Below are 57671 nucleotides of genomic sequence, written 5' to 3'. Positions count from 1 at the left end.
TCCAAACAGTACCCAAAAACAAACTTGATAGATTAGTTCAAGGTGAAAATCACCAAGGATTAGTTTTAACGGTAGCTAGTTTTGAATATGCCGATCTGGATCAACTGCTCGATCAATTTGACCGCAGCAATCACGAACCGTTTTTACTGATGCTTGATTCAATTGAAGATCCTCATAATTTAGGCTCCATTTTGAGAACAGCAGATGCTACTGGAGTCGATGGCATTATTATTCCTAAAAGACGTGCTACCGGATTGACTTCTGTTGTAGCTAAAACTTCAACTGGAGCAATTGATTACGTGCCAGTAGCCAGGGTAAATAATCTGGTGCAAACTGCGAAGGTATTAAAAAAACGTGGCTATTGGCTTTTTGGTACTGATATGAAAGGTACAGATTATCGTCTGTGGAACAGTAATGGCAAAACTGTTTTGGTAATCGGCAATGAAGGCAAAGGAATTTCACGCCTTCTTAAAGAGCAGATGGACCAAATGCTGACTTTACCTATAGTGGGTCATGTGCAATCACTGAATGCTAGTGTTGCGACAGGCGTTTTGCTTTATCAGATGCTTAACAGCCGCAATCCTCTTAAATAGTTTTACTTACACTCTGATTAGTCAGAGTGTATTTTTATGGTCAAATAAAGTAATATTCTCTTTTTTATTTAATGCGCTTTCAACAAATTTGGTTTTTTGTTGCAGCCGAGCTAACAGTAAAAAATAGTTGCTGAGTTTGAACTTAGGTTCGATTTTTGGGCTTAGTTAGTTACTGTATTCTTCAATAAAAATTTAAATAGGAGCAATGAAATGAAGAATACTGGAATAAATATTAAAAGTGAGGCGGAACTTATTAAGCAAATAAAAAATGGTGAGGATGAAGCTTTATTAGACTTATGTTTTCGCTATAAGCCATTAATTAACAAAGTGAAAGGCATGTATCACGTGCGCTATTATGACAACCAAGATTGGGAACAGGATGCAATGATTATTTGTCATGATTCGGCGAAAAGTTTTGACTTAAATAAAGGAAAATTTGGCAGCTATTTTAAAACACGACTGATTAATCATGCACGTTCACTTGTGAGATATGATAATGCCTATCGCAGGCAGGCGTTAAAACAATCAGTTTCGCTAGAAACAGCCAAGAAAAACAATTTAATGCCATTAAATAAATCATTTGTTTCTATACCAGAAATTCCTTTAAGTGAAAATATTGCTATTTTAACAGGCAGATTGTCTACTTTAGAGGCTAATGCATTGTTAGTAGGCTTGGGTGTAATCAAACAAAAAGATGTTATCGAGAAACTAAAAATTAGTAAATTAACTTTATCAAGAGCACGCTCACGTCTGGCGCAAAAAATGCGCCAAACATTGCTCAATTAGTTTTTATAGTTGACATCTAGAAATTGCGGTATAATTGTTATTGTAGAATAAATTTTAGGAGGTAGTTAAGATGGCTGATGAAGTTATGAAGACTGCATTGTTGGATCGTCACATGAAAGAAGTTTTTGACTGGAGTGACTCAGATATTCCAGTTAGAGATGCCCTTTGGGATTATTTTATGGAAAAGAATGGCAGAGATACCATTAAGACGGAAGAAGCTATGCTTCCATTCCTGAAAGACTCTGACGATAAAATCGAATCCTTCGTTAATGAAAATCTTAAGAAGTAAATCCGACTAATACAATGTTCTACGCACTGTGGTCACGCATTTGTTTGGCCACTCTTAAGCAGCTGCTTGAAAGAGCAGCTGCTTTTGTTATGTAATAAGTAAGATTTACAAGTAATTATTAAATTAATTGCTTAAGTTAGCCATTTTTGCTAAAATACAATAGTTTGGAAGTGAGATTATGGCAGTGAAAAAAGCATCATTAGCTTGCAGCATTTGCGGCTCTCGTAATTACTCAATCGCTGCAAGTAAGAATCGCACTCAGCGACTTGAATTGAAAAAATATTGTAAGCATTGCGGTAAAATGACATTACACAAAGAAACGAGGTAAATTATGGTTAAATTCTTTAAGAGTGTAGTTGAGGAAATGAAGCTGGTTACTTGGCCAACAGCAAAACAAAACCGGCACGACACTGCAATCGTAATTGTTTCCTCGATTTTGTTTGCTGCGTATTTAGGTTTACTTGATCTGCTATTTACTAATGTTACACAAATAGTTATGTAATAGCGCAGCTGATTGATTTGTGGTACAATTATATTAATTAGAAAAGTCCTCTGACGTAAGAGGCTTTTTTGTTTGCCAAAAATATAAGGAGAATATGTAATAATGGTAGAAACTACTAAAAAGCAATGGTATGTGCTTCACACTTATTCCGGTTACGAAGACAAGGTTAAATCTGACTTATTGTCGCGAGCTCAAAGCATGGGGATGCAAGACTATATTTTTCGAGTAATGGTTCCTGAACAAGAAAAGATTGAAAAGGTTAACAACAAGAAAAAAGAAGTCGAAGAAAAAATCTTCCCTGGTTATGTTCTTGTTGAAATGGTAATGACCGATGAAAGTTGGTTTGTTGTGCGGAACACACCAAATGTAACAGGATTTGTCGGTTCACATGGCGGTGGCTCTAAGCCATCGCCACTTCTAGAAGACGAGGTCAACAGGCTTTTACGTCAACAAGGTGAACCAGCTAAAAGACCCCAAATTGACTTTGAAGTTGGTGAGACTGTTACGATCATTGACGGCGCTTTTAATGGCGTTGAAGGTAAAATTACTGAAATTCAACCAGATAAGTACAAATTATTTGTTTCCGTTGATATGTTCGGCCGTGCTACAACCACTGAGCTTGATTATGATCAAGTAAAGAAAATTAGCTAGTAATAAGTCAATTATTGCAAAACTACTAAATAGATGATAATATATTAAAGTACTTTTATTATTGTGGGAGGAAAAGTAGGTAACTTTTCCATTTTAACCACGCACGGAATCAAGGAGGTTTTGACCGTGGCAAAGAAAGTTATAAATGTTGTTAAATTACAAATACCAGCTGGTGCTGCAACACCCGCTCCTCCAGTTGGTCCAGCTTTAGGTCAAGCTGGTATTAACATTGTTGGCTTTACTAAGGACTTCAATGCTAGAACTGCTGACCAAAAAGGCATGATTATTCCTGTAGTCATCACAGTATATGAAGATCGTTCATTCGAATTCGTAACTAAGACTCCACCAGCTCCAGTACTTTTGAAGCAGGCTGCTAAGATTGACAAGGCATCCGGTGAACCTAATACCAAGAAAGTTGGTAAGGTAACCAAGGATCAAGTTAAGGAAATTGCTGAAACTAAGATGAAGGACCTTAACGCTGCTGATGTCGAAGCTGCTATGCGGATGATCGAAGGTACTGCTAGAAGCATGGGTATCGAAGTCGAAGACTAATCCTGTTATTTATAACAATTTAGGTGGGAGAGCTTTAGCTCGCTTGACCACATATTAAGGAGGAAATCACATGCCAAAGCATGGTAAAAAATATTTAGAAGCTGCTAAAAAAGTAGATTCAAAGAAATTATATTCAGTTGCTGAAGCAATGAAGTTAGTTAAAGAAACTTCATACGCAGGCTTTGATGCTTCAGTTGAAGTTTCATACAATTTGAGCGTTGACCCTAAACAAGCAGACCAACAAATTCGTGGCTCACTGGTTTTGCCGAATGGTACTGGTAAGACACAAAAGGTCATTGTTTTTGCTGAGGGTCCTCAAGCTGAACAAGCTAAGGCTGCTGGTGCTGATGAAGTTGGTTCTGACGACTTAGTTGAAAAAGTACAAAACGGTTACTTAGACTTTGATGTCGTGGTTGCTACACCAACAATGATGGCAAAAGTTGGACGTTTAGGTCGTGTGCTTGGACCAAAAGGTTTGATGCCAAACCCTAAGACTGGTACCGTTACAATGGATATTGAAAAAGCCGTTAAGAATGTAAAAGCTGGTCAGGTTGAATATCGTGTTGACCGTCAAGCTGCTATTCACGCAGCAATTGGTAAAGTTTCATTTACTGATGAACAATTAATTGAAAACTTTGATGCATTGCGTGACGTTATTTTACGTGCGCGTCCATCTGCTGCTAAAGGTCAATACATTAAGAGTGTTGCTGTAGCTGCAACCTTTGGACCTGGGATTAAACTTGATCCATTAAATCTGGACTAAAATTGAACAATTAATTAAAGCAACTTTGCGATTGAGCAGGTTGCTTTTTTTATCTATTTACGAGTATTTATGATTGGTCAAAGGTAAAAGTTTTGATAAACTAGAGCTAAATTTTATTTGTTTAATTGAGGGAATCATATATGAAAAAAAGTAATTTAGGCAGACTGCTGACATTAATATTATTTATGTCCCTATTTTTGACAGGTTGCAGTCAAAACCGAGAAAAAATTACTATTGTTGGCTCCAGTGCCTTACAACCTTTAATAGAACAAGCTGGCAATGACTATCACCTAGCCCACATGAGCAGCAACATTGTAGTCCAAGGTGGTGGCTCCGGTACAGGACTAAGCCAAGTGCAAGCAGGGGCCGTTGAAGTTGGTACTTCTGATGTTTTTGCTGAAACGCAAAAAGGCATTGATGCAAAGAAACTGGAAGATTACCCTGTGGCAGTAGTTGGTATTGTGCCAATTGCAAATAAGGGTGTCGGAGTTAAAAATTTATCTACTAAACAACTCTCTGATATTTTTACTGGTAAAATTAAAAATTGGCGTCAAGTAGGTGGTAAAAATCAGTCAATTATTGTGATCAACCGTTCTCGTGGAAGTGGTACGCGATCGACATTTGAGGACTTGGTTCTAAATGGAAAAGAAGCAATTAATTCTCAAGAACAGGATTCAAATGGAACTGTCAAAAAGATTGTTAATTCAACTCCGGGTACTATTTCTTATATTTCTTTTCCCTATGCTAATGACCAAAATATTCAAAAAATAAGTATAAATAATATTCAACCAGATAATAGAAACATACCCATGAACAAGTGGCCACTTTGGTCTTATGAGCATATGTATACAAAAGGTAAACCGAATAAGGCTACTGCAGCTTTTATTAAATACGTATTGAGTAAAAAAGTTCAAAAAGATTTAGTTCCTAAAATTGGCTATATAAGTGTACATGAAATGAAAGTTGCGCGTGATAGTCAAAATAAAATTACGAAGATAGGTAAATAAAATGGCAAAAAAAGAACAAGATTTACAACAAGTTGTTGAGAATGCTCTTGCCGAACAAAAAGTACCACATGTTAAGTTCAAAGGTATTGATCCCAAAAATATTGATGTTGATCGCTTAACTAAGCCATCAAAAGAAACACGACAAGAATGGTGGGGCAGAGGATTAACATTTTTGGCAATTATATTAATAGGAATATTAATAGTTGCAATCATTGGTTTTGTTGGCATGCATGGGTTAGCAACCTTTATTGATAATAAAGTGAACATTTTCCATTTTCTGTTTTCTACTGACTGGAATCCTAATGCTGGTAAAAACCATGTGGGTGCCGCTGCGATGATTGTAACTTCTTTTGCAGTAACACTTTTGGCAGCACTAATTGCAACACCATTTTCGATTGCCGTGGCACTATTTATGACAGAATATGAATCTGGTAAGAGAGTGCAGTTACTGCAATCCGTAATGGAGCTCTTAGTAGGTATTCCTTCTGTAGTTTATGGCTTTATTGGCTTAATGGTAGTTGTTCCAGCTGTCAGAACTATTTTTGGTGGAACGGGCTTTGGCATCTTGACTGCCACGTTAATACTTTTTGTAATGGTTCTGCCCACAATCACTTCTCTTACTGTTGATGCGTTTAAAGCTATTCCCAAAGATTTGCGAAAGTCTTCAGCAGCTCTTGGTGCTACGAAATGGCAGACTATATATCACGTTGTGCTGAGAGCAGCTCGCTCACGTATCATGACAGCCGTTATTTTCGGTATGGCTCGTGCTTTTGGTGAAGCTTTAGCTGTACAAATGGCAATCGGAAATGCAGTATTAATGCCATATAACTTGGTTAGCCCAGCAGCAACGTTAACTAGTCAGTTAACTAGTCAAATGGGCAATACTGTTATGGGTACCTTGCCTAACAATTCATTATGGTCTTTGGCACTTTTGTTATTAATTATGTCACTAGTATTTAATTTTTTAGTACATTTAATTGGAAAGAAGAGTTAGTAGTATTATGAACGCAAAAAAAACTAACCGAATTGCTACTGGCGTGATTTATTTCTTAGTTGGAATTGTTGTACTTCTTTTGGTTGGTATTCTTGGTAATATCTTAGTTTCGGGATTACCGCATTTATCGTGGCATTTCTTGAGTTCAGAATCGTCCTCTTTTGAAGCAGGCGGTGGAATTAGAGACCAATTATTTAATTCTATCTATCTTTTATTACTTACCTTACTAATTTCTATGCCAATTGCACTCGGTGCTGCCATTTATTTAGCCGAATATGCTCCTGATAACTGGTTCACTCAGTTAATCAGAACCACGATTGAAATTTTGAGCTCTTTACCTTCAATAGTTGTTGGTCTGTTTGGCTATCTTTTATTTGTGGTTCAGTTCGGATTTGGCTTTTCAATTCTCGCTGGCGCTTTAGCACTAACTTTTTTCAACTTGCCAACTCTTACTAGTAATATTGAAGAAGCCATTAAAGGTGTTCCTCAAACTCAAAGAGAAGCTGGCTGGGCTCTGGGTTTATCTAATTGGAAGACCATTCACGGCATTGTATTGCCAGCAGCCCTGCCAGGAATAATTACTGGTGTTATTTTGAGCGCTGGACGTGTTTTTGGTGAAGCTGCAGCTTTGATTTATACCGCAGGGCAAAGTGGTTCAACGGTTGATTATTCTAACTGGAATATGTTTAGTCCTACTAGTTTTTTGAATGTAATGCGTCCAGCAGAAACGCTAGCTGTACATATTTGGAAAGTAAATACTGAAGGGATAATTCCGGATGTGAATGCGGTTTCTGCTGGAACATCAGCTTTATTGGTAATTGTTGTCATTATCTTTAACTTCGGTGCTAGAGCACTAGGAAATTGGATCTATAAACGGCTTACTGCCGCAAGAATAAAGTAAAGGGGTTCTTATGGAAAATTGGCAAAAACAAAAAACCTACATTAAGACCTTTCCTGAAGATGACTGTGCAATTTCAACTACTGATTTGAGTGTTTTCTATGGTGGTACAGTTCAAAAGTTGTTTGATGTTAGCTTAGGCTTTAAGAAAAATACAATTACTGCATTAATAGGAGCATCTGGTTCAGGTAAATCAACATTTTTGCGCTCACTTAATCGTATGAATGACCGGGTAGCACGAGTTGACGGCAAAATTATGTTTCATGGCCTTAATGTTAATCAGAACAAAATTAATGTTTATGAATTGCGGAAGGCAATTGGAATGGTTTTTCAAAAGCCTAATCCTTTTCCGAAGTCAATTAGAGAAAATATCACTTATGCCTTAAAAGCAAACGGTCAGCAGAATAAAAAGAAACTGGATCAAATTGTAGAAGAAAGTCTCAGAGCTGCGGCTTTATGGGATGAGGTAAAGGATAAACTCGACCAAAGTGCATTGGCTCTATCAGGGGGTCAGCAGCAAAGACTATGCATTGCGCGAGCGATTGCTCTAAAACCCGAAATTTTACTTCTTGACGAGCCTGCTAGTGCTTTGGATCCTGTATCTACTGCTAAACTTGAAGATACTTTAAAGCAGTTGAGAAAGAAATATACCATGGTTATGGTAACGCATAATATGCAGCAGGCTTCAAGAATTAGTGAATATACAGCATTCTTTCACTTGGGACATGCGTTAGAATATGATACTACTACAAATATTTTCACCAACCCTCAAGGTGAAATTACTGAGAAGTACATTCAGGGTAGTTTTGGATAAAGGTGGCGTTATTGATGACAAATGTGATGGAGGCTAAAAATGTTAAACTTAAGTATGGCAGTTTTGAAGCTTTACATGGTATAAGTTTAGCTTTTCCCGCTCAAAAATTGACTGCCTTAATTGGACCATCTGGCTGTGGCAAATCTACCTTTTTGCGCTGTTTAAATCGTATGAATGATGATATTGACGATATTAATATTACTGGTGAGATACTTTTAGAAGGAAAAGATATTTATCATTCTCATATTGATTTAGTTGCTTTACGTAAGAAGGTGGGAATGGTGTTTCAACAGCCCACTCCGTTTCCATTTTCAGTTTTTGATAATGTAGCTTATGGTTTACGCATAGCTGGTGTTAAAGATAAAGATCTGATTGAACAGCGTGTTGAAGAAAGTTTGAAGCAAGCTGCAATTTGGAATGAAACTAAAGACAGTTTGCAGCGTAATGCTCTTGCTTTTTCAGGAGGACAACAGCAACGTATTTGTATAGCTCGGGCTCTGGCAATCAGACCGGAAGTTGTTTTACTTGATGAGCCCACATCTGCTTTAGATCCAATATCAAGTTCAGAAATTGAAGAAACGTTAATGGCTTTGAAACGGAAATATACTTTTATTATGGTGACACACAACTTGCAACAGGCGAGTCGGGTTTCAGATCAGGTAGCTTTTTTAATGAATGGTGAATTGATTGAATCAGGTTCGACACAAGAAATGTTCTTGTCACCTAAAAAAGAAATAACAAACAATTATCTTAACGGCCGTTTTGGCTAATTTTGGAGGTGGATTATGCACGAAATATTTTTAGATGAACTGAAAAAGTTGAACGCTCAGTTTATGGAAATGGGAGTCTTGGTCAATGATTTGATTGACAAGGGTACGCGTTCATTCGTTGAACATGATAAAAAGACGGCGCAAGAAATGATTGCCGAAGACAAGGAAGTAGCTAAAGAAGCTGTCAAGATCGAAAAAAAGGCTTTGGAATTAATGGCATTGCAACAGCCGGTTGCAACAGATTTCCGCGTTGTTATTAGTATCTTAAAAGCTACAACGGACTTAGAAAGAATTGGCGAAAATGCAAACAGTATTGCCGTTGAGACAGTCAGAGTCAAAGGTAACCCACGTCTGCCAGAAGTTGAAAAAGTAATTTCCAACATGACCCATCAAGTACGTGAAATGTTGGTTCAGGTGTTAACTGCTTATGTTCAAGAAAATGAAAAAGATGCTAGAAAAATGGTACTTGGACATGCTAAGGTTTTTAAAGATTATAAGAATGCCAGACAAATGATTATAGATGGTGTAGAACAAGAACCTGACGCCGCTGTAGCTTCTGCCAGTTACTTTGTTATCATCAGATTACTAGAGAGAATAAGTGATCATATTGTGAACTTGGCCAGTTGGGTAATTTACAAAACTTCAGGTGAATTATTTGAGTTAATAAAACCTAAGCCGAAAAAGAACTGATTAGCTTGCAATTAAGTTATATTCCTGTTATATTTAATAAAGTAAATTCTACCTAAGACTCGGGTGGCATGACGCCTTAATTTCCCGCCGAGGCCAGAAGATATTGATGAGTTTAAAGCTCCATGTCTTTCTTGGCATGGAGTTTTTATTTGGGCCTGATGGAATTTATTATTAAATTTGATGGAGGTGAAATCGATTGAGTAAAGCTGCTATTGCTGAAAAAGAAAAGTTCGTTGATGCGTTTGCTGAAGAACTTAAAGCTGCTAAAGCAATCTTAATAATTAACTACTTGGGTTTAACTGTTGAAGAAGTTACTAACATGCGTAAGGAACTTCGTGAAAACGATGTTAACATGAAGGTTGTTAAGAATACTTACTTAAGACGTGCTGCTGCTAAAGCCGGTATAGAAGGCCTTGATGAGACTTTTGTAGGTCCTACTGCTGTAATTTATACTGATAATGCTGATGACATTACCGAACCAGCTCGTATCGTTTCAAAATACGAAGATGATTATGATGTTATCGATATTAAGGGTGGTATGTTAGAAGGTAAATTGACTTCTAAAGAAGAAATCAAGGAACTTGCTGCCATTCCTGGTCGCGAAGGCTTATTGTCAATGCTTGTTTCTGTATTACAAGCTCCAGTACGCAATTTCGCATATGCTGTTAAAGCTGTTGCTGATTCAAAAGATGAATCTGCAGAATAAATAAAATAATTTATATCTAAAAATTTCGGAGGATAAAATAAGTATGGCTTTAGATACTGATAAGATTATTGAAGACTTAAAAGGTGCTTCAATTCTTGAATTAAATGACCTGGTAAAGGCTATTGAAGATGAATTTGGTGTTTCTGCTGCTGCTCCAGTTGCTGCTGCAGGTGCCGCTGGTGGCGAAGCTGCTGCTAAGTCAACATTTGATGTTGAATTGACAGAAGCTGGCCAAGAAAAAGTTAAGGTTATTAAGGCAGTTCGTGATATTACCGGACTTGGTCTTAAGGACTCAAAAGATCTTGTTGATGGCGCTCCTAAGAACGTTAAGGAAGGCGTTTCTGAGGATGAAGCTAACGACATTAAATCTAAGCTTGAAGATGTTGGTGCTACAGTTACATTGAAATAATTGTAGTCCAATCGGACAAGTTAAAAAAAGGCGTGTTTGCAATTTGCAAATACGTCTTTTTATTTTTCAAGAGATTTTATTAAAATTGGACTTAAGCTAAAGGCTTTTAATTATTTTTTTACATAATTCTTCTGACAATACCATCAGGATAGTGAACTGATAAATACTTTGAATTGCGTGAGTTCCAGAATTTGTCTTGCAGACTGGAAACTCCAACTCCGCCGTTGTCAGTATAGGGACTATCATGTAAAAATAATCCTTTTCCGAGGTACACTCCAACATGGGCTAAATGTCCATCGTCTTTATCATCGAAGAAAATGAGATCGCCACGTTTTTTGTTTTTATAATTAACGGGTTTGCCATTATAACATTGACTAAATGTGGTTGATCCTATATGATGGCCTACTTTAGTAAAAAGATAATTCATAAAACTAGAACAGTCAAAATGTCTTGATTTTTCGTCATATTTGGAATGACCAATCATTTTTTCACCGATTTTAATAATGCGTTCAAGCGACTTTTTGTTGCCTTCTAGAGCCTTTAAATTATATTTGATATTTTTTCCTAAAATCCAATAATTTTTCCCTTGATGTTTAAAACGATAATATACTGCATGCAAGTTAGTATGGGCAATCATATTGACATGAACCAATTTATTCTTCAAATGCAAGTTGTTGCTAGTTCCTATTTTTCTGGCATCATTAGTGTGGGCAGGTAAGTTATACAATTTGGCATTTCTGACAATTTTCATTTTATAATTGATTTTATTTTTAGTTAATAAAAACTGATTGAAAGCTTTTTTATTTAACCATCCGTACTTTGTCTTGACAAAAGTCCCTTTGTTAGTTTTGGCTAATTTGCTGTAACTAATTTGTCTTTTATACCAATTTTTGGCTGAACGCTTTTTGCCAGTTAATGTTTTACTAAAGCGATAATCGGTTTGGTAAATTTTACCACTACCTTTTTTCTTAGAATAGACAACCTTTGGCACTTCTTTGTGCTTTTTATTAGTGTTAATTGCCCCGTTTGAACCAGAGTTATTATCGTTCGTATTAGAATCTTCTATCTGATTATTGTCAGAATTAGATTGAGTTTGCTCTTTTTGCTCATTGTTCTGCTGATCAACAATACTTGGTGTATTAGTAGTTGCAGCAGAAACTCTTTCATTAAAAATAAATGTGCTCATAAGTGATAAGCTGATAGCCACTAAAAATAATTTGGATTTGCTTAACATTTTAGCTCCAATCAATTTTAAAAAAATTTAACTACATTTACCATTTTATAATATAATGAAATTTATAGTTAATTAATTTTAAAATATCACTTGTAATTTTAAATTTGAAAATGTATAGGGAGGTATAGGTGCAAGTCAAAAATAAGTGTATTTGTGGCTTTTTTTGGTAATAGTAGCTTTTTTTGTTAGCGCTTCTGTAGTTCAGGCTGATGAAACCATTCAAATTGACAGCAATATTGCAAACAATGAAGTGGATCAAAAAATTAAAAAGAAAAAACATAAAACTACAGTTTATAGTCACAATCAAGACAAATCAGTTGGCCAATATACTAAGTATATTCATGGAAAAAAGCCTAAAACCAAAGCAAAAGCTTACCTAGTTTTGGATCGTAAAACTGGAGAAGTATTGTTGGCAAAAAATGCGAAGAAGCGCTATTTAACAGCGTCTACTGGGAAACTAATGACGATTTATTTAGCCAGGCGCAAGCTTGCCCGTAATCCGCATGATTGGCAAAAAAAGCTCAAGTTTTCTAGCTCTTTGGTAAAAATGGCCAAGAATCCTAACCTTGACTGCTTTCATGTAAAAAAAGGCAAAAAGTATACTATCAAAGAGATCATGTCTTCAGCAATAATTGATTCCGACAATAACTCTGCAATTCGATTGGGTCAATGGGTTGCAGGTTCAAATAAGAAATTCATCAAAATGATGAATAAACAGGCGAAGCTATGGCATCTTTCCGCAAATTTCGTATCAGCTTCAGGGCTTGAAAACAGTGATTTAGCACCTTATGGTTATTATGTTAAAGGTGCTTGGAGTTCAGGAAACTTATTGTCGGCAAAAGATCTAGCAATAATTGGTTATCATGTTGCTCATGATTATCCCAGTTTGATGAAATTTTTTGCCACACCTGAGATATATGTGGCAGGCCAGAAATTACATAACTATAATGATACGTTACCTGGTCGTAAATATAACGTTAAATCCTTCAAAACCGATGGGATGAAAACAGGCTGGACACCGCGATCAGGCTATTGCTTTGTTGGAAGTTGTAACAAGGGCAACGGACGGATTGTAGTGGTACTGCATGACAAAGATGAGTTTTCGGATGCGAATAAATTAGTAAAATTTACGTATAAGCATCGTAGTTAGTCGACATATTAAAGAAGGTGAGTAATGGATAGTGAAAATAAAAAAGAATAAATTTGTAATAGTTAGCTTTTTAATTATTGTTGGCGGATTCATATTAAATTTTGGGCAAAAGAAAATCTTTGCAAAATCCGTTAGTGAAATTCCACAGGAATATATGCGTAAACCGATTAGTTATACTAAATCTTCTGAAATTAAACCATATCCTCATGGGGTGAGCGCTAAAAAAGATAAGATAGTAGTTTCATTAAAAAAGCAGCGCGCGTATTTGATCCGTGGTCGCAAAACCAGATACGAATTTTATGTTTCAACTGGAACAGATAACTCAACACCTAAGGGACATTTTCGTATTAATACTTATCGGGCACCGTGGTTTTATTCTGCCAGTGAGAAAATGGGTGCAAGATTTGCGGTAGGCTGGCTGCAAGGCGGTTTATATCTTTTTCATGAAAATCCGCGGAATATTCATCATAAATTAATTAAAAAGGTAGCTAACAAATTAGGTAAAAAGCCAACCTCTCATGGTTGTATTCATTTAAGCACAAGCGATGCAAATTGGTTCTATCAAAAAGCACCAACTGGACTAAGAGTTATTATTAAATAAAGGAGAAAACAATGAAAAAATTTAATTATCGTAAAACTGTCGCAGTACTATTAACTTTTACAAGCATAGCAAGCGGTTTGTCTTTTGGCTCAACGATCACAGAAGCTAAGAAAGTTTCCAGCAGGGTGGTTTTGAAAGCACCAGCTGTTAAAAGGGTAAAAGTCAAAAAAAGAACATATTACTATAATAAAAAAGGCAAGAAGTTAAAGAAAAAGATTTTGAAAAAGGGCAAGAAGCTAACGGTTGTTAAAAAAGCCAAAAAAATAAAAGGAAAAAAGTTTTATCTGGTAACTAAAAATAGATTTGTCCTGGTAAAAGATGTTGCAAATATTAAGTCAAAGGTTAAAAAGCCACAAAAACAGCCTGTAAATCAACCTACTCAATCTAATTCAGGTAATTCTACCAATCCAGTAGATACTAATAAACCAGTAAGTTCAGCTAATACAGGCACAACACAACCTGCACAAAATAATTCTACAATTGCTGATTTTTCAATTGGTGAATTTAGGCAAGAGTTTTTAAAAGAATTAAATAATGAAAGAACAAAACGGGGGTTAAATACAGTAACAGAAGATTCTCGTTTAGATGAAGTTGTACAGGAAAGGACCAAACTACTGCCTAATAATTTTGCTCATGTGGATGCGAATGGAAAATTTATCTTAAATGACTTCTTTGATAAGGCCGGAATTAGTCGTAACAGTACCTCTGAATGTCTAGCGATGTTTCCTTGGGGTTGGACAATGGATCATTCAAGCAACCAGCTTGTTGAGGCCCCACATGGTGGCACTAGTGCTTTAGTAGCTGATAACATGGTTTATGAATATATTTATGATGACGCTGCATCCAATTGGGGCCACCGTGACATTCTGCTTAATCCTAAGGATAAGACAATTGGACTTGGTGCAGTAGTAGATAACAACAGCGATCAAATTTATTCATCCGTTGGAGTTACATATTAAGTAAAAAAATGTAGACTCGTCAAAGGTTGCCTGATAACAATGAAATACGACAAGTGATTTAATAAGCGATTTGATTAAATAATTTTAAACGTCCTTTGAGGTAAAAATGAAACATCTTAAACCTGCCAAAATTTTGGCTTACATAACTATAGGGTTAGTCAGTCTAGCCTTGCCGTTTACTGCAAAAAGTTCTGAAATAAAGGCTTCCTATAATGAATACAATTTTCATAGCCTTAAGCATCTAATTCCAAAAAAACATCCTAAAAAGTATGATTACTGCTATAAATTACAAAAAAAGGCCTCTAAAAAAGCCTATGCTAAGAATCCTTGGATTCATATGAATGGCTATGTTGTCACCGATCATAGTGGATATACCAAATACACTAAAAATATGAAACCAGTTAAATCTTCATATTATCCGAGATTTAAACAATTAAAGGCTCACGCGGTTAGTGCAGACTTTTCAAAAGGTAACTTCATCATGCACTATAAAACTAGGGATAATGCAATAATTCATGGCATAGCTTTTAAGAAAAAGCAGAATATCAAGGTCAAAAGAATTAAATTAACTCCTAACATTTTACTTAAAGCTTTTTATAAAGACTTTATTGATCCAAAAGGTGGTTTTAAATTAAAAAAGGGTAACGAAACAGATTTTCTTGCATCTAAAAAGCAAAAACACTTTTATCAGAATTGGAAGATTGATACCTCTGATACTATGAAAGATACCGTAGCTGATTTTATGGATACAGTTCGTTTTGGTGATGTTGAGATAAATGATCCCAGTTACGGCTATCATTATATATTCTTTAAAATAGATAAATTTAAAAAATATAAAAACTATGTGAAGTTTCGCATGCTTTACGGTATTTACTAAAACCAAGAAACTAATTATGTTGGAAAACATCTTTTAAACATAATTAGTTTTTTTATATTTGCAAAAATTGACATGTCCGTTAAAATTATCTGGATAAGGTTTTAGAAATGAGCGAATTATGACTGAAAAAGAAAACCAAATGTATTTTGCTGAGAACCCCACTTCTCAGCATGATGAGCATATAATTGATTATCAAGTCAACGGCATTGATCTCAAATTTACCACTGATGCCGGAGTTTTTTCGAAATTACGCGTAGATTATGGTTCAGGTGTTTTAATTAAGAAAATGCTTGATGTTGATTTTCCTCAAAACAATATTTTAGATGTTGGCACCGGATATGGACCAATCGGTCTTTTTGCAGCTAAATTTTGGCCAAAGCAAACAGTAGAAATGATAGACGTTAATGAACGTGGATTGGACCTGGCGAAAAAGAATGCTGAGCTTAACCATATAGATAATGTTGCTATTTTTTCTTCTGATATTTATAGCAATATTGCATCAGCAAAGAAATATGGCTTAATTCTGACTAATCCACCGATTCGAGCTGGTAAAAAAGTTGTTTCCAATATTCTGTCTGGTGCGAAAAATTATTTAGTAACTGATGGGGTTTTACTAGTAGTAATTCAAAAAAAACAAGGTGAGCCGAGTGCCCGTAAATTATTAACAAAAACTTTTGGCAATTGTACCATTTTAAAAAGAGATAAAGGTTACTATGTTTTGCAGGCGGTGAATAATTAATGCCATTTTCAAGTGCAGAAAAAAAAGACTTTATGCAATTAGCTTTTCAGCAAGCAAAAAAAGCCCAAGATTTAGGAGAAGTTCCAATTGGAGCTGTAATTGTTGATTGTGCAGGGCAAGTTATAGGTACAGGATTTAACCGCAGAGAATTGGATCAGGATTCTACGCAACATGCTGAAATGATTGCTATCAGGGAAGCTTGCAATAATCTTGGTACTTGGCGTTTAATAGACTGTAGTCTTTTTGTCACCCTAGAACCCTGTCCAATGTGTGCAGGTGCGATTATTAACTCTCGCCTTAAGAGTTTGTATTTTGGAGCACTTGACCCTAAAGCTGGTGCGGCTGGTAGCGTTGTCAACCTTTTTGATATTGAAAAGTTTAATCATCATCCTAACGTTATTCGGGGACTATACCGTGAAGAGTCTAGCCAAATGCTAAAAAACTTTTTTAAAGATATTAGACAAAAACAAAAAGCAGAAAAAGACTCCGGCAAAAATTTCGCAAATTAGTGGAAAAATACCTTGAAATACGTTAATATATCTTATGGGCAATGTTTGACCTCCAAAGCGTGTCAGGACCGGAAGGTAGCAGCACTAAGGTTGCTCGGGCATGTGCCTTTTATTAGACAATTACAAACTCTTAACTCTTGCGAAAGAGTTAAGAGTTTTTTACTAGGGAAGACTGATCAATGGCTTATCAAGCGTTATACCGCAAATGGAGACCCCGCACTTTTGACAGTGTGATTGGTCAAGATGATATTACGGATACTTTGAAAAATGCAATTAAGCGAGGTACAATCTCCCATGCTTTTTTGTTTGCTGGACCACGTGGTACTGGGAAAACTTCATGTGCAAAAATTTTGGCTAAGGCGTTAAATTGTACAAATCTTAAAGACGGCGAGCCTTGTAACGGATGCGCGAATTGCAAAGCAGCAGATAAAGGCGCGATGGCAGACATTATTGAGATCGATGCGGCTTCTAACAATGGCGTTGATGAAATACGTGATATTAGAGATAAAGTTAAGTATGCCCCAACTCAGGGCAAATATAAAGTTTATATCATAGATGAGGTCCACATGTTGTCTATGGGTGCTTTTAATGCTTTACTTAAAACTCTTGAAGAGCCACCGGAACATGTCGTTTTCATCCTGGCCACTACGGAATTGCAAAAAGTGCCAGCGACTATCATATCAAGGACTCAGCGTTATAATTTTAAGCGTATAACTCAGGCTGACCTTGAACAAAGAATGAAGTATATTCTTGAGCAAGAAAAAATCAGTTATGATGAAAAAGCCTTAGCCGTAATTGCTCAAGTAGCTGACGGTGGTATGAGGGATGCCTTAAGCATCTTAGACCAACTTTTAAGTTTTGATAAAAACAAAGTTGAATATGATGCGGCTCTTGAAATAACAGGTTTTGCTGATAAAGAAAAGATCGAACAGATTTTATTAGCAATTTTAAATAATGATACAACTGAAGCATTGTCTTTGGCGCAGACAGAACTTGAAAATGGTGCCAGTTCAAAAAACATTTTAGATGAGCTCATTGAAATGGCGACTAATGCATTAATGGCTGTCAAAACTAACGACAGCAACCAAAACTTCTTTTTAAGCGTTGATTTTGTTGAACAAATTAAAGAAGTTGATCCTGACCGCTATTTTCAACTGATTGCATCCGCTAACACTGCATTGAATGATTTACGCTATACTAATCAGCAGCAGATTCCACTAGAGGTGTTTTTAGTGGAATGTGCTGGCAAACAAAATAGCAAAGTTAGTTCTGAAAATGTTTTGGCCTATTCGGAAAGTCAAAAGAATGCAAATACTGATTTGACTAGTGAATTAGAGGCATTAAAAAAGCAGGTTGCAAACTTAACTAAAAAAGTTTCTAATTTAAGCAAAAAACAAACTCAAAATAGCGATAAGATTTTTCATCTTGATAGTGCCGTTTCTGATCGAATTGATACTAATAAAAGTAAAAATTCCAAAGCAAAAACTGCTCCCAAACCTAAAAAAACAGTCAGAAGTAGAAAAAAGGCTAATGAGCAAAATCGGAAACAGGTTTATCATGTCTTAGAAAATGCCACTAAGGATGATCTTGTAGCTATCAAAAATGTTTGGCCTGATCTGCAATCAGTTTTAGGAGTATCACAACGTGCTTTGTTAGATGTGCTAGAACCTGTTGCAGCCAGTTCAGATCAGGTAGTAATGAAATGCAAATATACTCTTTGGTTTGAAAAAGCCAGCGCAGATGGTAATTTGTTAGATGTATTGACAGATGAAATTGTTAAATTTACTAAGCATAATTATGAAATAGTGCTGGTACCTGATGAAGACTGGTCTACAGTTCGTGCAGAATTTTTGCAAAAGCATGGTAAAGAACTACTTAATAAGCAAAAGCAATCAGATTCAAGTTCAGAACAAGACGAGTCAAGCAATCAGGTTGTAGAAAAAGCTAAAGAGCTATTTGGTGACACAGTAAATGTTAAAGACTAAAATTTAAAGGAGAAAAAAATATGAGTAAAAGACCTAATTTTGGTGCTATGGGCGGCATGAATATGCAACAAATGATGAAGCAGGCTAAGAAGTTGCAAGAGCAAATGGCGCAAGAGCAACAAAATATTACTGCACAGGAATTTGTAGGCAAGTCAGCAGATGATTTGGTTGTAGCTACTTTTAGCGGAGATCGCAAAATGAAAAATATTACCATTAATAAAGAGGCGATTGACCCTGACGATCCTGACATGTTGCAAGATTTGATTATTGATGCGGTTAATAAAGGATTAGAGGAAATTGACCAAGCTACCCAGCAAAGTTTAGGCAAATATACGAAGGGCATGATTTAATTGCAGTATCCAGCACCAATTGCGCATTTAATTGATTCTTACATGAAATTACCTGGTATTGGTGAAAAAACAGCTACAAGGCTTGCATTTTATACTTTAGATATGCCAGATGAAGACGTTCATAGTTTTAGTACTGCACTAAAAGAGGTAAAAGAAAAGCTTCATCGTTGCTCTATTTGTGGCAACATTACAGAAAAGGATCCGTGTACTATATGCAGTAATCCTGAACGTGATCAATCGACCATTATGGTAGTTGAGCAGCCAAAAGATGTGATGGCTTTTGAAGATATGGGTGAATATAATGGGCTATATCACGTTTTGCACGGAGTTTTGTCCCCAATGGATGGTATTGGCCCAGAAGAAATTAATATTAAGTCATTAATAGTTCGTCTGCAAAAGCAGGATCGCGTAAAAGAGGTTATTTTGGCATTAAATTCAACTCCAGAAGGAGAATCAACGGCTATGTATATCAGTAAGCTGATCAAGCCGTCCGGAATTAAGGTAACAAGGCTTGCTGCAGGTTTGGCCGTTGGGAGCGATATTGAATACGCTAATTCAATTACTTTGAAACGAGCAGTACAAGGGAGAACTTCAATCTAATGGCACGTAACAAAATTAAAAATATGGGTGATGAGTGGCTCATAACCACTATTGAAAACTTACAGGAACAGATTGCTGTTCAAAAAAATCTTGATCCGACAACGCTTGATATGTCTGAAGATAATGTAGTAACAGGTAAAATTTTAAGAGCCAAGTATTCATTTTTATATGATGAAGCACGACATCGTCATACAAGATTTAGTGGTTTTACCAATGCAATTTCTGACTAAAGTCCTTTTTCAAAAGGGCTTTTTATTTTGATAAAAAATTAAAAGTACGTTGGGGTGTTCATATAAAAAGAACTCTTGTAAAATAGAAGCATGGAGAGTTTTATGAAGAGTTATTTTATCAGTTTTGAAGGTCCGGATGGGTCTGGAAAAAGTACAGTTTTAAAACAAGTTGTGGCAGAAATTGGGCCTAGACTTAAGACACAATATCTAGTAACCCGGGAACCGGGAGGTTCAAAAATTGCTGAGAAAATCCGTCAATTAATTTTGGACCCGGTTAATGAAGAAATGTCTGCGAAAACTGAAGCTTTACTTTATGCGGCTTCTCGTAGTCAGCATATGTTTGAAACGGTTATGCCCGCACTTAAAGCAGGAAAAATAGTTTTTTCAGATCGTTTTGTTGATAGTTCATTGGCCTATCAAGGAGCAGGACGAGAATTAAGTATTGCTGCAGTAAAACAGATTAATGATTTTGCTACAAGTAAAATTGAGCCTGATCTAACTATTTTTCTGGATGTTAAGCCGCAAGTTGGATTAACCAGAATTGCAAAGGAACGTGCCGGCAAAGAAGATCGCTTGGAACAGGAAAAATTAAATTTTCATCAAAAAGTTTACCAGGGTTATCAAAAAGTAATTAAGGCTCATCCTGAAAGAATAAAGGTAGTTGATGCAAATAAACCCTTTAATTTAGTAGTAGAAGATTGTGTTAAAATAATTGCAAACCAATTACCAGCAGATTTATTAAAGGACTGATTAAAATGAAGTTAATAGTTGCAATTGTTCAAAAAGAAGATGCTAATAGGCTGCAGCGTACCTTTGTCAAGGAAAGCATTCGTGCGACTAAGCTTGCTACGACCGGAGGATTTTTAAGTGAAGGTAATACTACTTTTCTTATCGGAATAGATGATAAACATGTTAAGCAGGTTTTGCGCATCATTAAGGAAGAGTCCAAATCTCGTGAAGAATATATGAATCCTAATTTGGTGATGACAGGTTTTGAAATGAGTAGCCAGCCAGTAAAAATTACAGTTGGGGGAGCCACTTGTTTTGTTTTGCCTGTTGAAGAATTCAAGCAATTCTGATGTTTGTCAATATTCAAGAAAGGGGCAAGAAGCAGTCTGAACTTTTGCGGCAAGCTTTTGAGCAAAAAAAATTGGCTCATAGCTACTTATTTGTTGATGCCAATGAAGTTCAGGCATTAAATACAGCATATTGGTTAGCTTGTCTCTTTAATTGTAGCGGTACTGAAAAACCGGATGGTACGTGTCAGAATTGCAGGCAAATTATTTCAGGCAATCACCCTGATGTACTAATGGTAGAGCCTGAAGGCAAGCAAAATTTGGGAATTGATCAAGTTCGTGTTTTGAAGGAAGAACTAGCTAAAAGTCCGGTTCAAAGCAGTGTACGTTTCTTTTTTATTAATGAAGCGCAGAAGTTAACTTTGCCTGCTGCTAATGCTTTACTTAATTTATTAGAAGAACCTATTGCTCCTGTTGTTACTATTTTAATCACAAATAATACCGATCAAATTTTGCCAACTATTCGTTCACGTACTCAAATTATTAATTTCACGCTCAATCAAAAAAAACATGATAAGAGTGAAGAATTACTGGCAAATGGTTTTAGTCCGAGTGAAGTTGACTCATTGGTAGATACAGCTAAATTAGATAAAGAAACCAAATATTTTTACCAAGAAATGCTTGAGCATAACTCACTGTCACTTGTTAGTGCACATCAGTTAGCGGAAATGGCTAAAAACAAAAGTGAGCAAAATTATATTCTTTTTTTACTTAAAAAATGGGCTCAAGCAGAATTAAAAAGCAATAATCAAAAAAACGGGGCAAGAATGTTAAAGTATTTGCTTGAAATTGACAAAATGCAATACAGCAATGTTAGTTTTCGCAATTTACTCGATTTTCTTGCTTTACAATGGAAGCGGTAGGTGTTCATGGTGGATTCTTATTCAAAGTTAGAGCAACTTCATGATTCGATGGTTAGTATGACCAAAACAATCGAAAGTTTGGAAAATAATATTTTGGAAACATTAAAAGAAAATACTGAATTAAAAGTAGAGAATCAATTGCTGCGTGAAAAAATGGACAAAATGAATAGTGCCCATAATAATAACACGGTTAAAACTCAGAGTGGCCTTGAATCTTTACGGCAAATTTACAGCTCAGGTTACCATATTTGCAATATGTACTATGGCTCTCACCGTGATCCTAATACTGACTGCATGTTTTGTTTGGATATTCTTGATAATTTTGGCGAGAAAAAGAAAAAACATTAAAGGATTGATTAAATGCAAAGGCAAAGTAGTTATGGCCAAGACAGCGGCAAACTTTATTTAGTGCCAACTCCTATTGGTAACCTTGAAGACATTACCCTTAGAGCAAAAAGAATTTTACAGGAAGCTGATTATATTGCTGCTGAGGATACTAGAACAAGTGGCATCCTGCTTGAAAAAATAGGGGTTCATAATCATATGCTTTCCTTTCACAAATATAATTCAAAAGAAAGGGCACCGGAATTAATTAAGTTAATGAAGAACGGGGCAGTTATTGCTGAAATTAGCGATGCAGGGATGCCGGTCATTTCAGATCCGGGATACATTTTAGTGCAAGAATGTATCAAAAATAATATTCCCGTAGTTCCTCTGCCTGGTGCTTCCGCATTTGCTACTGCATTAATTGCTTCTGGCTTTGATGCACAACCTTTTACATATTATGGCTTTTTACCACGCAAAAAAAGTGAACAACAGCCTTTTTTTGAACAAATGAAAGAAGCACGAGCTACCTCTATTTTTTATGAAGCACCACACAGATTAATAAAAACTCTCAATAATATGTCCGCAATACTGGATTCTGAACGAAAAATTGTTGTTGCCAGAGAGCTTACAAAAATTCATGAAGAATTTATTCGTGGTACAATCAGTGAGGTTACAGATTATTTTGAACAAAATGCTCCTAGAGGTGAATTCGTTGTTTTAATTTCTCCTAATGCCGCTCAAGAAACGCAATTGTCGTGGGCCGAATTAATTAAAGCGGTGAATCGGTTGGTTGACAAGGGAGAAAGTAAAAAATCGGCAATTAAGTTAGTAGCTCAAGAAAATAATATTTCAAAAAATGAGTTATATGAACGTTATCATCAAAAGTAGGTGAAAGTATGAAGTATAGTGAAAAGCATATAGTAAATTATTATGAGTGCGATGAAAATAAAAATTTGAAATTACCTGCAATGATTGATTTAATGATGAGCGTTTCAGAGCATCAATTGGACTCAGGCAATGGCAGTACAAGTGCGTTAACTAAAAGAGGATTAGGTTGGGTTGTAACACAATATCATATTGAAGTGGCACGTCTGCCCAGACCAAATGAAGAAATTACCATCACAACCGAACCATTCGGCTATAACCGTTTTTTAGAATATAGAAATTATGCTTTTACAGATCAAAATGGCAATGACCTGATAACTGTTAAGAGCGAATGGGTGCTATTTGATTTAAAAACTCGTAAACTGGTTTCCACCGATAAAGAAATGATGGCTGAAATTGGCGTTCCACTTCTAAAAAAATTACCTCGTTTTCCTAGATTAAGAGTTCAAGATGAATATCAAGATGAGAGACAATATCGGGTACGTTATGATGATTTAGATACAAACCATCACATGACCAATGGCCACTATTTTAACTGGTTTATTGATACATTGGACCGTGACTTTTTGAAAAACCATATTGTCAAGACTATTGATATTAAATTTAACCTTGAAGTGCGCTATGGGGAAGAACCATATTCGCGCGTGAGCGTAATTAAAGACGAAACAGGTATTAAATCTTATCATACAATTGCAGATGAAGACAAAAATGACAAAGCTGTTTGTGAACTAACTTGGCACAAATTATAATATAATTATTTTTTGTGTTCTCACAAAAATTAACTGAAGAAAGAAAGTGCTGAAAATGACTATTAAAGAGATGCTTAAGGTCGAATTGCGTGATCTTGTCCTTTTAGGAATTATCGTTGCAATGAAAATTATTCTTAGTCGTTTTACAGTTGGAACAACTATTGTGCATGTTAGCCTCGGATTTATAGGCAGTGTAATGCTAGGTTATTTGTTTGGACCAGTATGGGGAAGCATTGGTGGTGGAATTAGTGATTTGGTTTCATCAGCTCTATTTGGCAATCAAGGGGGCTTTTTCCTTGGCTTTACATTGAGTGCAATGATAGGTCCCTTTATTTATGGCTTGGTTTTTTATCAAAAGCCAGTTAAAGTATGGCGGATAATTCTTGCAACTCTATTAGTAACTGTTGTTGTTAATATAGGTTTAAATACGCTTTGGGTTCACCTCCTTTACGGGATGGACTTTCGCGTTGTCCTTATTGAACGAATACCTAAAGAAGCGATTACTCCGTGGCTAGAGATGATTATTAGTTACTTTGTTTTAAATGCCATTTCACGCGTTAAAATAAAAAGGTAATTTTCGAAAAGAGAATAAAAATTTTAGAATGAAAATTTTGAGTATGTCCACTGCGACAAATAATTTAAGCGTAGCTTTAAATGATAATAGTAAGACTATTGCAGAAAAAAACGAATTTGATAAACAAAATCACAGTGCACATTTGGATCCTTTAATTGACCAAATTTTAAAAGAACATAATCTGGAATTAACTGAAATTGATCGCTTTGCCGTTGCGATAGGACCAGGTTCATATACAGGTTTGCGAATAGGTGTGACTACTGCTAAGATGTTTGCCAGCATATTACATAAGGATGTAGTTGGTGTGTCTACTTTGCAGGCTTTAGCTTCCAGTTGCAATGAACAAGCAACGTTAATAGTAGCAGGTATAGATGCTCGCAATAATAATTATTTTGCAGGAGCCTATATAAATAAGGAAAAAGGTAATGTACCTGACTGCGTGATTCCCGATGGTCACTATCACATTGATACTCTTTTAAGTGCAATATCAGAGTATCATGCAGCTAACAATTTGGAAAAAGTGATTTATGTTGGGACTGGCTTTGAAAAGCAGGAAGAGGCTATAAGAAAGACAAATATTCCCTTCTGTTTTGGCACGGAAAAACAGAATGTTGTTCATGCTGGTTTAATAGGCAAGCTGGCTCTGAATGCTAAACCTGATGACCCTGATCAATTATTGCCGAATTATTTGCGTCGCACGCAAGCTGAAATTGACTGGCATAAAAAAACAGGAGAAGCCTATAAACCAGATAGCAATTATGTGGAAGAAGTTTAAGCATTTTGGGTCTTTTTGGCTTTTAGCAAAAGAAAAAAAGTTTATTAAGTTTGTCCCAGAAAAAATCACTGTGAATCAATCTATTCTGAGTGTCAGGCAAGCCCAAGTTAAAGATATTTCTGCAATATTGTTGCTGGAGCAAAGTCTTTATCAGGGGAAACAACCGTGGAATTCAATGGCTTTTCATAATGAAATAAGTAGAAATGATTCACTATATTTAGCTGTATTGCAAACCCAGTGTGTCATTGGATTAATCGGTGCACGCTTTGACAGTAGTAATGCACATATTACTAATCTGATGATTGATTCGGCCTGGCAAAAAAAGGGTATAGGTACTTATTTAATCAAAAAAGTGATTGAAATTGCTAAAAATAAAAACTGTAAAGAACTTAGTCTAGAAGTAAGAGTTGATAACTTGACTGCTCAAAATTTGTATTGCAAGTTAGGTTTTACAGTGAGTTTTGTGTGGCCTAATTATTACCAGAGTTCGCATCAAGATGCTTTTAACATGGTGCTTAAATTGACAAGTGACTAAAAGAAAGGAAAATAAATTGGTAAACAAAAAAGACATCCGTATTTTGGCTTTTGAAAGTTCGTGTGATGAGACTTCGACATCTGTTGTAAAAAATGGCAGGGAAGTGGAAAGTTTGATAGTAGCTACTCAAATTAAAAGCCATCAACGTTTTGGGGGTGTTGTTCCTGAGGTTGCTAGTCGTCATCATATTGAAGTTATTACACAAATAACCAATGAAGCACTGAAAGAAGCACACGTAGCTTGGAAAGATATTGATGCAATTGCGGTAACCTATGGACCTGGTTTGGTAGGTGCCCTTTTAATTGGTGTTAGCGCGGCAAAAGCTGCTTCAATGGCAACAGGTATTCCTTTAATTGGCGTTGATCATATCATGGGTCACATTATGGCAGCTCAGTTAAAGGAAGAAATCTCTTATCCGGCTCTTGCTTTGCAAGTTTCTGGAGGTCATACAGAGATTGTATTGTTAAAAGATTCTACCCACTTTGAAATAGTTGGCGATACTAGGGATGACGCAGCTGGAGAAGCTTATGACAAGATTGGAAGAGTACTCGGTGTTAATTACCCCGCTGGTAAAACTATTGATGAATGGGCTCAGAAGGGAAAGGATACCTTTGATTTTCCGCGGGCAATGATTAAAGAAGATGATTATGATTTTTCTTTTTCTGGTTTAAAGAGTGCTTTTATTAATACCTATCATCATGCTGAACAAATTCATCAAGACCTGAATAAATATGATTTAGCTGCTAGTTTCCAAGCTGCAGTGATTGATGTCTTGGCTACTAAAACTATTAGAGCAATTAAACAGTATGCTCCAAAAACTTTTATTATGGGTGGAGGAGTTGCAGCTAACCACGGTTTACGTGAAAGAATGAATCATGAAATAGCAAACCTGCCTCGGAATTTACAACCGAAAGTAATTTTGCCAGAGTTAAAGTTGTGTGGAGATAATGCTGCAATGATTGGTGCTGCGGCCTATAACTTGTACCAAGAAGGAAAATTCGCTGATCTTACTTTGGATGCTAATCCATCTTTAGAATTACCTTACGCATCAGAAATGCTGCAATAAAGGAGACTGGGGGAAAAAGTAGGACAGTGATCTTACTAAAAGAGCCGGCGAATCACTAAAAAAGTGGTTTGTCGGCTTTAGTTTTATTAAGTCAAGAGGGCTAGCTTTTCCTAGACCTTTTTTGTCATTATACGTTTTAAGATTAACTATTTTAAACATTAAATTTATGTATCAATTACTGAATGAGCGTGATCAGTCCTTTGATTGAGAAGAAGCAGAATTTAATCAACTAATTAATGAAGCCTATTATCAAAACTCTGAAAAAGATTTGAATTTTATCTTGTTTTGATAATTTAGTCATAAAAATGACCCCCCCAAATTTGTTTTAAGTTTGGGGGTCACTTCAAAAATCATATATGACATTTTTTAATTTAGTTTTCCTACCAGATTATAATAAAGTCAGAAAGGTAAAGTGGGAAATCAAAAAAGTAAGTTCAAGAAATACAAAATTTGATAATCATTTTGATTATGAATTTTATAAAGATGAACTATTAATAAAACTCAAATATAACCAAGTTCCTACAAATAAATAGAGGAAATGTTTAAACTACTAATCAAAAAACAATGAAATTGATATAATTAAATGATATCCTGATATAGTATTCTATCATTTCAACTTAATTCACCACTCAAAAAGGAGACAATGATGTTAACAGTCCAAAACCTATCACTCAAAACCAGGCAGCCAATCCTGCATGATTTTTCTTATCAATTTGCACCCGGTCAATTTTATCAAATTGCTGCAGAGAACGGTTCTGGTAAAACAAGTTTCTTGCGTGCTGTTACGGATCTTATTCCAGTTTCTTCTGGCAAAGTCTTATTAGACGGAAAACCATATGCCAAAAATAAGCGTAAGCTTTTTTTCTTTGAAAGCAATGAATGGTTGAACGTCAATTTAACTAGTCTTGATTACTTAAAATTCGTGAAAAGCCAATGGCATTCTAATGTCCACCTTGATCAAGAACTTGATTTGCTGGGTGTACGTGAGTATGTCAAAGTCCCGATTAAAAAGTATTCGCTTGGAATGAAGCAAAAATTGATTGTGGCCATGTACTTAGTTAGTGACGCTGAATATTACTTGATGGACGAGATCACTAACGGTCTTGATAAAGAAAGTCGCGCAATTCTTTATGAACGACTAAATGATGAGGTAACTCAGCGTAATAAATGTATTATCCTAGCCTCTCACTATAGCAGCGAGATTAAAGTGAATAACTTACACCGCCTCGTTTTACAAAAACAAATGATGCACGAGGTAGACTAATGATCTCATATTTTTCATTGCAACTTAAAAAAGTTACTAAACACAATCTATCAATTATTTCACTGGTTATTTTATTATTAATTTCTTTTTGCTTACTATACATGAAGTCTACGCAGCTCAGTGGTACTGGTTCTTTAAAAGGAGATGCTCAAGGTCAGATTGCCATGAAAAAGGAAGCCTTACAAGCGGATCGTCAAGCGCTCAAACGATATTCACCGCAAGGAAAATCATACAAGGCCACTGAAAAAGATATCAAACAAACTGAAAAGGAATTAAAAAAAGATCAAACCTTTGTTGATGATATTAATCACAATCACTGGAAGCAAGTTTATGAGACCAAATTAAAAAGGGAACAAAAAGGCAAATTGACTGATCTAAGTTCGGATGAAAAAGATAGACATAAAAGTGTAATACTGCGTTTAAAGTATCTCATAGCTCACCCTATGCCTTATGAAAGCGATAGCGCAGTCACTGGAATACAGTTTCTATTAGATTTGAATGAAAACTATTTGCCCGTCTTATTTAGTTTAGTAATGATTTTTGTTTTGACTTATTTATTTACTGGTTCTTATAAAAATGGTCTTGACATTTCGACTGTCTTGCCAATTAATCGCTTGCAAAGTACCCTGACTAATAATATTGTTGGGCTATCAGTTGTCAGCTTTATTTTTCTTTTACTAAACTTATTAGTTTTCGGTGGAGCAGCGAGCATTTTTGGTACTGGTCGCAGTGACTATCCTTACATCATTCACCATCTGGTTAGCGACCACTTGGTGCCAGGAATTGTTCCGACCGCCAAATTGTTGCCCCAAGCAACTATACTGCAGCTCTTAAATTTCATATTTATGGTTTTGTTTGTGCAGCTGGCTGCTAAAATCTTTCATAACCAGTTACCGACTCTGTTAGTTTCGCTATTGCTTTTATTAGGCGGTCATTTTATTACAATTTTTATCATTCCGTTGGAGAAGATTGCGCAGTGGCTTCCTGGTACTTATTTAGGAGCTTTAAATGTTGTATCAAACCAAACAGCCTATGCAATGGATAATTCCGCGATTAACTTTTCAAATGGTGTGCTTACCTTAATACTAAGTTCTATATTATTATTCTTGCTGGTACTTTTAATTGATCGCATTACAACTATTGCACATAGAAATGGGAGATTGGCATAATGTCCTATTTGGCTTTTCAGCTTAAAAAAGTATTTAAGAATAAGCTAACCCCAGTTTGCTTAGCAATTTTGCTCTTGTTAATGGGTATTGTCTTATTCATGAATATTCGTACTAATCCCCAATTTTCCTTGCAGGCGGGGGCTAAATCAGAGATTGCTTACCGCCAAAAAGAAATTAACCGGCAGCAAAGATTACTTAAACATGATAAACAAAAATCAAAAACTGAAGTTTACCATGATACTAAAGCTGCTATTAAGCAAAACCAAGATGCAGTTAAGCAAGATAAACAAGTTCAAAAAGCGGCAAATAAAGGCAACTGGCGCAAAGCCTACACGATTATGTGGCAACAAAAAAAGCAAGAACGAACTATTATATCAAATGGCCAAGATTCAACAGGCCTTAATTCAAGGACAAATGTAGAGAAAAAACTGCAATTCTTTAACTACTTACGCCATGAGCCTTTGCCTTATGAAAGTCAGGATATGCCAGTAACAGGCTGGCAATTCTTACTGCAATTAAATCAGCAATATTTGCCTTACGTATTTACTCTTGTTGCTCTGTTTTTATTAACTTTGTCTTTAACTGATTCTTACCATCAAAAGTTAGATACGGTGCAGTTATTACCGCTTGAAAAAAATAATTTAATGATTTCGAATACCATAGCAGGAATAGTACTGACTCTTGGTAGTTTTTTAGGGATTAACTTAGTATTATTTATTGTAGCTTCCCTTATTTCTGGTACTGGTAGTTTATCCTTCCCTTATATCGTAGTTCAATATACAGTTAGTGGTCCCCTTATTAAATGTGTAACTACTGGCAGCTTTATTATCAAAGTAATTGTATTGCAGGCACTTACCTTGATCTTCGATGTTGTCTTAGTTCAGTTCCTTGCCCGAATTTTTCGTGATAAATTACCAGCATTACTTATCGCTATTTTACTTGTCCCAGGGCTCAACATTGCAACTATGATAGTTGATCCGCTGCGTAAGATTTGCGCCTGGTTGCCAATGACATACTTGAACGCAGTTGACATAGTATCTGGCAATTTAGGAATGAATTATCAAAATATGCAGTTGAACTATACGACAGGGATTTTAACACTGTGCTGTTCAATTTTAATAATTGCTATTTTGATTTTACTGTCCAGTCATATAAAATATAAAAAATAAAATTTTATATTTCTTAAATTAATATTTTTACCTCTAATTTAGTGTTATCATGACTTTAGATCGTTCATTTGTTTATTTAAATTATGCATACTCAAAAGTCTTTTAAAACTAAGTGTAAAAATATATAACAAGCAATAACATACTCGTCATTACAAAATGGGAAACTCGTTTCAAAAGAGTTTCCCATTTTGATTAAATAAATATATACAGATTTAATATTCAATAATATCTTAACTTGCTGTGTAAATTTTATGTTACAGTGTTATCTATTCTAATCAGGTAATAAGGTACCTACCATGATAAAGTCAACTAGATTGGTGTGAGTTCTTCTTAAAACTAAAAGATAAAATATTGAGCAAAGTAGTCTGGGAAAAGATAGTTTTTTCCCAGACTCCTTATTATCTCTTAAAAATCTTTGTAGAAAGCAATCAAGTTGTATTTGTCACACGGATTAAAATTACAACTCTCATAAAACCTGCGCGTTTTAACGGTATTTTCTGTCAACAAAACTTTCTGTCTGACAGAATTGTATTTCTTTAGCACGCTGTTTATTAATTTCGTACCAATTCCTTGTCTTTGATAAGCAGGATTAACAAGTAAATCTTGGATATAAATGATGGTCAGACCATCACCAACTACTCTGATTAATCCCACTAACTGGTTTTGATCATAAGCGCCAATAGCAAAAAGCGAATTTACAACTGCATTTTGCAGCTGCCGAGGATTTTGCGTATAGGAACTCCAACCTACGCTTGTGTATAAATTTATAAGTTGTTCCATAGCGATATTTTTGTCAGCTATATATTTCATTTTTATCCCTCCTTAATTAATTAATAATTAAAGAGCAGTGCGTAATTTTTCCATGTGTACCTCTCAATTTATTTTTGATAGAGCCAGTAAAATTATTATCTTTAAGTTTAAACAACTACAATTTTAAAAGCAATAGTATAAAGATCTTTTTTGCGTCTGATAATTATTACGTATTTATAAATAAAAAGAAAATTTTATTAATAGTTAATAAAAAAATCTAGCACTAGCTAAAAATAGAAACGGTAGATAAAAGGCTAGTTAATCTTATTTTGGAGTTGTGTTAACTTAAGATATATTATTATAGTCAAAGTTAGTAACAATTTAAGGAGCAAACACTATGTTTATTAATTCATATAATTCAATAAAAAATAATATTTATGAATTATTAGGTTTACATCTAATAACCACTATGCTAGTATAAATATGAAACCGGTTTCTAAATTTCTTTTAAATGTAAAGGAGAAAAAGTGAAAAATTCTAAACAAATATATCATGTTGAACCAATTTATAAATCCTTTATTTGGGGAGATGAAAAATTAAAAAAATTTTTTAACTTAAAAACTAGTCAGGAAAAAATAGGTACAGTCTATCACGTTATTGGTGTTCCAGGCCATTTAGATAATGTTGTTAAGGAGACAGGAGAACATTTATCTGCCTTTTATAAAAACAATGCTGAACTATTTGGTGTTAAAAAAGATTATTTTCCAGTACGTATGACAACAACAGTCAATAGTAATTTTCAATCATTCCAATTACATCCAGATGACGAATATGCTTTTGAACATGAGAATGAGCCAGGTAAAGTTTCTGGAGCAGTTGCACTGACCGAGTCGGATAACGTTAAGGAAATGCTTTTTGGTAATAAAGCAACAAGTCGTCAAAGTTTTAGAGAAATGATAAATCAACGAGATTGGGATAATCTTTTTGACAAGATAAAAGTTAAGGAAGGAGATTTTGTTCATACACCTGCTGGAGTTATTCATGGTGGTTATGGTGATGGGAAAATAACTTCAACTTTTGGGACTGATGGAGATATCACTTATAGGTTTTATGACAAAGATAGAAACGATCCTTCCCGTCCATTAAACATAGATGCTGTAGTAGATTGTGCTAATATACCTGAAATTTCTAATTTGGGTGCTACCAAACCTAGAATTGAGCAAAAGGGAAACATTAAAATTTATCATTATTATGATGTAGCGGGAGAATATACAGCAAAGCGTATTAAGACAAGTGATAACTGTACTTATCAGTATCCTGGGTTCATTTTCTTTGCATGCGTAGGAGGCTCTGGTTCGGTCAATAATATTGATATCAATTTAGGTGAAACAATATTCGTTCCACGAGAATTTGGAAAATTATATTTTAAGGGTAAACTTGACTTAATAATGATTTCTTATAAAGACTAGAAAATAATTTAATCATGTTGTGTATGTAAAGTTGAGAATTATGTTTGAAAACAAAATAAAAAGTTTATATCCAAAACTAACTCTAAGTGAGACCAAGATTGCAGACTATTTATTGGCGAATTTAGGACATATACCAAATATGTCATCTTTCGAATTAGCTAAAAAGGCAAAAGTTGGACAAGCAAGTGTGATAAGATTTTCCAAAAAAATCGGTTATTCAAATTTTGGAATGTTAATGAAAGATATTGTTAACACTAAAACTACGGATGACAGTCCTGAAATAAATTTGGCCGATCCACTTGCTGTGATGCTTGAAAAAATCAAAAGAAACTACTTGAAAAATATTGATTCGGCATATGATAGTATCAATATTGATTCATTAGATAAAGCAGCTGAATTACTTAACACAGCAAACAATATTATTTGTTTTGGTCATATGGCTACAGGAGGTATTGCAGAATACCTTGCGCAGTCATTAATTGAAGTTGGGAAAAAATCTATTTTTAATGATTCTTTGTTTAAAACAAAACAAAGCATACGTTTTTGTGATCCCAAAAAAGATGTTGTTGTTTTAATTAGCAAATCAGGCGAAACAACCGAAACAAATGAAATAGCAAAGTTTGCAAATAAAGAGGATATACCAGTTATTAGTATTACTAATTTAGGACAAACTTCTTTAGAAAAACTTTCAACTGTAACCATTAATTTTTTATACGATGCTGTAAGAACAAGGCTAACTGCATATACACAGACAGGTGGATTAATTTTTGTAGTTGATGCATTAATTCTTTCTCTTTATAGAGAAGATTATTATAAATATCGAGATAAGTCGAAATCATACAGAAAGTTTACTAGATTTGATAATAAATAAAGAAGAGGGTAGGTATTAATGATTTCACATTATAGAGTAGATATGCGAGTTGTTCACGGACAAACCACTACAATCTTAAAAAAGAAATTTCCTTTAAACTCAATTATAGTAATTGATGATGAGATTGCTAAAGATAAACAAATGATCAGATTATATGCAAATACGGTTTCTGGGGGAATTAAAGTAATTGTTTTAAATACTGAAAGAGGTTTTGCGAATCTCAAAAAAGCCGAAGATTCAAAATTAAACTATTTCATTATTATGAAAACCCCGTTGACTATGAAAAAGTTAATACAAATGGGTTATAAATTTAAAGGGGTTGTCACCATTGGACAGCAATTTATTCGGGATGACGCTCCTAGTTACTTAAAATCAGTCGGTAATACTAAGGATGAATGGGAAGCAATTGAATATAGCCATAATCATGGCACAAATATAGTGTTTGATCCATCATGTAAATTTGAAAATATTTCTTATGAAAAAGCAAAAATTGAACATGATAAAGTGAAGAATTATTAAAAAGGGGGGGTTTAACATGCTAGCTTTGAGAAGTGCTTTAGTAGCATTGTTTTGTGTATTTTCAGCTAGTGGAAGTGCACCAATAGGTGGTTATCCTTTAAAGTATATTTTGCAACGTCCGTTTATAGGCGGACTAATAGTAGGTATAATTTTTGGCGATATACAAAGAGGAATAATTGTTGGTTGTGCAATGCAGTTAGTGTATATCGGAATGTTTGCAGTCGGTGGTGTCGGAGCAATGGATTTAGGAATAGTTTCATTTCCATGTGTTGCAGTTGCCGTAGCTTCACATATTGATATCAGTGCTGCAATTGCAATTACCACTGCACTCGCTACAGTTTATCAGTCACTTGATTATCTTGTACGTGCAGTTTCTGTACCTTTCGGTGAGGTAATGAAATCTGCTGTAAGGCAACAAAATTGGCATAAATTTAGTTGGGGCTATGTTGGATTGCCAACTATTTTATACATCTTTGAGCGTGGTGTAACTAGTTTTATATTAGTTTATTTTGGTTCTGGACCAATAAAGGCATTTTTGAACTGGCTCCCGCAAAATATTATGAATTCTTTCTCTGCTTTAGGTATGGTTTTACCAGCAATTGGTATGGCCGCTTTAATGGTTTTTCTTGTTAATGATGGCTGGGGAATTATTTTCTTCATTTTAGGCTTTGCAATGAATCAATATTTGAAGTTGACACCTATGGGTATGTTATTTCCAGCCATAGTAATTGCCTATTTATATTATCGAACTATTAACAACAGTTCAAAACCTGCTTCTGAAAACGATAATGATGTATCCGAAAGCGATGATAGGATTTATGGAGAGGAGGACATTTTATAATGACTAATACTATTAGAACTACACCTCTAACTGAGAAAGAAAAAAATAAATTGTTTACCAGATACATGCTTTTTGGTGCTGTAGGTGTTGACCCTGTCTATTTACAAGGAAAGTCTTGGCCTTGGTGGCTAATGCCTTTTTATAGAAAATATTATAAAGGAAAAGAGCTTAGCGAAAATTTACTCCGGCATTTTACTTGGTACAATACTGAACCGATTCTTGGTTCAATCATATTTGGTATTGTTTTAGGTATGGAAGAAAGAAAAGCAATCCATCAAGACATTAGTGGTGAAACAATTACAGCTATAAAGTCAAGTTTGATGGGTCCTGTTGCTGGAATAGGCGATAGTTTAATTCAAGGTACTCTCATCCCAATATTAATAACGCTTGTTATTGCGATTTCAGGTAAAAGCGGCAGCATCCTTGGACCTGTCCTTTACATTATCATATTACTATCTATCATTCTTACACTGGCATATGGACTATTTAAACAGGGATTTAAATTGGGAAAAGATGCTATAGATTATTTTGGTAAAGTAGGTATTAACAAGATAACAAACTCTATAGCAGTTTTTGGTTTAATTATTGTTGGAACACTTGCCTCTTCAATGGTAAAAATCCCTTTAAAAATATCTTATTATAACGGTAATAAAAAAGTTCTTTTATCGGATACGCTGAATGGTATTTTTCCAAATATAATTGCGCTATTAGTTATTCTTTTGTTTTATTGGTTATTAAAGAAGAAAAACTTAAAGATGCAAAGTCTTTTTTACATTGTTATGGTTGTCACTATAGTGATTTCTTTAGTTGGAATAATCTAATTTTGAATTAGGAGAAGGACTATATGGAAGATTGGTTAATGATAATAATTGTCGTGCTATTATTTCTTTATATATTGCTTATAGTTTTAAAGAGTTTTAATAAGCGCAAAAAATATCTTCAAATGCAGTCCCAAGTAAAAATTGGTGAACAAGTTTTGTTTTCCAACGGCTTAGTAGGTCAAATTAAAAATTTAAACAAAGAAAAAGCAACAATAGAATGTGGTAATGCCGATTTGGAAGTTGATCGCGCGTCAATACAAATGATACTTAAAAGAAGATAAGTAAAAAGTATTTTTTCAGATAGGTTAAACATTAGTTAGATTATAAAAGGTGATTTCATGAAAGAAGCTTTAATTGTTGGTGCAGGACTAAGTGGCAGGGGCATGCTGGGTGAAATGTACAATTCTGATAATTTTGACATTACATTTGCTGATACAAACTCTGAACTTATAGATGGATTAAAAAAACAGGGATATTACACAGTGAAAATGACTGATATTAAATCTGGAGTATTTAAAAAAAGTACTATTTCACATTTTCACACTCTTGATGTTCTGAGGGATCACGATAAATATATTCAAAAGCTCGCAACAACAAAATATATTTCTAGTGCATTAATGCCAGAAGACTTTGAACTTTTTGCAAAAAATATAGCTGAAGCAATAGAATACAGAAACAAACACAGTATTAATAATAAAATATATATAACTTTAGGAGCTAATTATGTCGGTTTAAGACAAATGGTGATTGCTTTAATAAGAAAGTATTTAAAAGACAGCGAATATGATTGCGAAAAACAAAATATTTTTTTAATCATGAGTATTGTTAACCGCAAAAACTTGATTCCGGAAGAAAAGGAAAAAACTTCAGACAAATATCAAGTTGTTGGTGATAATAAATCTGTATTAAGAGTGGACAATAATAAAAGCCTGAGTGAAGAAAAAGATTTGCCTAACTTTTTTGTTTTGGAAAGTAATCTTGATGCTGCAATGGCAGTTAAAATATGGACTGGGAATGTTGTTCAGTGCTCTATGGCCTTTGTTGCTCTTTCAAAAGGTATGCAGTTTACTGATGAAGCGGCAAACGATGAACAGGCATCAAAGTATGCGTACTATGCCTCAAAAGAAGCTTTTGCTGGAGTTCAAAAGGAATACAATTTAAATCCAAGAACAGATGAAGAAACAAAATACACAGTAAATATCTTTAAGAGTAAAGATTTCCGCGATAGTCTTTTTCGTATAACCAGAGAGCCATTACGTAAGTTTAAACATAATGACAGATTTATTGGGCCCGCGCTGTGTGCTTTAAAACATGGTATTTTACCCTTCTACATTACAAAATGTTTAGCTTACGGATTTATATACAAAAATGAAAATGAACCAGATACACTAAAAGTTCAGAATAAAATTAAAAACGAGGGGATAGATAACACTATAACGGAATTTTGTGGGCTTAATATGAAAGACGAAAAAGAAAAATTAGTACATGACCTCATCTTGAACAACTATCTCGAATTAGTTAAATGTGATTTGTAAAGGAAGGCTTTTAGTTGAAGAACAAAATCATCTTAGTCTCTCATGGCGATTTGGCAAAAGGAATGAAAAACTCTGTAAATATGATTATTGGTAATACAGATAATTGTGTTGATTTTTGCTTGCAACCCGGAGAAAGTAATATTGAATTAGCAAATAAAGTTGAAGACTATATTAAGAAAAGTGGTAAAAACGTTTATATTATAGTAGCTGATTTACTTGGAGGAAGTGTATCAAATGCTGTTTCAAGACTTAATGAAATAAACGATGTGTTTCTGATTAACGGCATGAATAGCGGATTAGTAATTTCATTGTTATTAGAAAGCGAAAAATTAAACGAACAAAAAATTCAGAATATAGTTGAAGAAAGCAAAAAAGGAATTGGCTTAGCAAGACTTTCTGACGATAATATTAGTAATGAATCTGATATCATTTAGATTTTAAAAGCTTTAACATTTAGTGAATAATTCTCAATATTAAATTTTGAATATTAAAAGAGCTAAAAGATTACGAAAATGAAACGTAAATTTTATTAGCTCTTTTTATATCTAAAAATTTAAAAGTCATCAAGTATTATTAAAAGTTTTCTAAATCCGTTAATGCTTTTTCCCAAGCAACATTTGCATCGTCCAATTGTTTTTGCACCTCAGTGAGCTGTTCTTGCAATGGACCTAATTTGTCAAAATTAGTGGCAATTGCAGGATCAGCCATTTGAGATTGAATATCTTTTTGTCCCTTTTCAAGCTTGTCAATTTTATTTTCGGTATTTTCAACTTCTCTTTGTAATTTGCGCTTTTGTGAATCGCGCAACTTTTGCTCTTGATAAGAAAGCTTGTTTTTATTTTCGTCTACTTTTGCTGCCGTATCGTTTTCTGCCGACTCGTTCTCTAAAACAATATTTTGCTTGCTTTTTTCATCTAAATAATAGCTATAATCACCCTCATATACTTGAGCAATACCGTTTTTAATTTCTACAATCTTATTTGCTAACTGATTGATGAAATAGCGGTCGTGGGAAACGAAAAGTAAAGTACCATCATAGCTCTGTAGTGCCTGTTCTAAAACCTCCTTGGCTTCAAGATCCAAGTGGTTAGTAGGTTCGTCCATCAGCAGAAAGTTATTATGTTCTAGTGACAAAACCGTTAATGTTAATCTGGCCTTTTGACCACCTGAAAGTTGCCCGACAGTTTTATCAATATCTTTTGCCGTAAACAAAAAACTGGCTAAAATCGACCTCACATCTTTTTCAGGCATTGTTTTGTGCCGGTCCCAAACTGTATCGATTACCGTTTTAGTCGGATCAAGTCCCTGAAGTTCCTGATCATAATAGCCGATATCAAGGGATGCTCCATATTTAATTGAGCCTTTTTTCGGCTTTAACTCCTTCATCACGGTTTTAAGTAAAGTTGATTTACCAATACCATTTTGACCAATTACGGCTATGCGGTCGCCTTTATTTATTTGCAGGGAAATACCGTGAACCATTGTTTTTGTGGGGTAGCCAATTGTTAAATCACGCAAAATTAATACTTCTTTACCTGAAGGCCTTTCGCTTTGGAAATTTATGCGCACTTTATTTTTGTGCTTTGGGGGAGTAATCCTATCCATTTTCTCCAATTGCTTGCGCCGGCTTTGTGCTCTCTTAGTAGTTTTGGCTCTGACAATATTTTTTTGAATAAATTCTTCGTCTTTTTTGATTTTTTCTTGTTGTTTTTCGTATGCTTCTTCTTGTTGGCGGTCACGCAATTGCCGCTCAGCAACGTAGGCAGAATAATTTCCCTTAAACACAGTTAATTTGCCAAATTGTAATTCAAAAATCTGTGTTGCTAAATTATCCAAAAAATATTGATCATGGGAAACTACCAAAATAGCACCAGAATAGTTTTTAAGATAGTTTTCAAGCCAGTCTAGTGTGTCTAAATCCAGATAGTTTGTAGGTTCATCAAGTAATAATAACGGGGGTTTGCGTAATAATAACTTGACAAAAGAAAGCCGTGTTTTTTCTCCACCGGAAAGGCTGCCAACCTTTTTAGTCCAAGTTGCTTCAGGAAAATTAAAGCCATTTAAAACACTCTTGATATCGGCCTGGTAGGTGTATCCTCCCTGTTGTTCGAAGCTGTATTGCAATTGGTCATATTGTTTTAGCAGGTCATTTTTTTGTGGATTTGCAGACATTTCTTCTTGTAATTCACTTATTTTTTTACCCATATTAATTAAAGGGGTAAAAACAGACAACATTTCATCCCAAATAGTTTTATTTTCATTTAAATCATTTTCTTGAGCAATATAGCCGACATCTATATTTTTATTGATGGTAAAGTCGCCATGTGTGGCTTCTTCTTCGCCGGTCATAATCTTAAGCAATGTCGTTTTACCGACACCATTGGGTCCAATGAGACCTATTCTTGCATTTGAGTCAATTGAAAAATTGACGTTTTTAAATAATGTGTTGGCACCGAATTGTTTTTCTAAATCGTGTCCTTGAGCAATTATCATAATTTTTCACCTAGAAACCATTTTAGCATACGTAGCAAAATTCTTGTGGGAGAGTTTGATTGATAAATATAGGAAATAAATGTAAAAAAGAAGCATTTTTTAATTAAAAGAGTAAAAAAATAAATTTCTATTATCAAACCTGTTACTATTATGCTAAAATTTGATAGATTGTGAAAAAAATGTTTGCAAATGGCGCAAATTTATAGATAAAATAGTAGTAATTGCTGAAAAATTCACAAAACAAAATATATACTTAATCAAGTTGGAGGCTTTTTAAATGGAAAAAATCAAAATACCCACGGCTACGGCTAAAAGATTGCCGCTATATTACCGCTACCTGATAATTTTAAATGAGGCTGGTAAAGAAAAGGTATCCTCAACTGAATTATCTGAGGCTGTTCAAGTAGATAGTGCTTCAATCAGACGTGATTTTTCATACTTTGGTGCATTGGGAAAACGTGGTTATGGTTATGATGTAAAAAGTTTGCTTTCCTTTTTTAAAAAGATTTTAAATCAAGATACCTTAACAAATGTTGCCCTGGTTGGCGTTGGTAATTTAGGCCATGCGTTATTAAACTATAATTTCAAGCGTACAAACAATATTCGTATTTCATGTGCTTTTGATATAGATGATAAAATTACAGGCAAGATTCTCAGTGGCGTGCCTGTTTATGACATGAGTGAACTAAAAAAACAGCTCAGTGACCAGCAGATTTCTATTGCAATTTTGACTGTTCCTTCCACGACAGCACAAAAGACTGCTGATGATATGGTTGAAGCCGGTATTCGAGGAATTATGAATTTCACGCCAATTCGTTTGTCTGCTCCAAGTGGTATTAGAATCCAGAACGTTGATTTGGCAACGGAATTACAAACTCTAATTTACTTCCTTGACTCAGATAAGAAAAAGTAGCTATAAAAATACAATTAGCACTTTTTTACTCAAAGTGCTAATTTTTTCTTGCATTTTTTATGAAAAGGGGTTATTATCATAAATGTAAGTTAGCACTTGATGAATAGGAGTGCTAATGACACGTAAAATAGATTAATAATTTAATTTTAGGAGGGACAAACGTGTTACAACCAATTGGTGATCGCGTGATCGTTAAAGTTAAAGAAGAAGAAGAGAAAACTGTAGGCGGAATCGTCCTGGCTTCTAATGCTAAACAAAAGCCAACAGAAGGTGAAGTTGTTGCTGTTGGTGAAGGCAGTTATGCTGAAAATGGCAGTAAAATTCCTATGACTGTTAAAAAGGGTGACGTTGTTTTATATGACAAATATTCAGGCACTGATGTCAAATACGATGACGAAAAGTATTTAGTCCTTCATGAAAAAGATATTTTAGCAATTGTTAAGTAATTAAGGAGCGCAGAAAAATATGGCAAAAGAAATTAAATTTTCAGAAAAAGCAAGACGTTCCCTGTTAAAGGGCGTTGACAAATTAGCTGATACTGTTAAGGCAACTATTGGTCCTAAGGGCAGAAATGTTGTTTTGGAGCAATCATACGGCAACCCGGACATTACTAATGATGGTGTGACAATTGCAAAGGCAATTGAATTAAAAGACCACTATGAGAATATGGGTGCTAAGTTAGTTGCCGAAGCAGCACAAAAGACTAATGACATAGCTGGTGACGGTACAACTACTGCTGTTGTTTTAACTCAAGCAATTATTCGTGAAGGTATGAAGAACGTTACTGCTGGTGCTAACCCTGTAGGTGTTCGCCGCGGTATTGAAAAAGCTACTAAGGCAGTAGTTAACGAATTACATAAAATTAGTCATACTGTTTCTTCAAAAGACCAAATTGCTCAAGTAGCTTCTGTATCTTCAGCATCAAAAGAAGTTGGTGACCTAATCGCTGACGCCATGGAAAAAGTTGGTAATGATGGTGTTATCACTATTGAAGACTCACGTGGTATCGAAACTGAATTATCAGTAGTTGAAGGTATGCAATTTGACCGTGGCTACCTTTCACAATACATGGTAACTGATAATGACAAGATGGAAGCAGATCTTGACAACCCATACATCTTAATCACTGATAAGAAGATTTCTAACATTCAGGACATTTTGCCATTGTTACAAGAAATTGTGCAACAAGGTAAATCACTTTTGATCATTGCTGATGATGTTTCTGGTGAAGCTTTACCAACATTAGTTTTGAACAAGATTCGTGGTACCTTTAACGTTGTTGCTGTTAAAGCTCCTGGCTTTGGCGACCGTCGTAAAGAACAACTGCAAGATATTGCCGCTTTAACTGGTGGTACAGTAATTACTGAGGACTTAGGTCTTGAATTAAAAGACACTAAGATTGACCAACTAGGTCAAGCTCGCCGCATCACTGTTACCAAAGACTCAACTACTATTGTTGATGGTTCAGGTTCTGACGAAGCTATTAAAGACCGTGAAGATTCAATTAGAAAACAAATTGCAGAGACTACTTCTGACTTCGACAAGAAGAAATTACAAGAGCGTCTGGCTAAATTAACCGGTGGAGTTGCCGTTATTCATGTTGGTGCTGCTACTGAAACTGAATTAAAAGAGCGCAGATACCGCATTGAAGATGCTTTAAACTCCACTCGTGCAGCCGTTGACGAAGGATACGTTGCTGGTGGTGGTACAGCTTTAGTAGATGTTAAGGATGCCGTTAAAGGCCTTAAGGGCGACAATGCTGATGAACAAACTGGAATTAACATTGTCTTAGAAGCTTTGACTGCTCCAGTTCGTCAAATTGCTGAAAATGCTGGTGAAGACGGTTCAGTTATCTTGAACAAACTTGAAGGTCAAGATAACGAAGTTGGTTATAACGCAGCTAATGGCAAATGGGAAAACATGGTTAAAGCCGGAATTATTGACCCAACCAAGGTAACCCGTACTGCTTTACAAAATGCTGCTTCAATTGCCGCTTTGCTCCTAACTACTGAAGCAGTTGTTGCCGAGATACCAGAAGATAAACCTGCTGCTGATCCAAATGCTGCAGGTGCTGGCAATCCAGGTGTGATGTAATTTAGTTTTTATTAGTTAATTAATAAATCCTACTAGCAATCCTGTGGAGCTTGCTAGTAGGATTTTTTTGTTACAATTCATTTTTAGTTTATCTTGGTTAAGATTATTCACTAGAAAGGAACATTAGTGGAATATTTAAGTTTGTTGGGTATTGTTGTTATAGTGTTAGGGTTTGCCTTGGGGCTTGATACAATAGCTGTAGTCGTAATTTCTGCTTTAGTTACGGCATTAGTTTCAGGAATAGATTTTACCTCATTTTTGACAATTCTAGGTAAAGGATTTATGGATAACAGAATGGTTTCTCTTTTCTTTCTCACTTTACCAACTATTGGAATTTTAGAAAGACATGGTTTAAAACAAGCCGCTGTTAATTTAATTAAAAAAATGAAAAAACTGACACCTGGTCGTATATTCGATATTTATCAGGCCATTCGTGAAATTGCCGGTGCCTTTGGTATTTCATTACAAGGACACGTCCAGTTTATTGCGCCATTGATTAATCCAATGGCGCAAGCGGCCGGTAAGGTTAATAGCGAATTGACTCCTCTAGAAGTAGACCAAATTAAAGGAAGAGCTGCTGCAACAGAAAATTTTGGTAATTTCTTTGCGCAAAACCTGTTTGTGGCTTCCTCAAGTGTTTTACTTATTGCAAGTACAATGAAATCGCTCGGTCATCCTGTAGATCCATCTGGAATAGTTTTATATACCTTCCCAGTCGCAATTATTAGCTATATTTTATGCTTGTTCTACAATCACGCATTTGACCAAAAGCTAATGAAGAAGAAAGAAAAATAGGAGAAACAATGGAAACTTTAATTAATAATATTTTACTTGCATTCTATATTTTAATTGGCCTTTTTTTCCTCGCTGCTGCTATTGAATCTTGGCGTGATCAATCTAATCCAGTCCGTTGGGGTACTGGAATATTTTGGCTTTTGTTTGCAGTGCTTTTCTGTGCTGGACAGTGGTTGCCAAATGCAATTAATGGTGGCATTATCCTGATCATTGCTTTATTATCTTTGTTTAAACAAGTGCGTGTAGGACACATAAAGGATTTAGATGAAAAAGTTGCTCAAAAAACGGTTAAACGCATTGGCAACTGGATTTTCTTACCAAGTATCCTGCTGGCAGTTTTAGCTTTGGTCATAGCCCAATTTACTAATTTAGGTGGTCAAGTAGGTATCGGTGTAGCAGCTATTGTTTCACTTGTTGTTGCACAAATTTTGACTAAATCGAATACTAAAGTAGTCTACGAAGATACACAAAGAATGGTGCGTTCTGTCGGCTCTGCCGGAATTTTACCACAATTACTCGCTACTTTGGGCGTGGTATTTACAGCTTCAGGTGTAGGACAAGTGACTGCCAAGGCTATTTCTGGTCTTTTTCCTATTGGAAACCATTTATTAGGAGTTGCGCTTTATTGTATTGCTATGGCATTATTTACAGCAATTATGGGTAATGCATTTGCTGCGTTTGCAGTTATTACAGCAGGGATTGGCATTCCTTTCGTTGTCGCCCAAGGTGGTTCACCGATTGTAGTTGCGGCATTAGGAATGACATCTGGATACTGCGGTACATTGCTTACCCCAATGGCAGCCAACTTTAATACTTTGCCAGTTGCATTAATGGAAATGAAAGATCAATTAGGTGTAATCAAGCAACAATTTCCGATTGCAATTAGCATGTTGCTCATTCAAATTATTCTAATGTACTTTTTAGCTTTTTAAGATAGTAAGGAGAAAAGATAATGAAAATTCTTGTAACAGGTTTTGATCCCTTTGGCGAAGATAAGATTAATCCTGCAATTGAAGCAGTTAAACGGCTGGATGATGAAATTGCTGGTGCAAAGATCGTTAAACTCGAAATACCAACAGTTTTTGGCGACTGTGCAGAAGTAGTTCATGAAGCTATTCTTAAGGAAAAACCAGATTATGTTTTAAATATCGGTCAAGCTGGTGGTCGTTATGCTTTGACTCCAGAACGAGTAGCTATTAATTTTGATGATGGCCGTATTGCTGATAACAAAGGTTATCAACCAGTTGCTAGTCCTATTCATGAAGATGGACAAAACGCATATTTCACACAACTTCCTGTAAAAGCGATGGCACGTGCAATTCGGGAAGCTGGATTGCCAAGCTCTGTTTCAACAACTGCAGGGACTTTTGTCTGCAATCATATTATGTATCAAGTGCAGTATATGATTGACAAGGAATTTCGTAACTTAAAGGCTGGATTTATGCACATTCCGTATTTACCTGAGCAAGTTGTTGCTAAACCTGAAACTCCTTGTCTTAGCCTAGCAGATGATGTAAAAGGCATTACTGCAGCAATTAGCGCTATTGTGAAAATGGATGGCAAAAAAGATTTACAAAGTATTGAAGGCCACATTGCTTAAATTTTTTAAAAAGAAAGCAATCACTGCGGCAAAAAAACATATTGTGAAAAGAGATCGTTTTACTTGCGGTCTTTTTTCTTTTAATAAGAACTTTAGCGTATAATAATAACAGTAATGCAGAAAAGAAGGGGAATAATGGCGCAAACAAACCTGACTCCGATGATGGAGCAATATCACGAAATTAAAAAGCAATATCCCGATGCTTTCCTTTTTTATCGGGTGGGCGATTTTTATGAATTATTTGAAGATGATGCAGTCAAAGGTGCTCAAATTTTAGAATTAACTTTGACTCACAGATCTAATAAAGCTGAAAACCCTGTTCCAATGGCAGGAGTTCCGCATGTAGCAGTCCAATCCTATGTAGATACTTTGGTTGAAAAAGGCTACAAGGTAGCTTTGTGTGAACAGCTCGAAGATCCTAAACAAGCTAAAGGGATGGTTAAACGGGGTATAATTCAACTTGTGACTCCCGGAACTTTAATGAATGACAAGCCCAGTGAAGCTAAAGAATCAAATTATCTTACATCGGTTGTAACTACCAAAAGTTGCTTTGGACTGGCATACAGTGACTTATCCACTGGTGAAATTTACGCTACACATTTAAAAAGCTTTGCTGCTGTTTCAAATGAGTTGCTTTCGCTGCGAACGCGCGAAGTTGTTTTTAATGGTCACTTAAGTGACAAGGATAGTGATTTTCTCAATAAAGCTAATATTACGGTGTCAGAGCCCGTAGAATTAACTGGCAAACATGCAGAGATTTCATTTGCTGAACAAAATTTAACTAATTCTGCCGAAAAAGCTGCTGTAAAACAACTTGTAGGTTATTTATTGCAGACGCAGCGCCGCAGTTTAGCCCATTTACAAGTAGCAAAAAGTTATGAAGTCAATCAATATTTACAAATGTCGCACACCGTACGGGATAATTTAGAGTTAACAGCATCTGCGAAAACCGGCAAAAAAATGGGTTCCCTTTTTTGGGTTCTGGATAAAACGCATACTGCAATGGGTGGACGGCTGTTAAAACAATGGCTGGATCGGCCACTTTTGTCAATTGAGCAGCTAAATAAACGGCAAGAAATGGTGCAGGCCTTAATTGATGAATATTTTACGCGAGAAAATATTAACGATGCTCTAAAAGGGGTTTATGATCTGGAACGTTTAACTGGGCGCATTGCTTTTGGCAATGTCAATGCCCGCGAGTTATTGCAGTTGGCTCACTCTCTCAATGCCGTGCCAACGATTTTGACAGCAATCCAAAAAGCTGATAATAAAAATCTGCAAAATTTTGCCAGACAAATTGATCCGTTAAAAGGCATTGCTAAATTAATTACAGATACCATTGTTGATCAGCCTCCAGTTCTGACGACTGAAGGCGGATTAATCAAAGATGGTGTTGATAGTCAACTTGATCGCTACCGGGATGCCATGAATAATGGTAAAAAATGGTTGACTGAAATGGAGCAGGATGAACGGGCCAAAACTGGTATTGAGAATTTAAAAGTTGGTTACAACAAGGTTTTTGGTTATTATATTCAAGTTACAAATTCTAATAAGGGCAAAGTACCTCTTGATCGGTATACCCGTAAACAAACCCTGACTAATGCTGAACGCTACATTACTCCAGAACTTAAAGAACATGAAAATCTGATTTTGGAAGCACAGACCAAATCGACGGATTTAGAATATGATTTGTTTGTGAAGTTAAGAGAAGAAGTTAAGAAATACATTCCAGCATTGCAAAAGTTGGCTGGACAAGTGGCAGAGCTTGATGTTTTCTGCTCTTTTGCTCAAGTAGCTGAAGATAATAATTACTGCAGACCACAATTTCATACTGATAATCAGGATGTTAAAGTTATCATGGGACGTCACCCTGTAGTTGAACAGGTGATGAAGGCAGGCTCTTTTATTCCTAACGATGTAAAATTAACAGAAAATACAGACATTTTTCTGATAACTGGTCCTAATATGTCTGGAAAAAGCACTTATATGAGGCAGATGGCACTTATTGCCGTGATGGCTCAAATTGGTTCGTTTGTGCCAGCAGATAGTGCAGATTTGCCTATTTTTGACCAAATTTTTACCAGAATTGGTGCAGCAGACGATTTAATTTCCGGACAAAGTACCTTTATGGTCGAAATGACCGAAGCTAACGATGCATTACAGCATGCGACTAAGAGGAGCCTGGTGTTATTTGATGAAATTGGCCGGGGAACGGCAACCTATGATGGTATGGCCCTTGCTGGTGCTATTGTCCAGTATCTACATGATGAGGTTGGGGCTAAAGTGTTGTTTGCGACTCACTTCCATGAGCTAACGGCGATGGAACAGACACTGCCTCATTTAAAGAATATTCATGTGGGGGCAACTGAAGAAAACGGTAAATTGATCTTTCTTCATAAAATTTTACCTGGACCTGCTGATCAAAGTTATGGCATTCACGTTGCTCAACTTGCCGGATTACCGAGAAAAGTTTTACGAAAAGCTACCAAGTTGCTTAATAGGCTTGAAGCTCAAGGAAGTAATTTGGACCCAGCTTCCACGCAGCTGGATTTGTTTAGTTCAGTTAGTGAAACAGGAGAATCTGAGCCTGTTGAAACACCATTAGATTCTAAAGAAGAATTAACTGACAAAGAAAAAGATATCCTAGATGAAATTTCTAATCTTTATTTAGCTGATCAAACGCCGTTGCAAGTGATGCAGCTAGTCGAAAACTGGCAAGAAGATTTAAAGGATGAGAACTAGTCATGGCTAAAATACATGAGCTTTCGGTCAACCTCTCTAATCAGATAGCAGCTGGAGAAGTAATTGAAAGACCTGCCAGCGTGGTAAAGGAGCTGGTTGAAAATGCAATTGACGCAGGTAGCAGCAGAATTAGAATTGAATTCACTGATGCCGGTTTAAAGCAAATTGTAGTTCAGGATAACGGCTCCGGAATTGATAGTGATCAGATTGATCTTGCTTTTACCAGGTACGCGACCAGTAAGATTGCAAATGAGCATGACTTATTTAATGTCAATACATTAGGTTTTAGGGGGGAAGCCTTAGCCTCAATTGCTGCAGTCAGTCATGTCGAAATTTTAACTAATTCTTCTAATGAAATAGGTACGCGCGCCGAGTTTGCGGGTGGATTTAAAAAAGCACAGGAGGATGCGGCTGCCAGAAAAGGTACACAGATTACTGTTAAAGATTTATTTTATAACACGCCGGCGCGATTGAAATATTTACGTAGTCCGAGAACTGAAATTATGAAAATTGTGGATATTATTAATCGGATTGCGTTAGGCTATCCTGAAATTGCATTTACATTGATGAACGAAGGTCGCATATTACTAAGAACAGCTGGCAACAATAATTTACGGCAAACGGTTTCTAGTGTTTATGGCAGAAATATTGCAGAAAAAATGTTGTCATTTAAAGGCAGTGATAATGACTTTGAGATAAGTGGCTTGATTTCTAATCCTGAACTTACCAGATCTACGCGTAATTTCATTTCCATTTTACTCAATGGTCGTTACATTAGAAACTTCAAGTTAGCGAGTGCAGTGAGGGATGGTTATGGTAATAATCTTGCTGCTAAACATTATCCGATAGCTGTTGTTAAGATAAAAACTGATCCGCTATTGGTAGATGTTAACGTGCACCCTACAAAAAGAGAAGTACGTTTATCTAAAGAAACTGAATTAAGTCGTTTGATAACAAATGCAATCAGCAGTGTGCTTTTGAAAAATGAAACAAAATCTGATGCCATCAGCAATTTGAATAATGCTACAGAGGATACTTTAGTTGATCAGTTAAAATTTAATTTAAATAAAAACGTGGTTGAAACTAAAAGACCTGAAACTCAAACTGACCAAATTAATGAAGCAGTACCTGAAAAAATCCAGCATATTCAACATACCCAGTATGTGAATTTAGATACCCCGCGAGATGATGATCGTTATCTGTTTACTGCAACTTGGACAGATAATGTAAAAAAGCAATGTCAGTTGACGCCTTTTACAAGTAAGCAATCTAATAGTGGGATAATTTCTACAGGGGATGAATTACTGGCAAGTAGTTTACCCGAGCTAAGTTTTGTAGGTCAGACTAAAGTATATATTATTGCTGCAAGTAATGATGACTTATATTTAATTGATCAGGTTGCTGCCAGAAGACTGCTTTCTTTTAAAAAGATTATGCTCGAATTGTCTAGTTCTAAAATCAGCCAGCAAGGTTTATTGAGTCCTTTAATTTTAGAATTTGGCAATTTAGAATTTCTACAAATAAAAGATAAGTTGGCAGACATTCAAAAAATTGGCATTTTTTTAGAAGACTTTGGGCAAGATACCTTTATCTTGAGGTCTTATCCCACTTGGTTAGGCAAAGACGTCGAACATTCTGTGCGTACAATTTTAGACACGTTTTTAAACATAGATGACAGTGATTCTCAAAATTTAATTAAAAGAATAGCAGCAGACCAAGCTCAAAGGGAAGTTGCAGGGCGCAAAAAATTGACATCTGCAGATTGTGGCGAAATTTTGACAAATTTGAGGCAAATTTCTGATCCGTATCATGATGCAAAGGGTAATTTGGTAATTGTGCGCCTAAGGAAAAAAGATTTACGCAAAATGTTTAAGAAAGATTAACAACAAATGTATGAATATTTAAATGGTAATATTACAATAGTTAAGCCAGATTTTATAGTAGTTGACGTAAATGGAATAGGCTACAAGGTCTTTAGTCCCTCACCATATGCATACCAAGAAGGACAAAAAGTGCGAGTTTTTATAGAGCAAATTGTGCGAGATACAGGAGTCACTTTATATGGTTTCCAGACTGAAGATGATAAAGGATTGTTTTTGAAACTTTTAAGTGTCAGTGGTATCGGACCAAAGTCTGCTTTAGCAATTATGGCTGCTGAAGACAGTAATTCTCTAGCAGAAGCAATTGAACAGGGTGAGGTGAAATACCTAACTCGTTTTCCTGGTGTAGGCAAAAAAACAGCTTCACAAATTGTCCTTGATTTAAAGGGTAAATTAGGAGACTATGTCAAGAATGCAAATAAAGAAGCTTTAGCAGAAATAACTCCAGAATTAAATGATGCATTATTAGCATTATTGGCATTAGGTTATACTAAAAAAGAAGTAGACAGGATTACACCGGCTTTAATAGAAGAGGAAAAGACAACAGCAGATCAGTACATTAAAAAAGGTTTGGCTCTTCTCTTAAAGAAGTAAATATTGTTATAATAAAATTAATGTTTTAAAGGGAAGTGAAACAGGTGGCAGAAGACGATAACAGTATTGTTTCTGGAGAGACACAGGGACAGGAAGAAAAGCAAGCTGAGTTTCCTTTACGTCCTCAAACTTTAAAGGAATATTTAGGTCAAAATCGTGTCAAAAAAGAAATGGCAGTTTATATTAAAGCTGCTAAAAAAAGGGATGAGGCTCTTGATCATGTTCTGCTTTATGGCCCTCCAGGATTAGGTAAAACTACCTTAGCCTTTGTAATAGCGAATGAACTAGGTGTTCATTTGAAAAGCACTAGTGGACCTGCAATTGAAAAGGCTGGAGACTTGGTTGCTTTATTAACCGATCTGGATCCTGGTGATATTTTATTTATTGATGAAATCCATCGCTTGGCAAAGCCAATTGAAGAAGTTCTTTACTCTGCTATGGAAGATTATTATGTTGATATCGTAATTGGTGAAGGCCAGACTACCCATGCAGTACATGTTCCCTTGCCACCCTTTACTTTAGTTGGCGCAACCACTTTAGCCGGACAATTGTCTGCACCATTGCGTGGACGTTTTGGTATTGTTGAACATTTGCAGTATTATACTGTGGAAGAATTAGAAAAAATCATTTCTCGTTCCAGCAAAGTTTTTAACATTCAAATTGACCCCCAGGCCGCACATGAATTAGCTCGCAGATCAAGGGGCACACCACGTGTAGCCAACCGTTTATTGAGAAGAGTGCGTGATTTTGCACAAGTTAAAGGAGAAGAAATAATTTCTTTTAAAACTACGACAGATTCTTTACGGCAATTGCAAGTTGATGATGAGGGTCTTGATCAGACTGATCGTAAAATTTTGCGTGTAATTATTGAAAAATATCATGGTGGTCCTGTAGGAATTAGGACACTAGCTGCTAATACTGGTGAAGATGTAGAAACAATTCAATCTCTTTACGAACCTTATTTGATGCAGAATGGTTTTTTGTTAATGACACCTAGAGGAAGAATGGTAACAGAGAAGGCTTATAGTCATTTGGGACTGCCGCTGCCAAACAAGTAATGCAAATGTTTGTTATTTTCTGTATAATAAATATTTAGACAATGATTAATTTTAATTTGAGGAGTGTAAAAGTGAATAATTTATTTTTAGCACAGGCTAATAATTCAGGTAGTACTATGTGGACAATCATAGTTTTTGTAGTTTTGATTGCCTTAATGTATTTTACTATGATCAAACCCCAAAAAAAGCAACAACAAAAGAAAATGGAAATGATGAATCAATTGAAGAAAGGTGACAGCGTCATCATGATTGATGGTCTTCACGGTAAAATTGATTCCGTTAATACCAAAGACAAAACTGTTGTGCTTGATGCTGATGGGATTTATTTAACTTTTAGTAGAATGGCAGTACAGCAAATTTTGCCAAATAATACGGCTAATGCTGAACCAGTTGCTACTTCTGAAAGTACTGATAAAGCTGAAGAATCAGAGCAAAGTGAACCGACAACGGATCAGAAACCAGATAAGCCAGCGGAAAAGTCAACTGAAGAAAGACCAGCCAGTTCATCTGATGAAACTCCTGACGATTCAAAATAAAAGCAGTTACTTAAGTGCCTTCAAGGCACTTTTTTGTTACCAAAATTAGTAAACAAATATTGGCAAATGTTGCTCAAAGCGCGAGTTTACCGGCAAAATAGTATAAAATAAAACTAGTGTAAAAAGGTAACAGAAAGGATTTTTTCATGAATAATATTCCGGTAATTATGATTATCTTTGGTGGTAGTGGAGATTTAGCACATAGGAAGCTATACCCAGCACTGTTTAATTTATTTGAACAAGGTTTAATTCACGATAATTTTGCTGTAATTGGCACGGCTCGTCGTCCCTGGTCACATGAATATTTGCGCGACCAAGTGAGTGACGCTGTGCACGAAACACATAATGAAGTGGATGAAAATGATTTAGCTGCGTTTGCCAGTCATTTTTACTATCAGTCTCATGATGTGACAAATGTGGAACACTATGAAACCTTGAAAAATTTGGCGCAAGATCTTGACGATCGATATAGTGCACAGGGAAATCGTATTTTCTACATGGCGATGGCTCCTAAATTCTTTGGTACTATTGCTGAACATATTAATGATCAACATTTAACCAGCTCAGGTTTTAACCGCATAGTTGTTGAAAAGCCTTTTGGTCGTGATCTTGCCACGGCAGAAGAGTTGAACAAGCAAATAACTGCATCTTTTGCTGAAGATGATATCTTTCGGATTGATCATTATTTAGGCAAGGAAATGATTCAGAACATTTTACCAATGAGGCTTACTAATCCATTGATTAAAAATATTTGGAATAATCATAATATTAAAAACGTTCAGGTCACTTTGGCTGAGCAACTTGGAGTTGAGGCTCGAGGTGGATATTACGAAACATCAGGAGCTTTGCGCGATATGGTACAGAATCATATATTCCAAATCATAACTTTGCTTGCAATGCCAGAGCCTAAGGATTTGACTTCACAAAGTATCCACAAAGCAAAGCAAGAACTTCTTGATAGTATGATAATTCCCACAGAAGATGAAATTGCGCGGCATTTTGTGAGGGGGCAATATCTTGGAAGCGATGTCACCTTTGGCTATCGTCAAGAGCCTAATGTTGCTGAGGATTCTCATACGGAAACCTATGTAGCAGGTGAAGTAAAGTTTAAAAAGGGGCCACTGGCAGATTTACCAATTTATTTTAGAACTGGTAAAGAAATGAGAGAAAAGAAAAATAGGATTGACATTGTTTTAAAGCATATGTCGAATCAGTATGGCATGGCTCATTCAAATAATATTTCAATCATTATAGATCCGCAGATGCAAATTTTTATTACTATTAACGGTAAAAAAATCAATGAAACTGGAATCAGACGTGAGAATTTAAGCTACGGACTTACAAGTGAAGAGCAAAAACAGGTACCAGATGGTTATGAACGTTTGCTGCATGATGTTTTTGTAAATGATTCAACTAATTTTACTCACTGGAGTGAACTAAAAAACTATTGGAAATTTATTGACCATGTTGAAGAAGCTTGGCAAAAAGAAAACGAACAGGGTCAAGAACCTGAACAATATTTGCCATACAGAATGGGTCCTAAATCAGCTGCTAAAATTTTTGAGTCACCGACAGAGCGTTGGATTTATGAGTAATTTTGACGATGGCCTTTTGCCTAAAAATGATACACATAGAAAAATTATTCATCTTGATATGGATGCTTTTTATGCATCTGTAGAAACACGCGATAATCCTGAATTAAAAAATAAAGCACTAGTAATTGGTCAAGATCCGAGAAATTATCACGGTCATGGTGTGATTGCAACAGCTAATTATATTGCTCGTCAATATGGCGTTCATTCGGCTATGCCAGCGATTAAGGCCTTAAGACTGATACCGAAAAATAAATTGGTATTTTTGAGCCCAAATTTTACCAAATATCATAGTGTTTCTGCTGAAATACATCAGTTGATGCATGAAATTACTGATAACGTCCAATCTATCGCGCTTGATGAAGCGTATTTGGATGTAACTGAAAACAAATTAGGGATAACCTCTGCGTTGCAGATTGCAATTAATCTTCAGAAGAAAATAAAAAAAGAAGTTGGTCTTAACTGTTCTTTTGGCGTCACATATAACAAATTTTTAGCAAAAATGGGTTCTGAGTATTCGAAGCCATTTGGCCGCAGTCTTATTTTGCCAGATGAAGCTAAAGAATTTTTAGCAAAGCAAAAAATTGCTCAGTTTCATGGTATCGGTCCAAAAACTCAAGCAAAATTAGCAGAAATGGGAATTTTTACAGGTCATGGGTTGCAAAAAATGCATGTTCGTGATTTAATAAAACATTTCAATCGTATGGGATATTTAATGGCAGAGCACGCAAACGGTATTGATTTATCCCGAGTAATTCCTGATGACGAGCGTAATCGCAAATCTATTGGTATTGAACGATCCTATGAACCTAGTGTTTACAATGAACAAACTGCACTGACAAATTTGCGTAATTATGTTAATGATCTGGCTGATAAGCTAATTGAGCGCAATTTTTATGCCAATACGGTTGTTTTAAAAATTCGTAACAGTGACTTTAAGACTGTTACTAAAAGACGTAAGCTTGATCATGCTACTAATAATCCATTAGAACTATACGATGCTGCTAAAGAACTTTTTGATCCTATTTCCAGTTCATTTTTAAGTGATGGCATAAGACTTTTGGGTGTAACAGCTACAGATTTTACCGAAGCAGACTATGAAAATATGGATTTGGATTTATTTAAGCATTAAAAGTTGTTTAGGCTGGAATTTATCTAAGTAACAAAGGAGTTTAGATATGAATACTTTTACCGAAATATATCAAAAAATCACACAATATGATACCATTATTTTGCATAGACACACTAGTCCAGATCCTGATGCTTTAGGTTCTCAAGCGGGACTTGCACGTTCTTTAAAGCTGCAGTTCCCAAGTAAGAAAATTTTGTGTGCTGGAGAAAATGATGAAGGCGACCTGACATGGATCAATCATATGGATCAAGTGACTGAAAAAGATTATGAAGGAGCTCTTGTAATCACCACAGACACAGGAAATACAGCCCGTATTTCAAATAAATTATATAATAAAGGCGATTTTTTAATAAAAATTGATCATCATCCAGATGTTGAACCCTATGCTAATATGAGTTTTGTTGATGATCAGGCTCCTGCTGCTTCGCAGATTGTAGCTGATTTTATTATTACTGAAAAAATGCCACTTACTGCTGAAGTAGCCTATCCTCTTTATGCTGGAATAGTGGGTGATACGGGTAGATTTATGTATCCTGAAACCACAGATCATACTTTTAAAATTGCGGCTAAATTGGCAGCGACCGGAATTAATATTAATGAAATTGCGCGTAATATCAGTGATGTTACCTTCGAACAGGCAAAACTTCAGGCTGAAGTTTTGGAGTATATGAAAGTCGATGCTAGTGGTGCAGCCTATGCAATTTTAACTCAAGATACTTTGTATAAATTGGGTGTAGATTCAGAACAAGCTTCATGTACTGTTTCTACTCCCGGTCGAATTAAGGATATCATTGCCTGGAATGTTTTTGTGGAAAAACCAGATGGTACATTCAGAGTCCATTATCGTTCAAAGGGACCAGTAATTAACGAATTAGCAGCAAAACATGATGGCGGCGGTCACGCTTTAGCAAGTGGAGCTAACGCAAAAGACATGGCGGAAGTGAAACAAATTTTCGCAGAATTAGTTCAGGTAACCAAGGAATATCAAGAGGAACATGAATAATATTTTTGAAAACGAGCAGATAAATCCAGCAATCAGGCAGGGATTAAAAAAGATTAATTTTGTTAAACCGACTGAGGTGCAGGAAAAAGTGATCCCTGTTTTAATGGCACACAAAAATGCTGTAGTGCAAGCAGTTACCGGTTCGGGTAAAACTCACGCCTTTTTGATTCCTGTTATGAATGAAATTGACGAAAATCTTCAGTATCCTCAAGCAATTTTGACTACGCCTAGTCGTGAACTTGCACAGCAATTATATCAAGTTGCACGCCAGTTAAGGGATGCTTCCGGTTTAGACATTCCCATTGCACATCTAGCTGGCGGTAGCGACCGTGAGCGACAAGTCGATAAGATTTCTAGCCATAAACCTCAGATTGTGGTTGCCACTCCCGGCAGACTACATGATTTCGTTGAAACAAAGATTTTGCCATTAGATTATGTCAAAAACTTTGTTATTGACGAAGCCGATATGACTTTGGACATGGGCTTTTTGAGTGAAATTGATTTTATTGCTCAAAGATTGCCTCAAAATTGTGTTTTAACTGCTTTTTCGGCTACAATTCCGGTTAAGTTGGCTAACTTTTTACGTAAATACATGGCAAAGCCTGAAACTATTATCATAGATAATCCCACCGTTATCTCGCCAACGGTCAAAAACGATTTGCTTGATATTGGCTCAAAAAGTCGTAAAAAAGTACTCTATCAATTATTAACAATGGGCCAGCCGTATTTGGCACTTATTTTTGCTAACACAAAGCAAACTGTTGATGAACTGGCAGAATTTCTCATTAATCAGGGCTTAAAAGTGGCTAAGATTCATGGTGGAATTACTGAGCGCGAACGTAAAAGAACAATGCGTGAGGTAGAGGCCGGACAATACCAGTATGTAGTGGCAACTGATCTAGCTGCACGTGGCATTGATATTGAAGGTGTCAGCTTGGTTATTAATTATGAAATCCCCCGCGAATTAGAATTTGTGATTCATCGTATTGGTAGAACCGGACGAAATGGGATGAGTGGTCATGCCATTACCTTAATTCGTGAAGAAGAAATGAATCAAATCCTTAAGCTGGAAAAAATGGGAATTCATTTTGATTTTGTCGAAATTAAAGATAATTCTCTCATACCACGGACGCATTATCATAACCGCAAGTTAAGAAAGTCAACTTCTCAAGGCCTTGATAATAAGGTAAGAGGGATGGTAAAAAAAGCACAAAAAAAGCGTAAACCAGGCTATAAGAAAAAGATTAAAAGAGCTATTCAACAAGATAGAGCGCAAAAAAATAAAATTGAGCAACGTAGTAAAATTCGTAAGGCCAAGCGCCAAAGAAAAAATAGGCGTGATAGTCAAACCTAATTTAAAATAAAAATCATATTTAACTTATTATCTGAAAACCAACCTACGATTTTAGTAGTTGTTGGTTTTTTATTTAGCAGACAAATTAAAGAATACTGCCCTTTTAAGTACTTTTTTAGCTTTTTAAAAATAACATCATTTTTTTCCAAGATAGTATTGCTCGACATGACTATTATTGATATACTTATGATACTATAAGTAGGAGCGATAGATATGAGCTTAACAAAGACTGAGCAAGTTCTCATGTTAGAGCTGTCAAAATATAGAGTTTATAAGTACACTGTAACTAAGTTTTGTAAGAAGTTAAATATAAATCGTGGGGTTTTTTATACAAAATATCGCAATATTTGTGATTTATTTACTTCAGTTTTAACTCTACAAACTAGGCGGACATTACGAAGTGTAGATGGAGAAACGATGGACCGAATGTTCTACCGGATGTTGCAGAAAATAAAAGAAAATAAGATATTCTATATCAACCTCAATAGAATTGCACAAGATCCACCAGAATTTTATCGCGTTTTGCGAAAAGAATATGCTAAAGCAATAGAGAATTACATGCGACCTAGAGGTCCATTTTCAGTTCACAAAGTTGAATTAGTAGCAAACGGAATTTATGCTATTGTTTTTAACTGGGTGGTAGATGAATGCCGACATGATATCAGGGATGTATATCAGAGTATCCATTTATTATTGGTTCATATTGAGCAATCCATAAAAAAAGCTGATTGAACTAAAATTTTTGTAAAAAAGACTTGCAAAAGGCAAAAATAATTGCTAGTATTAATAACTGTCGTCGGGCAATGAGCCGCAAGGCAAGAGGCCTCTCAGGCAGCGCAAAAAAATCGAGCAAAAGCAGTTGACAAAAGCGAGCTGCTTTAGTAAGATAATAAACGCTGTCTGGCAAGACGGCGAAAAGGACTCAGAAAAAAGTGCTTGACAAAAGCGGCTGAATCTGGGAAAATAAAA

66 protein-coding genes, 1 other RNA gene and 1 other annotated feature (1 of these 68 running past the window's edge) are annotated in these 57671 nt (G+C 35.5%); of the genes, 64 read left to right on the top strand and 3 right to left on the bottom strand.

Annotated elements, in window-relative coordinates:
• The 16 genes from rlmB to rplL all read left to right on the top strand — a co-directional run.
• A protein-coding gene (gene rlmB / locus ERK18_RS00335) for a 23S rRNA (guanosine(2251)-2'-O)-methyltransferase RlmB (protein ID WP_187153831.1) crosses the window boundary here: on the top strand, positions 1-593 show its 3' portion. 163 nt of this gene lie to the left of the window's left edge; the window shows 593 of its 756 coding nt (coding positions 164-756); the start codon falls outside the window, past its left edge; the stop codon is at positions 591-593.
• A gap of 210 nt (positions 594-803) precedes the next feature.
• Complete coding sequence (locus tag ERK18_RS00330) at positions 804-1379, top strand: sigma-70 family RNA polymerase sigma factor (protein ID WP_187153830.1); 576 nt, start codon at positions 804-806, stop codon at positions 1377-1379.
• A 70-nt stretch (positions 1380-1449) separates the two neighbouring features.
• A complete protein-coding gene (locus ERK18_RS00325; protein WP_045928407.1) occupies positions 1450-1668 on the top strand; it encodes a P8 family protein in 219 nt (72 codons plus the stop codon).
• Between the two features lie 178 nt (positions 1669-1846).
• The gene (rpmG, locus tag ERK18_RS00320) at positions 1847-1996 is read left to right on the top strand and encodes a 50S ribosomal protein L33 (RefSeq protein ID WP_187153829.1); all 150 of its coding nucleotides are present in this window, start codon (positions 1847-1849) and stop codon (positions 1994-1996) included.
• 3 nt (positions 1997-1999) lie between these two features.
• Complete coding sequence (gene secE, locus ERK18_RS00315) at positions 2000-2170, top strand: preprotein translocase subunit SecE (RefSeq protein WP_045928406.1); 171 nt, start codon at positions 2000-2002, stop codon at positions 2168-2170.
• Positions 2171-2272: 102 nt separating this feature from the next.
• On the top strand, positions 2273-2821 hold the full coding sequence (gene nusG / locus ERK18_RS00310; protein ID WP_109586561.1) for a transcription termination/antitermination protein NusG: 549 nt from the start codon (positions 2273-2275) through the stop codon (positions 2819-2821).
• 126 nt (positions 2822-2947) lie between these two features.
• Entirely contained in the window at positions 2948-3373 is a 426-nt protein-coding gene (gene rplK, locus ERK18_RS00305; RefSeq protein ID WP_034980336.1) for a 50S ribosomal protein L11, read from the top strand.
• Positions 3374-3443: 70 nt separating this feature from the next.
• Positions 3444-4136, top strand: coding sequence for a 50S ribosomal protein L1 (gene rplA, locus ERK18_RS00300; protein ID WP_045928405.1), 693 nt, complete (start codon positions 3444-3446; stop codon positions 4134-4136).
• Positions 4137-4276: 140 nt separating this feature from the next.
• Positions 4277-5143: a phosphate ABC transporter substrate-binding protein PstS family protein gene (locus ERK18_RS00295; protein WP_187153828.1), complete on the top strand. Its 867-nt coding sequence runs from the start codon at positions 4277-4279 to the stop codon at positions 5141-5143.
• Position 5144: 1 nt separating this feature from the next.
• On the top strand, positions 5145-6137 hold the full coding sequence (gene pstC, locus ERK18_RS00290; protein WP_034980330.1) for a phosphate ABC transporter permease subunit PstC: 993 nt from the start codon (positions 5145-5147) through the stop codon (positions 6135-6137).
• 7 nt (positions 6138-6144) lie between these two features.
• The gene (gene pstA / locus ERK18_RS00285) at positions 6145-7038 is read left to right on the top strand and encodes a phosphate ABC transporter permease PstA (protein ID WP_187153827.1); all 894 of its coding nucleotides are present in this window, start codon (positions 6145-6147) and stop codon (positions 7036-7038) included.
• A 10-nt stretch (positions 7039-7048) separates the two neighbouring features.
• Entirely contained in the window at positions 7049-7849 is an 801-nt protein-coding gene (gene pstB, locus ERK18_RS00280; protein WP_109586558.1) for a phosphate ABC transporter ATP-binding protein PstB, read from the top strand.
• Between the two features lie 14 nt (positions 7850-7863).
• Positions 7864-8619: a phosphate ABC transporter ATP-binding protein PstB gene (pstB, locus tag ERK18_RS00275; RefSeq protein WP_187153826.1), complete on the top strand. Its 756-nt coding sequence runs from the start codon at positions 7864-7866 to the stop codon at positions 8617-8619.
• 15 nt (positions 8620-8634) lie between these two features.
• The gene (phoU, locus tag ERK18_RS00270; RefSeq protein ID WP_187153825.1) at positions 8635-9309 is read left to right on the top strand and encodes a phosphate signaling complex protein PhoU; all 675 of its coding nucleotides are present in this window, start codon (positions 8635-8637) and stop codon (positions 9307-9309) included.
• Positions 9310-9342: 33 nt separating this feature from the next.
• Positions 9343-9466, top strand: a sequence feature (ribosomal protein L10 leader region).
• Positions 9467-9505: 39 nt separating this feature from the next.
• Entirely contained in the window at positions 9506-10015 is a 510-nt protein-coding gene (gene rplJ / locus ERK18_RS00265; protein ID WP_045928399.1) for a 50S ribosomal protein L10, read from the top strand.
• 43 nt (positions 10016-10058) lie between these two features.
• Positions 10059-10424, top strand: a complete 366-nt coding sequence (rplL, locus tag ERK18_RS00260; RefSeq protein WP_045928398.1) for a 50S ribosomal protein L7/L12 — start codon at positions 10059-10061, stop codon at positions 10422-10424.
• 118 nt (positions 10425-10542) lie between these two features.
• Here the strand turns inward: rplL and ERK18_RS00255 are convergent, their stop codons facing one another.
• Positions 10543-11658: a C40 family peptidase gene (locus ERK18_RS00255; RefSeq protein ID WP_187153824.1), complete on the bottom strand. Its 1116-nt coding sequence runs from the start codon at positions 11656-11658 to the stop codon at positions 10543-10545.
• A gap of 163 nt (positions 11659-11821) precedes the next feature.
• Here ERK18_RS00255 and ERK18_RS00250 point away from each other — a divergent pair, with 163 nt between their 5' ends.
• From ERK18_RS00250 to ERK18_RS00135, 24 genes are all read left to right on the top strand, one after another.
• Positions 11822-12808: a D-alanyl-D-alanine carboxypeptidase family protein gene (locus tag ERK18_RS00250; RefSeq protein WP_187153823.1), complete on the top strand. Its 987-nt coding sequence runs from the start codon at positions 11822-11824 to the stop codon at positions 12806-12808.
• A 31-nt stretch (positions 12809-12839) separates the two neighbouring features.
• Positions 12840-13409, top strand: a complete 570-nt coding sequence (locus ERK18_RS00245; RefSeq protein WP_187153822.1) for a L,D-transpeptidase — start codon at positions 12840-12842, stop codon at positions 13407-13409.
• A gap of 11 nt (positions 13410-13420) precedes the next feature.
• Positions 13421-14368, top strand: coding sequence for an SLAP domain-containing protein (locus tag ERK18_RS00240; RefSeq protein ID WP_187153821.1), 948 nt, complete (start codon positions 13421-13423; stop codon positions 14366-14368).
• A 106-nt stretch (positions 14369-14474) separates the two neighbouring features.
• Positions 14475-15245: a hypothetical protein gene (locus ERK18_RS00235; protein ID WP_187153820.1), complete on the top strand. Its 771-nt coding sequence runs from the start codon at positions 14475-14477 to the stop codon at positions 15243-15245.
• Positions 15246-15363: 118 nt separating this feature from the next.
• Positions 15364-15984, top strand: a complete 621-nt coding sequence (locus ERK18_RS00230) for a class I SAM-dependent methyltransferase (protein ID WP_187153819.1) — start codon at positions 15364-15366, stop codon at positions 15982-15984.
• The gene (gene tadA / locus ERK18_RS00225; protein ID WP_261982397.1) at positions 15984-16493 is read left to right on the top strand and encodes a tRNA adenosine(34) deaminase TadA; all 510 of its coding nucleotides are present in this window, start codon (positions 15984-15986) and stop codon (positions 16491-16493) included. The genes ERK18_RS00230 and tadA overlap by 1 nt, the downstream gene beginning before the upstream one ends.
• Before the next feature lie 28 nt (positions 16494-16521).
• Positions 16522-16615, top strand: an RNA gene (gene ffs / locus ERK18_RS00220) — signal recognition particle sRNA small type.
• A 57-nt stretch (positions 16616-16672) separates the two neighbouring features.
• On the top strand, positions 16673-18478 hold the full coding sequence (dnaX, locus tag ERK18_RS00215) for a DNA polymerase III subunit gamma/tau (protein WP_187153818.1): 1806 nt from the start codon (positions 16673-16675) through the stop codon (positions 18476-18478).
• Positions 18479-18498: 20 nt separating this feature from the next.
• Positions 18499-18828 (top strand): YbaB/EbfC family nucleoid-associated protein, encoded by a 330-nt coding sequence (locus ERK18_RS00210; RefSeq protein WP_187153817.1) that lies wholly within the window; start codon positions 18499-18501, stop codon positions 18826-18828.
• Entirely contained in the window at positions 18829-19428 is a 600-nt protein-coding gene (recR, locus tag ERK18_RS00205; protein ID WP_046332404.1) for a recombination mediator RecR, read from the top strand.
• The gene (locus tag ERK18_RS00200) at positions 19428-19658 is read left to right on the top strand and encodes a YaaL family protein (protein ID WP_187153816.1); all 231 of its coding nucleotides are present in this window, start codon (positions 19428-19430) and stop codon (positions 19656-19658) included. Before recR ends, ERK18_RS00200 begins: the two co-directional genes overlap by 1 nt.
• Positions 19659-19760: 102 nt before the next feature.
• Complete coding sequence (gene tmk / locus ERK18_RS00195; RefSeq protein ID WP_187153815.1) at positions 19761-20408, top strand: dTMP kinase; 648 nt, start codon at positions 19761-19763, stop codon at positions 20406-20408.
• A gap of 5 nt (positions 20409-20413) precedes the next feature.
• A complete protein-coding gene (locus ERK18_RS00190) occupies positions 20414-20737 on the top strand; it encodes a cyclic-di-AMP receptor (RefSeq protein ID WP_046332402.1) in 324 nt (107 codons plus the stop codon).
• Positions 20737-21597, top strand: a complete 861-nt coding sequence (locus tag ERK18_RS00185) for a DNA polymerase III subunit delta (protein ID WP_187153814.1) — start codon at positions 20737-20739, stop codon at positions 21595-21597. The genes ERK18_RS00190 and ERK18_RS00185 overlap by 1 nt, the downstream gene beginning before the upstream one ends.
• A 9-nt stretch (positions 21598-21606) precedes the next feature.
• Positions 21607-21945 carry a DNA replication initiation control protein YabA gene (yabA, locus tag ERK18_RS00180; RefSeq protein ID WP_187154248.1) on the top strand — a complete coding sequence of 113 codons (339 nt, stop codon included), beginning with the start codon at positions 21607-21609 and terminating at the stop codon, positions 21943-21945.
• Positions 21946-21957: 12 nt separating this feature from the next.
• Entirely contained in the window at positions 21958-22812 is an 855-nt protein-coding gene (rsmI, locus tag ERK18_RS00175; protein WP_187153813.1) for a 16S rRNA (cytidine(1402)-2'-O)-methyltransferase, read from the top strand.
• An 8-nt stretch (positions 22813-22820) separates the two neighbouring features.
• Entirely contained in the window at positions 22821-23558 is a 738-nt protein-coding gene (locus tag ERK18_RS00170; RefSeq protein WP_187153812.1) for an acyl-[acyl-carrier-protein] thioesterase, read from the top strand.
• Positions 23559-23613: 55 nt separating this feature from the next.
• Entirely contained in the window at positions 23614-24132 is a 519-nt protein-coding gene (locus tag ERK18_RS00165) for a folate family ECF transporter S component (protein ID WP_187153811.1), read from the top strand.
• Positions 24133-24160: 28 nt separating this feature from the next.
• The gene (gene tsaB, locus ERK18_RS00160; RefSeq protein ID WP_187153810.1) at positions 24161-24907 is read left to right on the top strand and encodes a tRNA (adenosine(37)-N6)-threonylcarbamoyltransferase complex dimerization subunit type 1 TsaB; all 747 of its coding nucleotides are present in this window, start codon (positions 24161-24163) and stop codon (positions 24905-24907) included.
• Positions 24891-25442 (top strand): ribosomal protein S18-alanine N-acetyltransferase, encoded by a 552-nt coding sequence (gene rimI, locus ERK18_RS00155; RefSeq protein ID WP_187153809.1) that lies wholly within the window; start codon positions 24891-24893, stop codon positions 25440-25442. Before tsaB ends, rimI begins: the two co-directional genes overlap by 17 nt.
• Before the next feature lie 16 nt (positions 25443-25458).
• On the top strand, positions 25459-26508 hold the full coding sequence (gene tsaD, locus ERK18_RS00150; RefSeq protein WP_187153808.1) for a tRNA (adenosine(37)-N6)-threonylcarbamoyltransferase complex transferase subunit TsaD: 1050 nt from the start codon (positions 25459-25461) through the stop codon (positions 26506-26508).
• Positions 26509-27151: 643 nt separating this feature from the next.
• A complete protein-coding gene (locus ERK18_RS00145; protein WP_261982396.1) occupies positions 27152-27772 on the top strand; it encodes an ABC transporter ATP-binding protein in 621 nt (206 codons plus the stop codon).
• Positions 27772-28941, top strand: coding sequence for a hypothetical protein (locus ERK18_RS00140; RefSeq protein WP_187153807.1), 1170 nt, complete (start codon positions 27772-27774; stop codon positions 28939-28941). Before ERK18_RS00145 ends, ERK18_RS00140 begins: the two co-directional genes overlap by 1 nt.
• Positions 28941-30110, top strand: a complete 1170-nt coding sequence (locus tag ERK18_RS00135) for a hypothetical protein (protein WP_187153806.1) — start codon at positions 28941-28943, stop codon at positions 30108-30110. The genes ERK18_RS00140 and ERK18_RS00135 overlap by 1 nt, the downstream gene beginning before the upstream one ends.
• 405 nt (positions 30111-30515) lie before the next feature.
• Here the strand turns inward: ERK18_RS00135 and ERK18_RS00130 are convergent, their stop codons facing one another.
• Entirely contained in the window at positions 30516-30920 is a 405-nt protein-coding gene (locus ERK18_RS00130; RefSeq protein ID WP_187153805.1) for a GNAT family N-acetyltransferase, read from the bottom strand.
• A gap of 467 nt (positions 30921-31387) precedes the next feature.
• On the opposite strand from ERK18_RS00130, the gene ERK18_RS00125 reads away from it, so the two are divergent.
• Genes ERK18_RS00125 through ERK18_RS00090 form a run of 8 tightly spaced genes read left to right on the top strand, consistent with a single transcriptional unit; the run spans position 31388 to position 37350 of the window.
• A complete protein-coding gene (locus ERK18_RS00125; protein WP_187153804.1) occupies positions 31388-32329 on the top strand; it encodes a cupin domain-containing protein in 942 nt (313 codons plus the stop codon).
• A 40-nt stretch (positions 32330-32369) separates the two neighbouring features.
• Positions 32370-33200 (top strand): MurR/RpiR family transcriptional regulator, encoded by an 831-nt coding sequence (locus ERK18_RS00120; RefSeq protein ID WP_187153803.1) that lies wholly within the window; start codon positions 32370-32372, stop codon positions 33198-33200.
• Positions 33201-33218: 18 nt separating this feature from the next.
• Complete coding sequence (locus ERK18_RS00115) at positions 33219-33719, top strand: PTS sugar transporter subunit IIB (RefSeq protein ID WP_187153802.1); 501 nt, start codon at positions 33219-33221, stop codon at positions 33717-33719.
• A 16-nt stretch (positions 33720-33735) separates the two neighbouring features.
• Entirely contained in the window at positions 33736-34560 is an 825-nt protein-coding gene (locus ERK18_RS00110; protein WP_046332391.1) for a PTS sugar transporter subunit IIC, read from the top strand.
• Positions 34560-35381, top strand: a complete 822-nt coding sequence (locus ERK18_RS00105; protein WP_187153801.1) for a PTS system mannose/fructose/sorbose family transporter subunit IID — start codon at positions 34560-34562, stop codon at positions 35379-35381. The genes ERK18_RS00110 and ERK18_RS00105 overlap by 1 nt, the downstream gene beginning before the upstream one ends.
• 23 nt (positions 35382-35404) lie before the next feature.
• Positions 35405-35662, top strand: coding sequence for a preprotein translocase subunit YajC (locus ERK18_RS00100; protein ID WP_046332389.1), 258 nt, complete (start codon positions 35405-35407; stop codon positions 35660-35662).
• A 57-nt stretch (positions 35663-35719) separates the two neighbouring features.
• A complete protein-coding gene (locus ERK18_RS00095; RefSeq protein ID WP_187153800.1) occupies positions 35720-36916 on the top strand; it encodes a mannitol dehydrogenase family protein in 1197 nt (398 codons plus the stop codon).
• 14 nt (positions 36917-36930) lie between these two features.
• The gene (locus ERK18_RS00090; RefSeq protein ID WP_052726880.1) at positions 36931-37350 is read left to right on the top strand and encodes a PTS sugar transporter subunit IIA; all 420 of its coding nucleotides are present in this window, start codon (positions 36931-36933) and stop codon (positions 37348-37350) included.
• A 139-nt stretch (positions 37351-37489) separates the two neighbouring features.
• Here the strand turns inward: ERK18_RS00090 and ERK18_RS00085 are convergent, their stop codons facing one another.
• Positions 37490-39409: an ABC-F family ATP-binding cassette domain-containing protein gene (locus ERK18_RS00085; RefSeq protein ID WP_187153799.1), complete on the bottom strand. Its 1920-nt coding sequence runs from the start codon at positions 39407-39409 to the stop codon at positions 37490-37492.
• A 277-nt stretch (positions 39410-39686) separates the two neighbouring features.
• Between ERK18_RS00085 and ERK18_RS00080 the strand changes: the two genes are divergently transcribed.
• The 16 genes from ERK18_RS00080 (at position 39687) to ERK18_RS00005 (ending at position 57434) form a co-directional block, all read left to right on the top strand.
• Positions 39687-40322, top strand: a complete 636-nt coding sequence (locus ERK18_RS00080) for a redox-sensing transcriptional repressor Rex (protein ID WP_045928377.1) — start codon at positions 39687-39689, stop codon at positions 40320-40322.
• A 161-nt stretch (positions 40323-40483) separates the two neighbouring features.
• Positions 40484-40768, top strand: a complete 285-nt coding sequence (gene groES, locus ERK18_RS00075; protein WP_034980276.1) for a co-chaperone GroES — start codon at positions 40484-40486, stop codon at positions 40766-40768.
• A gap of 19 nt (positions 40769-40787) precedes the next feature.
• Positions 40788-42416, top strand: a complete 1629-nt coding sequence (gene groL / locus ERK18_RS00070) for a chaperonin GroEL (protein WP_187153798.1) — start codon at positions 40788-40790, stop codon at positions 42414-42416.
• 126 nt (positions 42417-42542) lie between these two features.
• Positions 42543-43211, top strand: coding sequence for a DUF969 domain-containing protein (locus tag ERK18_RS00065; RefSeq protein WP_034980272.1), 669 nt, complete (start codon positions 42543-42545; stop codon positions 43209-43211).
• An 8-nt stretch (positions 43212-43219) separates the two neighbouring features.
• Positions 43220-44143: a DUF979 domain-containing protein gene (locus ERK18_RS00060; RefSeq protein WP_187153797.1), complete on the top strand. Its 924-nt coding sequence runs from the start codon at positions 43220-43222 to the stop codon at positions 44141-44143.
• Between the two features lie 20 nt (positions 44144-44163).
• Positions 44164-44811, top strand: coding sequence for a pyroglutamyl-peptidase I (gene pcp / locus ERK18_RS00055; RefSeq protein ID WP_046332382.1), 648 nt, complete (start codon positions 44164-44166; stop codon positions 44809-44811).
• Positions 44812-44970: 159 nt separating this feature from the next.
• Positions 44971-47553, top strand: a complete 2583-nt coding sequence (mutS, locus tag ERK18_RS00050) for a DNA mismatch repair protein MutS (protein WP_187154246.1) — start codon at positions 44971-44973, stop codon at positions 47551-47553.
• A gap of 2 nt (positions 47554-47555) precedes the next feature.
• On the top strand, positions 47556-49436 hold the full coding sequence (mutL, locus tag ERK18_RS00045; protein WP_187153796.1) for a DNA mismatch repair endonuclease MutL: 1881 nt from the start codon (positions 47556-47558) through the stop codon (positions 49434-49436).
• A gap of 6 nt (positions 49437-49442) precedes the next feature.
• Complete coding sequence (ruvA, locus tag ERK18_RS00040) at positions 49443-50027, top strand: Holliday junction branch migration protein RuvA (RefSeq protein WP_187153795.1); 585 nt, start codon at positions 49443-49445, stop codon at positions 50025-50027.
• A gap of 35 nt (positions 50028-50062) precedes the next feature.
• Entirely contained in the window at positions 50063-51085 is a 1023-nt protein-coding gene (gene ruvB, locus ERK18_RS00035; RefSeq protein ID WP_390885833.1) for a Holliday junction branch migration DNA helicase RuvB, read from the top strand.
• 71 nt (positions 51086-51156) lie between these two features.
• Positions 51157-51621 (top strand): preprotein translocase subunit YajC, encoded by a 465-nt coding sequence (gene yajC, locus ERK18_RS00030; protein ID WP_187153793.1) that lies wholly within the window; start codon positions 51157-51159, stop codon positions 51619-51621.
• Between the two features lie 146 nt (positions 51622-51767).
• A complete protein-coding gene (gene zwf / locus ERK18_RS00025; RefSeq protein WP_122052681.1) occupies positions 51768-53216 on the top strand; it encodes a glucose-6-phosphate dehydrogenase in 1449 nt (482 codons plus the stop codon).
• On the top strand, positions 53209-54345 hold the full coding sequence (gene dinB / locus ERK18_RS00020) for a DNA polymerase IV (RefSeq protein ID WP_187153792.1): 1137 nt from the start codon (positions 53209-53211) through the stop codon (positions 54343-54345). The genes zwf and dinB overlap by 8 nt, the downstream gene beginning before the upstream one ends.
• A 46-nt stretch (positions 54346-54391) precedes the next feature.
• The gene (locus ERK18_RS00015) at positions 54392-55348 is read left to right on the top strand and encodes a DHH family phosphoesterase (protein ID WP_187153791.1); all 957 of its coding nucleotides are present in this window, start codon (positions 54392-54394) and stop codon (positions 55346-55348) included.
• Positions 55341-56702, top strand: a complete 1362-nt coding sequence (locus ERK18_RS00010) for a DEAD/DEAH box helicase (RefSeq protein ID WP_187153790.1) — start codon at positions 55341-55343, stop codon at positions 56700-56702. Before ERK18_RS00015 ends, ERK18_RS00010 begins: the two co-directional genes overlap by 8 nt.
• 213 nt (positions 56703-56915) lie before the next feature.
• On the top strand, positions 56916-57434 hold the full coding sequence (locus ERK18_RS00005; protein ID WP_187153789.1) for a TetR/AcrR family transcriptional regulator: 519 nt from the start codon (positions 56916-56918) through the stop codon (positions 57432-57434).
• Positions 57435-57671 lie beyond the last annotated feature (237 nt).

It is taken from the genome of Lactobacillus kimbladii (assembly GCF_014323605.1).
Lineage (GTDB): Bacteria > Bacillota > Bacilli > Lactobacillales > Lactobacillaceae > Lactobacillus > Lactobacillus kimbladii_B.
This window is presented reverse-complemented; position numbering and strand designations above follow the sequence as displayed.

Bases quoted from the DNA above. Each gene is read 5' to 3' on its own strand.
- ERK18_RS00235 (WP_187153820.1), top strand. From the start codon at position 14,475: ATGAAACATCTTAAACCTGCCAAAATTTTGGCTTACATAACTATAGGG.
- ERK18_RS00120 (WP_187153803.1), top strand. From the start codon at position 32,370: ATGTTTGAAAACAAAATAAAAAGTTTATATCCAAAACTAACTCTAAGT.
- ERK18_RS00325 (WP_045928407.1), top strand. From the start codon at position 1,450: ATGGCTGATGAAGTTATGAAGACTGCATTGTTGGATCGTCACATGAAA.
- dnaX (WP_187153818.1), top strand. From the start codon at position 16,673: ATGGCTTATCAAGCGTTATACCGCAAATGGAGACCCCGCACTTTTGAC.
- ERK18_RS00230 (WP_187153819.1), top strand. From the start codon at position 15,364: ATGACTGAAAAAGAAAACCAAATGTATTTTGCTGAGAACCCCACTTCT.
- groL (WP_187153798.1), top strand. From the start codon at position 40,788: ATGGCAAAAGAAATTAAATTTTCAGAAAAAGCAAGACGTTCCCTGTTA.
- ERK18_RS00080 (WP_045928377.1), top strand. From the start codon at position 39,687: ATGGAAAAAATCAAAATACCCACGGCTACGGCTAAAAGATTGCCGCTA.
- ERK18_RS00210 (WP_187153817.1), top strand. From the start codon at position 18,499: ATGAGTAAAAGACCTAATTTTGGTGCTATGGGCGGCATGAATATGCAA.
- ERK18_RS00200 (WP_187153816.1), top strand. From the start codon at position 19,428: ATGGCACGTAACAAAATTAAAAATATGGGTGATGAGTGGCTCATAACC.
- tmk (WP_187153815.1), top strand. From the start codon at position 19,761: ATGAAGAGTTATTTTATCAGTTTTGAAGGTCCGGATGGGTCTGGAAAA.
- ERK18_RS00295 (WP_187153828.1), top strand. From the start codon at position 4,277: ATGAAAAAAAGTAATTTAGGCAGACTGCTGACATTAATATTATTTATG.
- ERK18_RS00240 (WP_187153821.1), top strand. From the start codon at position 13,421: ATGAAAAAATTTAATTATCGTAAAACTGTCGCAGTACTATTAACTTTT.
- ERK18_RS00015 (WP_187153791.1), top strand. From the start codon at position 54,392: ATGAATACTTTTACCGAAATATATCAAAAAATCACACAATATGATACC.
- rsmI (WP_187153813.1), top strand. From the start codon at position 21,958: ATGCAAAGGCAAAGTAGTTATGGCCAAGACAGCGGCAAACTTTATTTA.
- dinB (WP_187153792.1), top strand. From the start codon at position 53,209: ATGAGTAATTTTGACGATGGCCTTTTGCCTAAAAATGATACACATAGA.
- ERK18_RS00165 (WP_187153811.1), top strand. From the start codon at position 23,614: ATGACTATTAAAGAGATGCTTAAGGTCGAATTGCGTGATCTTGTCCTT.
- rplL (WP_045928398.1), top strand. From the start codon at position 10,059: ATGGCTTTAGATACTGATAAGATTATTGAAGACTTAAAAGGTGCTTCA.
- phoU (WP_187153825.1), top strand. From the start codon at position 8,635: ATGCACGAAATATTTTTAGATGAACTGAAAAAGTTGAACGCTCAGTTT.
- pcp (WP_046332382.1), top strand. From the start codon at position 44,164: ATGAAAATTCTTGTAACAGGTTTTGATCCCTTTGGCGAAGATAAGATT.
- ERK18_RS00130 (WP_187153805.1), bottom strand. From the start codon at position 30,920: ATGAAATATATAGCTGACAAAAATATCGCTATGGAACAACTTATAAAT.
- secE (WP_045928406.1), top strand. From the start codon at position 2,000: ATGGTTAAATTCTTTAAGAGTGTAGTTGAGGAAATGAAGCTGGTTACT.
- ERK18_RS00095 (WP_187153800.1), top strand. From the start codon at position 35,720: ATGAAAGAAGCTTTAATTGTTGGTGCAGGACTAAGTGGCAGGGGCATG.
- tsaB (WP_187153810.1), top strand. From the start codon at position 24,161: ATGAAAATTTTGAGTATGTCCACTGCGACAAATAATTTAAGCGTAGCT.
- ERK18_RS00100 (WP_046332389.1), top strand. From the start codon at position 35,405: ATGGAAGATTGGTTAATGATAATAATTGTCGTGCTATTATTTCTTTAT.
- rimI (WP_187153809.1), top strand. From the start codon at position 24,891: ATGTGGAAGAAGTTTAAGCATTTTGGGTCTTTTTGGCTTTTAGCAAAA.
- ERK18_RS00170 (WP_187153812.1), top strand. From the start codon at position 22,821: ATGAAGTATAGTGAAAAGCATATAGTAAATTATTATGAGTGCGATGAA.
- ERK18_RS00135 (WP_187153806.1), top strand. From the start codon at position 28,941: ATGTCCTATTTGGCTTTTCAGCTTAAAAAAGTATTTAAGAATAAGCTA.
- mutL (WP_187153796.1), top strand. From the start codon at position 47,556: ATGGCTAAAATACATGAGCTTTCGGTCAACCTCTCTAATCAGATAGCA.
- mutS (WP_187154246.1), top strand. From the start codon at position 44,971: ATGATGGAGCAATATCACGAAATTAAAAAGCAATATCCCGATGCTTTC.
- pstB (WP_187153826.1), top strand. From the start codon at position 7,864: ATGACAAATGTGATGGAGGCTAAAAATGTTAAACTTAAGTATGGCAGT.
- ERK18_RS00085 (WP_187153799.1), bottom strand. From the start codon at position 39,409: ATGATAATTGCTCAAGGACACGATTTAGAAAAACAATTCGGTGCCAAC.
- ERK18_RS00185 (WP_187153814.1), top strand. From the start codon at position 20,737: ATGTTTGTCAATATTCAAGAAAGGGGCAAGAAGCAGTCTGAACTTTTG.
- ERK18_RS00060 (WP_187153797.1), top strand. From the start codon at position 43,220: ATGGAAACTTTAATTAATAATATTTTACTTGCATTCTATATTTTAATT.
- ERK18_RS00105 (WP_187153801.1), top strand. From the start codon at position 34,560: ATGACTAATACTATTAGAACTACACCTCTAACTGAGAAAGAAAAAAAT.
- pstC (WP_034980330.1), top strand. From the start codon at position 5,145: ATGGCAAAAAAAGAACAAGATTTACAACAAGTTGTTGAGAATGCTCTT.
- ERK18_RS00255 (WP_187153824.1), bottom strand. From the start codon at position 11,658: ATGTTAAGCAAATCCAAATTATTTTTAGTGGCTATCAGCTTATCACTT.
- nusG (WP_109586561.1), top strand. From the start codon at position 2,273: ATGGTAGAAACTACTAAAAAGCAATGGTATGTGCTTCACACTTATTCC.
- ERK18_RS00190 (WP_046332402.1), top strand. From the start codon at position 20,414: ATGAAGTTAATAGTTGCAATTGTTCAAAAAGAAGATGCTAATAGGCTG.
- ERK18_RS00330 (WP_187153830.1), top strand. From the start codon at position 804: ATGAAGAATACTGGAATAAATATTAAAAGTGAGGCGGAACTTATTAAG.
- ERK18_RS00115 (WP_187153802.1), top strand. From the start codon at position 33,219: ATGATTTCACATTATAGAGTAGATATGCGAGTTGTTCACGGACAAACC.
- rplA (WP_045928405.1), top strand. From the start codon at position 3,444: ATGCCAAAGCATGGTAAAAAATATTTAGAAGCTGCTAAAAAAGTAGAT.
- ERK18_RS00010 (WP_187153790.1), top strand. From the start codon at position 55,341: ATGAATAATATTTTTGAAAACGAGCAGATAAATCCAGCAATCAGGCAG.
- ERK18_RS00110 (WP_046332391.1), top strand. From the start codon at position 33,736: ATGCTAGCTTTGAGAAGTGCTTTAGTAGCATTGTTTTGTGTATTTTCA.
- ERK18_RS00005 (WP_187153789.1), top strand. From the start codon at position 56,916: ATGAGCTTAACAAAGACTGAGCAAGTTCTCATGTTAGAGCTGTCAAAA.
- tadA (WP_261982397.1), top strand. From the start codon at position 15,984: ATGCCATTTTCAAGTGCAGAAAAAAAAGACTTTATGCAATTAGCTTTT.
- ruvA (WP_187153795.1), top strand. From the start codon at position 49,443: ATGTATGAATATTTAAATGGTAATATTACAATAGTTAAGCCAGATTTT.
- pstB (WP_109586558.1), top strand. From the start codon at position 7,049: ATGGAAAATTGGCAAAAACAAAAAACCTACATTAAGACCTTTCCTGAA.
- ERK18_RS00145 (WP_261982396.1), top strand. From the start codon at position 27,152: ATGATGTTAACAGTCCAAAACCTATCACTCAAAACCAGGCAGCCAATC.
- pstA (WP_187153827.1), top strand. From the start codon at position 6,145: ATGAACGCAAAAAAAACTAACCGAATTGCTACTGGCGTGATTTATTTC.
- rpmG (WP_187153829.1), top strand. From the start codon at position 1,847: ATGGCAGTGAAAAAAGCATCATTAGCTTGCAGCATTTGCGGCTCTCGT.
- zwf (WP_122052681.1), top strand. From the start codon at position 51,768: ATGAATAATATTCCGGTAATTATGATTATCTTTGGTGGTAGTGGAGAT.
- ERK18_RS00140 (WP_187153807.1), top strand. From the start codon at position 27,772: ATGATCTCATATTTTTCATTGCAACTTAAAAAAGTTACTAAACACAAT.